56 protein-coding genes and 1 pseudogene (1 of these 57 cut by a window edge) are annotated in these 54,568 nt (G+C 59.8%); 37 read left to right on the forward strand and 20 right to left on the reverse strand.

Translation table 11 applies throughout. The features are described from left to right. Positions 1–349 precede the first annotated feature (349 nt). Positions 350–997 carry a dethiobiotin synthase gene (gene bioD / locus HMPREF3148_RS04365; protein ID WP_049151465.1) on the reverse strand — a complete coding sequence of 216 codons (648 nt, stop codon included), beginning with the start codon at positions 995–997 and terminating at the stop codon, positions 350–352. Beyond that, positions 994–2,235, reverse strand: coding sequence for an adenosylmethionine--8-amino-7-oxononanoate transaminase (locus tag HMPREF3148_RS04370; protein ID WP_049151466.1), 1,242 nt, complete (start codon positions 2,233–2,235; stop codon positions 994–996). Before HMPREF3148_RS04370 ends, bioD begins: the two co-directional genes overlap by 4 nt. A 34-nt stretch (positions 2,236–2,269) precedes the next feature. Between HMPREF3148_RS04370 and HMPREF3148_RS04375 the strand changes: the two genes are divergently transcribed. Together HMPREF3148_RS04375 and HMPREF3148_RS04380 are read left to right on the forward strand one after the other, a co-directional pair. Next, positions 2,270–3,664, forward strand: a complete 1,395-nt coding sequence (locus HMPREF3148_RS04375) for a peptide MFS transporter (RefSeq protein WP_070508816.1) — start codon at positions 2,270–2,272, stop codon at positions 3,662–3,664. 14 nt (positions 3,665–3,678) lie between these two features. Then, positions 3,679–4,356 (forward strand): hypothetical protein, encoded by a 678-nt coding sequence (locus HMPREF3148_RS04380; protein WP_129720857.1) that lies wholly within the window; start codon positions 3,679–3,681, stop codon positions 4,354–4,356. Here the strand turns inward: HMPREF3148_RS04380 and HMPREF3148_RS04385 are convergent. Together HMPREF3148_RS04385 and HMPREF3148_RS04390 are read right to left on the reverse strand one after the other, a co-directional pair. Further along, positions 4,325–5,536 carry an FtsX-like permease family protein gene (locus HMPREF3148_RS04385; RefSeq protein ID WP_049062421.1) on the reverse strand — a complete coding sequence of 404 codons (1,212 nt, stop codon included), beginning with the start codon at positions 5,534–5,536 and terminating at the stop codon, positions 4,325–4,327. The genes HMPREF3148_RS04380 and HMPREF3148_RS04385 overlap by 32 nt on opposite strands. Continuing rightward, entirely contained in the window at positions 5,520–6,116 is a 597-nt protein-coding gene (locus HMPREF3148_RS04390; protein ID WP_005530582.1) for an ATP-binding cassette domain-containing protein, read from the reverse strand. Before HMPREF3148_RS04390 ends, HMPREF3148_RS04385 begins: the two co-directional genes overlap by 17 nt. A 111-nt stretch (positions 6,117–6,227) precedes the next feature. Here HMPREF3148_RS04390 and HMPREF3148_RS04395 point away from each other — a divergent pair, with 111 nt between their 5' ends. From HMPREF3148_RS04395 to HMPREF3148_RS04410, 4 genes are all read left to right on the forward strand, one after another. Further along, positions 6,228–7,262 (forward strand): sensor histidine kinase, encoded by a 1,035-nt coding sequence (locus tag HMPREF3148_RS04395; RefSeq protein WP_049151467.1) that lies wholly within the window; start codon positions 6,228–6,230, stop codon positions 7,260–7,262. Then, positions 7,259–7,900: a response regulator transcription factor gene (locus HMPREF3148_RS04400; RefSeq protein ID WP_005530578.1), complete on the forward strand. Its 642-nt coding sequence runs from the start codon at positions 7,259–7,261 to the stop codon at positions 7,898–7,900. The genes HMPREF3148_RS04395 and HMPREF3148_RS04400 overlap by 4 nt, the downstream gene beginning before the upstream one ends. Then, on the forward strand, positions 7,897–9,303 hold the full coding sequence (locus HMPREF3148_RS04405; RefSeq protein ID WP_049151468.1) for a DUF5129 domain-containing protein: 1,407 nt from the start codon (positions 7,897–7,899) through the stop codon (positions 9,301–9,303). Before HMPREF3148_RS04400 ends, HMPREF3148_RS04405 begins: the two co-directional genes overlap by 4 nt. Before the next feature lie 81 nt (positions 9,304–9,384). Beyond that, entirely contained in the window at positions 9,385–10,215 is an 831-nt protein-coding gene (locus HMPREF3148_RS04410; RefSeq protein WP_049192692.1) for an alpha/beta hydrolase, read from the forward strand. 133 nt (positions 10,216–10,348) lie between these two features. Here HMPREF3148_RS04410 and HMPREF3148_RS04415 read toward each other — a convergent pair whose 3' ends face one another. Together HMPREF3148_RS04415 and HMPREF3148_RS04420 are read right to left on the reverse strand one after the other, a co-directional pair. Continuing rightward, positions 10,349–10,849, reverse strand: a complete 501-nt coding sequence (locus HMPREF3148_RS04415; RefSeq protein ID WP_049151470.1) for a hypothetical protein — start codon at positions 10,847–10,849, stop codon at positions 10,349–10,351. 97 nt (positions 10,850–10,946) lie between these two features. Then, the gene (locus tag HMPREF3148_RS04420) at positions 10,947–11,342 is read right to left on the reverse strand and encodes an NUDIX hydrolase (protein WP_049151471.1); all 396 of its coding nucleotides are present in this window, start codon (positions 11,340–11,342) and stop codon (positions 10,947–10,949) included. A gap of 93 nt (positions 11,343–11,435) precedes the next feature. On the opposite strand from HMPREF3148_RS04420, the gene HMPREF3148_RS04425 reads away from it, so the two are divergent. From HMPREF3148_RS04425 to HMPREF3148_RS04435, 3 genes are read left to right on the forward strand one after another with little or no spacing between them, the layout of a single operon-like run. Beyond that, on the forward strand, positions 11,436–12,287 hold the full coding sequence (locus tag HMPREF3148_RS04425) for an ABC transporter ATP-binding protein (protein ID WP_049151472.1): 852 nt from the start codon (positions 11,436–11,438) through the stop codon (positions 12,285–12,287). Beyond that, positions 12,287–13,108, forward strand: coding sequence for an ABC transporter permease (locus tag HMPREF3148_RS04430; protein WP_049151473.1), 822 nt, complete (start codon positions 12,287–12,289; stop codon positions 13,106–13,108). Before HMPREF3148_RS04425 ends, HMPREF3148_RS04430 begins: the two co-directional genes overlap by 1 nt. Positions 13,109–13,110: 2 nt before the next feature. Continuing rightward, entirely contained in the window at positions 13,111–13,335 is a 225-nt protein-coding gene (locus HMPREF3148_RS04435; protein ID WP_049151474.1) for a helix-turn-helix transcriptional regulator, read from the forward strand. On the opposite strand, the gene HMPREF3148_RS04440 is transcribed toward HMPREF3148_RS04435, so the two are convergent. From HMPREF3148_RS04440 to HMPREF3148_RS04455, 4 genes are all read right to left on the reverse strand, one after another. Continuing rightward, a complete protein-coding gene (locus tag HMPREF3148_RS04440; RefSeq protein ID WP_049151475.1) occupies positions 13,332–13,988 on the reverse strand; it encodes a YdgH/BhsA/McbA family protein in 657 nt (218 codons plus the stop codon). The two genes, HMPREF3148_RS04435 and HMPREF3148_RS04440, sit on opposite strands and share 4 nt — an antisense overlap. Before the next feature lie 27 nt (positions 13,989–14,015). Then, positions 14,016–14,471 carry a hypothetical protein gene (locus HMPREF3148_RS04445; protein WP_129720863.1) on the reverse strand — a complete coding sequence of 152 codons (456 nt, stop codon included), beginning with the start codon at positions 14,469–14,471 and terminating at the stop codon, positions 14,016–14,018. A gap of 139 nt (positions 14,472–14,610) precedes the next feature. Next, positions 14,611–15,456: an HNH endonuclease signature motif containing protein gene (locus HMPREF3148_RS04450; RefSeq protein ID WP_236081459.1), complete on the reverse strand. Its 846-nt coding sequence runs from the start codon at positions 15,454–15,456 to the stop codon at positions 14,611–14,613. A gap of 405 nt (positions 15,457–15,861) precedes the next feature. After that, on the reverse strand, positions 15,862–17,169 hold the full coding sequence (locus tag HMPREF3148_RS04455) for a M20/M25/M40 family metallo-hydrolase (RefSeq protein ID WP_049151477.1): 1,308 nt from the start codon (positions 17,167–17,169) through the stop codon (positions 15,862–15,864). 77 nt (positions 17,170–17,246) lie between these two features. Between HMPREF3148_RS04455 and bioB the strand changes: the two genes are divergently transcribed. Genes bioB through HMPREF3148_RS04470 form a run of 3 tightly spaced genes read left to right on the forward strand, consistent with a single transcriptional unit; the run spans position 17,247 to position 19,409 of the window. After that, positions 17,247–18,227: a biotin synthase BioB gene (bioB, locus tag HMPREF3148_RS04460; protein ID WP_005530561.1), complete on the forward strand. Its 981-nt coding sequence runs from the start codon at positions 17,247–17,249 to the stop codon at positions 18,225–18,227. Beyond that, positions 18,227–18,472, forward strand: coding sequence for a biotin synthase auxiliary protein BsaP (locus tag HMPREF3148_RS04465; RefSeq protein WP_005530559.1), 246 nt, complete (start codon positions 18,227–18,229; stop codon positions 18,470–18,472). The genes bioB and HMPREF3148_RS04465 overlap by 1 nt, the downstream gene beginning before the upstream one ends. 10 nt (positions 18,473–18,482) lie before the next feature. Beyond that, entirely contained in the window at positions 18,483–19,409 is a 927-nt protein-coding gene (locus tag HMPREF3148_RS04470; protein WP_049145542.1) for a Sir2 family NAD-dependent protein deacetylase, read from the forward strand. An 18-nt stretch (positions 19,410–19,427) separates the two neighbouring features. On the opposite strand, the gene HMPREF3148_RS04475 is transcribed toward HMPREF3148_RS04470, so the two are convergent. Continuing rightward, on the reverse strand, positions 19,428–19,949 hold the full coding sequence (locus tag HMPREF3148_RS04475; protein WP_005530555.1) for a hypothetical protein: 522 nt from the start codon (positions 19,947–19,949) through the stop codon (positions 19,428–19,430). 125 nt (positions 19,950–20,074) lie between these two features. Here HMPREF3148_RS04475 and HMPREF3148_RS04480 point away from each other — a divergent pair, with 125 nt between their 5' ends. Genes HMPREF3148_RS04480 through HMPREF3148_RS04500 form a run of 5 tightly spaced genes read left to right on the forward strand, consistent with a single transcriptional unit; the run spans position 20,075 to position 25,892 of the window. Next, entirely contained in the window at positions 20,075–21,922 is a 1,848-nt protein-coding gene (locus tag HMPREF3148_RS04480; RefSeq protein ID WP_049159416.1) for an HtaA domain-containing protein, read from the forward strand. Between the two features lie 43 nt (positions 21,923–21,965). Further along, on the forward strand, positions 21,966–23,024 hold the full coding sequence (locus tag HMPREF3148_RS04485; protein WP_005530549.1) for a heme/hemin ABC transporter substrate-binding protein: 1,059 nt from the start codon (positions 21,966–21,968) through the stop codon (positions 23,022–23,024). Continuing rightward, the gene (locus HMPREF3148_RS04490; RefSeq protein WP_172453565.1) at positions 23,017–24,060 is read left to right on the forward strand and encodes a FecCD family ABC transporter permease; all 1,044 of its coding nucleotides are present in this window, start codon (positions 23,017–23,019) and stop codon (positions 24,058–24,060) included. Before HMPREF3148_RS04485 ends, HMPREF3148_RS04490 begins: the two co-directional genes overlap by 8 nt. Further along, positions 24,060–24,866, forward strand: a complete 807-nt coding sequence (locus HMPREF3148_RS04495; protein WP_049151479.1) for a heme ABC transporter ATP-binding protein — start codon at positions 24,060–24,062, stop codon at positions 24,864–24,866. Before HMPREF3148_RS04490 ends, HMPREF3148_RS04495 begins: the two co-directional genes overlap by 1 nt. A 3-nt stretch (positions 24,867–24,869) precedes the next feature. Continuing rightward, positions 24,870–25,892 (forward strand): HtaA domain-containing protein, encoded by a 1,023-nt coding sequence (locus tag HMPREF3148_RS04500; protein ID WP_049151480.1) that lies wholly within the window; start codon positions 24,870–24,872, stop codon positions 25,890–25,892. Between the two features lie 15 nt (positions 25,893–25,907). Here the strand turns inward: HMPREF3148_RS04500 and HMPREF3148_RS04505 are convergent, their stop codons facing one another. After that, on the reverse strand, positions 25,908–27,083 hold the full coding sequence (locus HMPREF3148_RS04505; protein ID WP_049062311.1) for an esterase/lipase family protein: 1,176 nt from the start codon (positions 27,081–27,083) through the stop codon (positions 25,908–25,910). Positions 27,084–27,380: 297 nt separating this feature from the next. Then, on the reverse strand, positions 27,381–27,800 hold the full coding sequence (locus tag HMPREF3148_RS04510; RefSeq protein ID WP_005530540.1) for an organic hydroperoxide resistance protein: 420 nt from the start codon (positions 27,798–27,800) through the stop codon (positions 27,381–27,383). Positions 27,801–27,872: 72 nt separating this feature from the next. On the opposite strand from HMPREF3148_RS04510, the gene HMPREF3148_RS04515 reads away from it, so the two are divergent. The 9 genes from HMPREF3148_RS04515 (at position 27,873) to HMPREF3148_RS04555 (ending at position 35,231) form a co-directional block, all read left to right on the forward strand. Further along, positions 27,873–28,328 (forward strand): MarR family winged helix-turn-helix transcriptional regulator, encoded by a 456-nt coding sequence (locus tag HMPREF3148_RS04515; protein ID WP_049151481.1) that lies wholly within the window; start codon positions 27,873–27,875, stop codon positions 28,326–28,328. Positions 28,329–28,342: 14 nt separating this feature from the next. Continuing rightward, the gene (amn, locus tag HMPREF3148_RS04520) at positions 28,343–29,734 is read left to right on the forward strand and encodes an AMP nucleosidase (protein WP_049151482.1); all 1,392 of its coding nucleotides are present in this window, start codon (positions 28,343–28,345) and stop codon (positions 29,732–29,734) included. Positions 29,735–29,790: 56 nt separating this feature from the next. Continuing rightward, a complete protein-coding gene (locus HMPREF3148_RS04525) occupies positions 29,791–30,306 on the forward strand; it encodes a phosphoribosyltransferase (RefSeq protein WP_049062314.1) in 516 nt (171 codons plus the stop codon). Between the two features lie 20 nt (positions 30,307–30,326). Then, complete coding sequence (locus HMPREF3148_RS04530; protein ID WP_049062315.1) at positions 30,327–31,823, forward strand: SulP family inorganic anion transporter; 1,497 nt, start codon at positions 30,327–30,329, stop codon at positions 31,821–31,823. Between the two features lie 102 nt (positions 31,824–31,925). Further along, complete coding sequence (locus HMPREF3148_RS04535) at positions 31,926–32,573, forward strand: biliverdin-producing heme oxygenase (RefSeq protein ID WP_049062316.1); 648 nt, start codon at positions 31,926–31,928, stop codon at positions 32,571–32,573. 103 nt (positions 32,574–32,676) lie between these two features. Next, the gene (locus tag HMPREF3148_RS04540) at positions 32,677–33,471 is read left to right on the forward strand and encodes an HtaA domain-containing protein (RefSeq protein ID WP_049062317.1); all 795 of its coding nucleotides are present in this window, start codon (positions 32,677–32,679) and stop codon (positions 33,469–33,471) included. Between the two features lie 248 nt (positions 33,472–33,719). Continuing rightward, positions 33,720–34,208, forward strand: a complete 489-nt coding sequence (locus tag HMPREF3148_RS04545) for a ferritin (RefSeq protein WP_005530522.1) — start codon at positions 33,720–33,722, stop codon at positions 34,206–34,208. A 71-nt stretch (positions 34,209–34,279) separates the two neighbouring features. Next, positions 34,280–34,645 carry a hypothetical protein gene (locus tag HMPREF3148_RS04550; RefSeq protein ID WP_049151483.1) on the forward strand — a complete coding sequence of 122 codons (366 nt, stop codon included), beginning with the start codon at positions 34,280–34,282 and terminating at the stop codon, positions 34,643–34,645. Beyond that, the gene (locus HMPREF3148_RS04555) at positions 34,638–35,231 is read left to right on the forward strand and encodes an HAD family hydrolase (RefSeq protein ID WP_049151484.1); all 594 of its coding nucleotides are present in this window, start codon (positions 34,638–34,640) and stop codon (positions 35,229–35,231) included. Before HMPREF3148_RS04550 ends, HMPREF3148_RS04555 begins: the two co-directional genes overlap by 8 nt. Positions 35,232–35,242: 11 nt before the next feature. Here the strand turns inward: HMPREF3148_RS04555 and HMPREF3148_RS04560 are convergent, their stop codons facing one another. Together HMPREF3148_RS04560 and HMPREF3148_RS04565 are read right to left on the reverse strand one after the other, a co-directional pair. Then, on the reverse strand, positions 35,243–36,334 hold the full coding sequence (locus HMPREF3148_RS04560) for an ROK family transcriptional regulator (RefSeq protein ID WP_049151485.1): 1,092 nt from the start codon (positions 36,332–36,334) through the stop codon (positions 35,243–35,245). Positions 36,335–36,399: 65 nt separating this feature from the next. Continuing rightward, on the reverse strand, positions 36,400–37,140 hold the full coding sequence (locus tag HMPREF3148_RS04565; RefSeq protein WP_049151486.1) for an SIR2 family NAD-dependent protein deacylase: 741 nt from the start codon (positions 37,138–37,140) through the stop codon (positions 36,400–36,402). A 30-nt stretch (positions 37,141–37,170) separates the two neighbouring features. Between HMPREF3148_RS04565 and HMPREF3148_RS04570 the strand changes: the two genes are divergently transcribed. Both HMPREF3148_RS04570 and HMPREF3148_RS04575 read left to right on the forward strand, forming a co-directional pair. Beyond that, a complete protein-coding gene (locus HMPREF3148_RS04570; RefSeq protein WP_049151487.1) occupies positions 37,171–37,740 on the forward strand; it encodes an LOG family protein in 570 nt (189 codons plus the stop codon). 69 nt (positions 37,741–37,809) lie between these two features. Continuing rightward, positions 37,810–39,471, forward strand: a complete 1,662-nt coding sequence (locus tag HMPREF3148_RS04575) for a DUF885 domain-containing protein (protein WP_049151488.1) — start codon at positions 37,810–37,812, stop codon at positions 39,469–39,471. Between the two features lie 62 nt (positions 39,472–39,533). Here HMPREF3148_RS04575 and HMPREF3148_RS04580 read toward each other — a convergent pair whose 3' ends face one another. Beyond that, the gene (locus HMPREF3148_RS04580; protein WP_049151489.1) at positions 39,534–40,586 is read right to left on the reverse strand and encodes an AbrB family transcriptional regulator; all 1,053 of its coding nucleotides are present in this window, start codon (positions 40,584–40,586) and stop codon (positions 39,534–39,536) included. 21 nt (positions 40,587–40,607) lie between these two features. On the opposite strand from HMPREF3148_RS04580, the gene HMPREF3148_RS04585 reads away from it, so the two are divergent. After that, entirely contained in the window at positions 40,608–41,387 is a 780-nt protein-coding gene (locus tag HMPREF3148_RS04585) for a TSUP family transporter (RefSeq protein ID WP_049151490.1), read from the forward strand. A 1-nt stretch (position 41,388) separates the two neighbouring features. Here HMPREF3148_RS04585 and HMPREF3148_RS04590 read toward each other — a convergent pair whose 3' ends face one another. Then, entirely contained in the window at positions 41,389–43,665 is a 2,277-nt protein-coding gene (locus HMPREF3148_RS04590) for an ATP-dependent RNA helicase (protein WP_049151491.1), read from the reverse strand. After that, a complete protein-coding gene (locus HMPREF3148_RS04595; protein WP_005530506.1) occupies positions 43,666–44,310 on the reverse strand; it encodes a sugar O-acetyltransferase in 645 nt (214 codons plus the stop codon). It lies immediately after the preceding gene. Positions 44,311–44,360: 50 nt separating this feature from the next. Here HMPREF3148_RS04595 and HMPREF3148_RS04600 point away from each other — a divergent pair, with 50 nt between their 5' ends. The 3 genes from HMPREF3148_RS04600 to HMPREF3148_RS04610 all read left to right on the forward strand — a co-directional run bounded on the left by HMPREF3148_RS04600 (position 44,361) and on the right by HMPREF3148_RS04610 (position 46,414). Continuing rightward, entirely contained in the window at positions 44,361–45,044 is a 684-nt protein-coding gene (locus HMPREF3148_RS04600; protein ID WP_049151494.1) for an alpha-ketoglutarate-dependent dioxygenase AlkB family protein, read from the forward strand. A 40-nt stretch (positions 45,045–45,084) separates the two neighbouring features. Continuing rightward, complete coding sequence (locus tag HMPREF3148_RS04605; RefSeq protein ID WP_005530502.1) at positions 45,085–45,630, forward strand: NADPH-dependent FMN reductase; 546 nt, start codon at positions 45,085–45,087, stop codon at positions 45,628–45,630. A 76-nt stretch (positions 45,631–45,706) separates the two neighbouring features. Further along, positions 45,707–46,414 carry an SDR family oxidoreductase gene (locus HMPREF3148_RS04610; RefSeq protein ID WP_049062326.1) on the forward strand — a complete coding sequence of 236 codons (708 nt, stop codon included), beginning with the start codon at positions 45,707–45,709 and terminating at the stop codon, positions 46,412–46,414. Here HMPREF3148_RS04610 and HMPREF3148_RS04615 read toward each other — a convergent pair whose 3' ends face one another. Both HMPREF3148_RS04615 and betT read right to left on the reverse strand, forming a co-directional pair. Beyond that, positions 46,415–47,992: an aldehyde dehydrogenase family protein gene (locus tag HMPREF3148_RS04615; RefSeq protein WP_049062327.1), complete on the reverse strand. Its 1,578-nt coding sequence runs from the start codon at positions 47,990–47,992 to the stop codon at positions 46,415–46,417. Positions 47,993–48,050: 58 nt separating this feature from the next. After that, the gene (betT, locus tag HMPREF3148_RS04620; protein ID WP_049062328.1) at positions 48,051–50,318 is read right to left on the reverse strand and encodes a choline BCCT transporter BetT; all 2,268 of its coding nucleotides are present in this window, start codon (positions 50,316–50,318) and stop codon (positions 48,051–48,053) included. A 381-nt stretch (positions 50,319–50,699) separates the two neighbouring features. Between betT and betA the strand changes: the two genes are divergently transcribed. From betA to HMPREF3148_RS04645, 5 genes and pseudogenes are all read left to right on the forward strand, one after another. Beyond that, positions 50,700–52,466, forward strand: a complete 1,767-nt coding sequence (betA, locus tag HMPREF3148_RS04625; protein ID WP_005530497.1) for a choline dehydrogenase — start codon at positions 50,700–50,702, stop codon at positions 52,464–52,466. A 53-nt stretch (positions 52,467–52,519) separates the two neighbouring features. Beyond that, positions 52,520–53,161, forward strand: a pseudogene (locus tag HMPREF3148_RS04630) (LysE family translocator); the annotation flags it as partial. A 25-nt stretch (positions 53,162–53,186) separates the two neighbouring features. Continuing rightward, a complete protein-coding gene (locus tag HMPREF3148_RS04635) occupies positions 53,187–53,540 on the forward strand; it encodes a DUF2218 domain-containing protein (protein ID WP_049062330.1) in 354 nt (117 codons plus the stop codon). A 10-nt stretch (positions 53,541–53,550) separates the two neighbouring features. Then, the gene (locus tag HMPREF3148_RS04640; RefSeq protein ID WP_005530494.1) at positions 53,551–53,880 is read left to right on the forward strand and encodes a YbjQ family protein; all 330 of its coding nucleotides are present in this window, start codon (positions 53,551–53,553) and stop codon (positions 53,878–53,880) included. Between the two features lie 146 nt (positions 53,881–54,026). Beyond that, positions 54,027–54,568, forward strand: partial view of a CE1 family esterase gene (locus tag HMPREF3148_RS04645; protein WP_129720867.1) — the 5' portion only. Its footprint extends 259 nt past the window's final position; the window shows 542 of its 801 coding nt (coding positions 1–542); it begins with the start codon at positions 54,027–54,029; its stop codon lies beyond the right edge, outside the window.

Consider the following 54,568-nt stretch of genomic DNA (forward strand, 5'->3'; position numbering starts at 1 on the left):
AACTAACTCGTACACCACGCTAACGGACGCAACCGGCCGGAGGGCTAGTTTATGCAATTCTCCTAGTGCTCAGCTGGGGCATCAGCGTCATTTCTGCGCGGAGATATCGGCTTGGTGCGCATGGCCGATTCATTGTTTATTCTCTCATTGCTGTGGGCTCCATGATCTTTTTGGTTGTGGCCGGAGGCGGAGGCAACTGGGCCACCCATATGCAGGCGAGTGGTTACATTTTGGCTGGCTGCATCTTGAGTGCCATAGACAGCAAGATTGTTCCAGGGGATGAGGGGTCCGAGTCATGAAAGTCCCGAGCAGTTGGATGAAAAGACCCTTTCCGGTTGCGTGGGCCGATCTAAATGCCGCCCAAGAGATCCCACTGCGCCGCTTGGGCGCAGAATTCCTCCTTGCTTAACGAACCTGCGCCGGTAGGAATACAGCCGAGCAGTGGCACGCCGGTCACCTTGGGAAGCTCCGCGATATTGAGGCGAGTGGCGAGGTCCGGCTCTTGTGGCAGCATGCCGCCAACCAGCCCTTTGACGTGAATGCCACGGGCGCGGGCAGCTTCCACGGTGAGCTCAGCGGCGTTGAGGCTGCCCAACATCAAGCTGGTGACTATGAAAAGCTCGGCGCCGAGGTCACGGGCGACGTCGGCAAGCGTGAAGCTATCCGCGAGCCGAACCAGCAGGCCGCCCGCGCCCTCCACGAGTACGACGTCTGCATCGATGCTGCGAATCCACGCCAGCACCTCCTCTTTTTCGGCCTGCGCTAATCCCGCGCGCCGGGCAGAAAGGTTCGGCGCTAGAGGCTCCGGATAGTGCTTGAATTGCCGGGATTCCACGCCGGTAAGACGTGTGACCGTGGCGCAATCGCTCGTATCTCCTGTTTGCAGCGGTTTCGCCACCACCACATGCTTGCCCGCCGCCTGGTACTGCGCGGCCAGGGCCGCTGTGGCAATGGTCTTTCCCACATCCGTATTGGTTCCGGTGATGCAATAGATCATGCGACCTCCCCGGCGGCAACGACGGCGCGGCAAATGCGCGCTACTTCCTCATCGGTACAGATATATGGCGGCATTGTGTAGATGAGCCTGCCGAATGGGCGCAGCCATACGCCTTCTTCAAGGGCCGCCGCGGTGGTCGCTTCCATGTCCACGTCATGGTCCATTTCCAGTACACCGATGGCGCCGCGCACGCGGGTGATGCCGGGGGCGTCGCTAAGCCCTGCGCGTAAACCTTGCTCAATGCGTGCGACGTCCGCGCGCCAGGTGCCTTCCGCAATCATGGCGGTGGACTCGGCCGCCACCGCGCAGGACAGGGGATTGGCCATGAACGTCGGCCCATGCATCAATGCGGGCGGCTGCATCGTCTCCGCCACCTTTTGCGTGGCCAGGGTTGCTGCCAACGAGACAAACCCACCCGTTAGCGCCTTGCCCACGCACATGATGTCGGGCGTGATTCCTGCCGCCTGCGTCATGAAGAGCTCACCTGCGCGACCAAACCCGGTGGCGATTTCATCCGCGATGAGCAAGATTCCGTGCTTATCGCATAGCTCCCGCACGCCTGCGACCAGCTCTAGATCGTGGAAGCGCATCCCGCCCGCGCCCTGCACGCCGGGTTCGATGATGACCGCGGCGACTTCTTCGGTGATAAAGGATTCGAACTTATCCAAGTATTCCGCCCGCTGCTTAGCCGAGGCGCCTTCCGTGGGCGGAGCTGGGGCAAAGATCTGCTCGGCAAGGATGCCCTTCCACATAGAGTGCATGCCGCCTTCCGGATCGCACACGCTCATCGCGGCGAAGGTATCGCCGTGATAGCCCGAGCGCCAGGTCAAAAGCTTGGTGCGGCCGGGCGGCGAGCACTGCAGCGCCATCTTTACCGCCACTTCCACCGCGGCGGATCCGGAATCGGAGTAGAAGACCTGCGCGTACTGGTGGTTGGTCAACTCCAGGAGGTTTGCGGTAAGCCGCGCTGCCGGTTCGTGAGTAAGTCCGCCGAACATGACGTGGCTGAACCTATCGATCTGATCCTTCGCCGCCGCCACCAACCGCGGGTGCGAATGGCCGTGGCATGCCGCCCACCAGGAGCTCATGCCGTCGATGACGCGTTGGCCATTTGCGAGTTCTAAATAGGCACCATCGGTGCGCAGTACCTGCAAGGCTGGCGCGCCGGGCGCAGCATAGGGGTGCCAGATGTGGGTGGAGTCGATCGCAGCGACTTGAACATTGTTCAATAAAGGCATGGAATTATCTCTACCACAGCTATAATCTCATTTCATGACTATAATTGAACAACGTTCAAGACTGGGTGTAGCTCCCGCGCTGCCAGCCATCGCTGGCGTGGAAATGTGGGAGCGATTCAGCTTCTACGGCATGCAAGCCATCCTGGTCTATTACCTCTATGACCACACGGCTGGCCTGGGGCTGGAGCAAAGTGAGGCCACCGCATTGGTAGGTGCTTATGGCGCGATGCTCTACTTATTCACCTTCGCCGGCGGGTGGGTTTCTGATCGCGTTCTGGGCGCTGAACGCACCTTGCTAGCCGGCGCCGCGCTGCTTATCGGCGGCCATCTCTCGCTTTCCCTAATTCCCGGGTTCGTGGGCCTCTTCGCCGGGCTTTTCCCCTTGGCGCTGGGCTCCGGGTTGCTCAAGACCGCAGCGATCACCATTTTAGGCGCGGCATTTCCGACGTCCGCGGGACCGCCTTTCCAAATCTTCTACCTAGGCATCAACATCGGCGCTTTCTTGGGGCCCATGCTGACCGGCTGGCTGGCTGAGACCCGTGGCTTTCACGTGGGCTTCGGCGCCGCGGCGTTGCTCATGGTCGTGGGCTGCGTGAACTATTTGGCGTTACGCGGGCGAATGCTCGGTAGTCTCAGCGCTAAATCCCGCGAGTTTATTACCCAGCCCGCAAACCCTGCTGCGCCGCAGACACAGCTCAAGGTACTTATCGCCTCTGTACTGGTTATCGTCGCTGCGGTGTGGGGCTTGAGAAATCCCGATCGTTTGGCTTATGTGCTGCTCATAGCCACGGTCGCAACCGCCCTTAGGCTCTTTGTCACCGTGCTCACCTCGCCACGGGTAAGTGCTGCAGAAAGACAAAAAGTACGAGCTTTCATTCCGCTATTTATTGCGTCAACTACGTATTGGACGCTGCAGTCCCAGGCCTATGGCGTCTTTGCCGTTTATTCAGAGCAGCGCCTAGATCGCACCATCGCTGGCTTTGAAGTGCCCGCTGCTTGGACGCAGTCCCTCAACCCTCTTTTTATCTTGGTATTTACCTTTCCCATCGCCCGCCTTTTAACCAAACACCGCAACCGTAACCACCTCATGGGCGGCGGACTCGCGTTGGCGGGCATGGGAATGCTGGTGTTGGTTCCCTTTACCGGGGCAAGTTCGGTTCCGTTCCTAGCGCTTGTAGGCTGCATCCTGTTTATGAGCTTGGGCGAGCTTTTCATTGGCCCCATCGGAATGGCTGCCACTGCGATCCACGCGCCGGCTGCCTTTGCCACACGCTTTTCCGCGTTGTTCTTTCTTTCCTTGGCTATCGGAACTTCTCTAGCAGGCAGTTTGTCCACCCTCTATTCCTCAGAAACGGAGCTTTATTACCTCATTGTGGTGGGACTAGTGCCGGTGATTGTTGGCGGCGCCATTTACAAAAGCAAGCAGTGACCTATCGTGAAATCATGAGGAAATTCGTTGCTGTTTCGAGTGCTCTAGCTGTAGTTGCGGTGAGCGTTACCGGTTGTTCATCGGAATCCGAAAGCGATTCTCCGAAGCCGGTCTTCCGTGCGACCACCGAACAACAAACCGAGTCCACAGAACAGACCCAGCAGCAAGCAGACCCGCAGCCGGTAGTGACCGAAACGGTAACTGCGGAAAATAAAGAAAATGAAAAGGAAAAGTGCGCGGACGGCGGCTCTGATTTGCAGAAGCGATTCGCCAACGGCGCAAAGGGTGTCCTCAATACGAATGAAGATGATTTCAAGTTCCACTACACGGTCATTGACGGCGCCTATGATCCGTGCGCGGAGATTAGCTACGCTGTACTGAGTGGCGCCTTAGGTGACGAAAACGGTCCTGCCGGAACGGGTGCATCAATCGCAGACGGAATCCTCATTTGGTCCGAGGGCGAATTGGTCGGCGGCCACGGTATCACCGCCAGTTCCGTGGAAGAAGCTTCCATGGTGGGAGACGATGAAATCGAGCTCACCGTGGGCAATCGCGGACGTACTACCGCAGAGGGAATTACCGAAACCGCACGCGTGCGCCTAGAGGTTGAAGATGATCAATTGGTCCCAGTTGGCGGAGACATTGAGCAGTACAAGTCCTTCACGGACGGAAATGTGCAGCTGTATCCCTAAAGCTTGTGGCCAACGCGCATTTGAAGCCGGAAAGGCCTATAAACATCACGCAAGCTTGCACAAGTAATGCCTGCCACCAGAAGCCGGTGAGCGCGTATTCTCCTGTCATCCCGTGGTTCATGAGCAAGACGATGAAGAGCGTGAGCGCGGACAGTAATCCCGTCGTGGTTGCTGTCAGCGCGAAGGCTTCACCGATTTGTACCCGGAAAATGCTGTTCCTGGCAGCGCCCGCCAAAGTTAGCGCCCCTGCGTCGTGAGCGATCCGCTTGCGCATTAACAGCGAAGTAGTAAACGCCGCCATCACGCTCGGCGCGATCGTCGGCCCGAGTACCACTACGAACACCTGCCACGGCGACAACGTAACCTCCTCCTCCATGCTCAACATGGCGCGGAGACCTGAGCCCACGGCGATGATGAGGCCGCCGAATAAGGTCCACGGCATGATATGTGGTGCGGTGAAGTTGCTGCGTACGCGCACGTTCGCGCCAGCGATGCCGAGAGGTCGGGTCCACTGCATAAGCAGTGGCAACATCCATGGAACCAGGAATGCGAACAAGGGGATAAGGCCCAAACACGCGGACATTGCATCTATCGGATCTTCGATTAAGGTGCAGGCAAACAAGATCCCGGCACCAAGGATTAAAGCGAGCGCACACTTGGCAGCTGTCCACCGTGGCATCCCCGAACGGTAGATGCGTCGCAATGACAAGAATCCACCCAGTACTGCGGCAAGTACGCACACCGCACTAGCTAGTACAACACCGCCCATCGTCACGGAGATACCGTCCACTCGAATGTTGTCGCGGTGGAAAGCATCGAGTGCGAAGTCCGTGAGAAATGTAGCGCAAAAGGCGCCAGGAACCGCACCGCACGCAGAGACCGCCGCAATCTGACCCAGCACGAGTACAAAGATGAGCCAATTGGGCATGCCCACCATGCGCCAGCTGCGGTAGATGTGGATGTGCTCGTCGATGATGAGCTTCATCTGCGAGAAAATGACGAGAATATTGGAGCAGATAGCCAGCCCGAGGATGGTTCCGCCCAGAGAAGTTGTGTCATCACCGGTTGCGTTAATGAGCGCTACGGCAAGCGAGAATCCCATTCCGGAGATAAAACACGTCAGCGCCACCGCCAGCCAGGAAGGCCAATTGCTGTGCAGATCCTTAAGCCATACGGACATGGTGTTCCTCCAGCTTGTAGATGCGATCGGCCTTCGCGGCGGCCGCGTGCGAGTGGGTGACCATTACCACCGTGCTGGGTACGCGGACGAGATGATCCATGACCACGTCCGCCGTGTCGTCGTCCAACGCGCCGGTGGGCTCGTCGGCGAAGATGAAGGGGGCGTCGGCAAGCAATGCTCGCGCCACCGCGACGCGTTGCTGCTGTCCGCCCGAAAGCTGTGCCGGTAAGCGCTTTTCCAGCCCGCCGATGCCCAAGCTCTCAAAGGTCTGGTGCAGCTTCGCCGGGCTGCATTTACGGCCGGAGAACTTCGCCGTAAGTTCCGCGTTCTGCTGGGCGTTAAGCGATTCCAGGAGGTTATAGTCTTGGAACACGAAAGCGCGGTGCTTGCGCCCCGGTGCATTTACCTTGCCGGTTGTAGGTTTGTCGAGGCCAGAAAGCAGGCCGAGGAGCGTTGACTTGCCGCTTCCGGAAGGGCCCATGATGGCCACGAACTCGCCCGGTTCAATGCGCAGCGAGAGGTGGTCTAGCACCAGATTCTTGCCGTATTTCTTCGTGAGATTTTTCGCGATGAGTGTCATGCTTTCGATTTCACGTTGAAAGGCGCGGTATTCCGATGGGGGAGACTCCCAGAAATTTAGGGGAGCTAGCTCCACTGCGTGTGTCCGAAGTGCGGATTAGGGTTGTACTCTATGGCAACTCTCAAATCCGTAGCGTGGAATCTAGTGCTAGCGCTGCTGTGCATTCCCGCTGCTGTGGTTTCCGTTGTCATGCTGCCCTGGATTCCGCTCGTTGCGTCCCTCATGGCCGCCATCACCCGCGGCGGCGCACGGTGGTTGGGCGTGAAGATTCGCTACCGCACCCCACATCGCTGGTTTGATTGGCAGCAGTTCTATCACCTTCTGATTCAGCTTTTGCTCTCGATTTTGAGCATGGCGTTGTGGCTGTTCGTGGGGTCTATGACGGTGGTATTCTTCATCGCTCCTTTCTTCACGGATAGGTTCAACATCGGTAGCCTCGTCATTGAAAATCGAGCCCTGGCTATCGTGGTGAGCTGGACGTTTGGCTGCCTGTGCTTGCTGGTCCTTATCTTTGGCGCGAAGTTTTTAACCTTTCTTTCCGTGAGCACCACCCGCCTGGCGTTGGAGAGCGATGCGCGAGCCACGCTTATCGACGCCTTCTCCGGCGAGCGCCGCCGCATCGAACGGGAGCTACACGACGGCCCGCAGCAGTACCTCACCGCGCTCAAGCTCAACCTAGCCGCGGCGAAAAGAGGAGACACCGCGGCTCTCGACGCCGCCGACCACAACGCCAGCCTTGCTCTCTCTGCCTTGCGCGACACGGTCCGTGGCATCGCACCGCAGGTCCTCTTCGATAATGGCCTGATTGCGGCTCTCGAAGAACTCCTCGTCCATTCCGGGCTGGAGACCACCCTCGAATGCAAAGGCGAAGAATGCTCCCTTGATGAAACCAGCGCCTTGTTGGCATATCACTGCGTGGCAGAGGGACTAACCAACGCCGTAAAGCACGGTGAGGCCACCGCAGCGACTGTGAAGCTGGATTACCGAGAAGGGATAAAAATTTCCATCACCGATAACGGACATGGGTTAACCGCGGGCGAGGGAACCGGCATCGCCGGCCTGGAAGAGCGCGCCATAGCCCTGGGTGGAAGCGTGAAACTAGAAGACACTGATCAGGGCGCACGGTTAAGGATGGAACTGCCATGAAAATCTTGCTTGCTGAAGACTCCGCCCTGCTGCGTGCAGCAATCGAACAACTTCTGCGCTCCTTGGACCATGAGGTCACCACGGTCGAAGATGCTGATCAATTGCGTGCTGCGGCAGAAGGATTCGACATCATTGTCACCGACGTCAGGATGCCGCCGCTTTTGCAGGACGACGGCCTGCGAGCAGTCAATGAGATTCGCAAACGTACGCCCGAGCAGCCCGTCGTGGTGTTGAGCCAATACGTTGCCGCCAGCTACCTGGACGGACTCATCGAACACGGCGGATTCGGCTATCTTCTCAAGGAAAGAATCGCCGATGTGGATGAGTTCATCCATGCACTGGATACGGTCTCTGCAGGTGGCACCGTGGTAGATCCGGAAGTCGTGAGCACTTTGCTCTCCTCTCGGAAGATGGGCGTCGATAAGCTCACGCCCCGAGAACGCGAGGTACTAGCCTTGATGGCACAAGGCGCCAGCAATCGCGAGATCGAAGGCAAGCTCGTGCTCACTGCCGGTGCAGTAAGCAAGCACGTGGCGAATGTTTTCATGAAGCTCGGGTTCAGCCCCGAAGACGAAAACCGCCGCGTCAAGGCAGTCCTGGCATGGCTGCGCACCAAGCGAGAATGGAGATTGGAATGAAAAAGATTCTGGCGGCATCTGCAGCAGCAGCGCTTTTGGTTGGCGGCGGCACTGCTTTCGGCGCTGCCACGCTTGTGGAATCTCCGGAGCAAGCAGATTATTCCGTCGAGCGGTCCGCAGACGTCAAGGTCGAGATCATGGATCCCGAAGATGTCTTAAACCCCGATGACGAAGCACGCATGCGTCGTGACGTTGAGCGAATCCACTTCGCGGCTCCGGTCAAGCAGCTGAACTACCTTGTCTTCAAAAAGAACAAGGACGAGGTAGAAGATTCCGTCGAAGAGTATCTACGCGATAATCACCCAGACCTCATTGGCGATGACCATTTCACCGATGGCCAGCTCTTCGTTGGCGTGGGCCTCGATCCACGTCAAGCCTTTATCTTCGCGGGCAACGATGTGGGGAAGGACCTGTCCCTGGAACTCGATGATGGCCATTTGGAAGACGCAATCGAAGAGATCAAACCGGGCGTGAAGGCAGGAAATATCCCGGCAGGTCTTTTCGCTGGCGCTGACTATGCTGCTGATGCAGACAAGGTCAGTGAGGAGCTTTATTCCGATGCTAAGGCTAACCGCGGTCTCGGTATTGGCTTTGGTGGTTTCGGCGCAGGTGCGGCTGCCGGAGGGATCGTGGCTGCGGTGGGCGCTACGCGGCGTCGGAAAGCGCAGCGTATTGCGACCGCCCGTGAGGATTGGAAATACGTTTCACGGGCTTATGGGGATATCGCTCAACGCTTGAATGCCATCGACGTGCGTGCGCACTCTTTGCAATCAGCGCTTGTCGACGCCCGGATGCGCGAGGAATGGGAGCAACTGCGCGACGAGTTCCTCAACCTCGACGATAAAGTTAGCGCTTTTGCCAGCCTGAACGAGCAGTCCTCCGACGAGGAATTCGAACAAGCGGCGAGTGGAATCGAGGAAGCGAAATCCATCTGTGACCGCGTAGATACCGCAGAACACAACATCGACCGTCTGTATGCCGTCGAGCATGCTGACGTTAACGCGCGCCGCAAGGAACTCTATGAGCTACGCAAGGACCTGATTGAGGCGCGCACGGAATCCACGGGCGGGGTCGCGGAAGAAGCATCCCGACTGATTGCCGTTTCCGAGGAGATCGATGCGGCCGCGCCTGAATTTATGGATCGTTACCTCGAGCTAGTGGAGCGCGCAGCCACGCTCTTTGGGCAGATCCAAACGCAGTTACAAAAGGAAAACGAAGCGGATGAATTGGCGGCGCGCCCGCGTATTGACGAGTCTTCCTTCTATCCGGGAGTGGGTTATCACGGATTCGTACCCTTTATGGCGATCAGCTCATGGAACAGCGCTTCCGTAGCTTCTTCACCCAACGTGAGCAGCAACTTTAGCTCGGGGTTCTCCGGTGCTGGTGGTGCCTCGAGTTTCTGACACTTTGAGTATTGTCCGAACGTACACACCCGGCTACCCTATCTTGAATAAAATCCGTGAGCAGGGTCTATTCTGTGGGGCATGCGTCGAATTACCACCTTCCTCACGGCTTCTTTTCTAGCCGCTACCGTGTCCATCGCACCTGCTCAAGCTGCCACTTTTGAGACCTCAGTGCCAGAGAGCTATGGCATCAACGATCCGAGCTGCGTTTCTGATGTTGAGCCAGTGGTTCTCATTCATGGCACCAGCGATAATTCCTCGGCCTGGACGGATCTGATTCCGCGGCTGCAGGAGCAAAACATGTGCGTGTGGGCATTCGACTACGGCGCGGACGATGTCACGTTGCAGAATGCAATCCCGGCCATGAAGGCGATTGGGGATCTTGATGCTTCTGCTCGCGAGATTGCAGAGCAAATCGAGTATGTTCGGTCCGCTACTGGCTCTGACAAGGTCAACCTCGTGGGCCATTCCCAGGGCGGGCTGCACACCAAGACTTTCACGCAGCTCTACGGTTCCCCAGAGGAGGTCTCCCGTGTTGTCGCAATCGGTGGCGACTATCACGGCACTACGCTGAACGGTATGGGACCTGCGTTGAGTGATATTGCCAAGGTTATGCCGAAGCTGGCTGCCTTCTTGGGCACTACGGCCGGCATTCAGCAGCTGCAGGGCTCGGATTTTATTGAGAAAATGAACAAACTGCCCGATACCGCGCCGGGGGTTAAGTACACCTCGATCTATAGCCCGGCGGATACCACCGTCACGCCGAACGAAACCTCGAAGCTTACTGCGGTACCAGGCGCCGACGTTGAAAACGTCAGCTTGGGCGACGTCTGTGAGGCCCCAGCAGCGCATCCAGATCTGCCGCACGATTCTTGCGCGCTCGATCAGGTTATGTGGGGTCTTACCCGCTAATGATTCATGGGGCACTCGCCTGTCGACGTCGTGGCAAGCAAATGCGCTACCTGCTGCGAGTGGTTCGGGTCCTATGCCCCGCGATGAGCAGGCCGTCATGTGCGCTGCACGCGGACGAGTACTTTCTGCCCTTCTAGAAGGAAGAAAGCTGCGAAACCTGGGACTGTGCCTGGGAGAAGAGATCCTGGATGATCTTGTTGATGTCCGGAATACGGAAGACCTGCGGGCCAACCGGCACATCAACCGTAGGCTGACCCGGAACCACACCAACCGAAATCACGTTTGCTGGGGCAGGTGCTGGTTTTGGAGCAGGTGCTGGTTTTGGAGCTGGAGCTGGGGCCGGAGCGCCACCATTTAGACCACAACGTGCGATCGCCTCATCCGCGCGCGCGATGGCATCGCGGATTTCGCCACCACGCGGGTGGAAATTAGCAGCGGCGAGCGCCTGGGACTTCTTGGAGTTGTAGTCGGAAGCGTTGGTGTAATAGCGGCTTGCCTGATCGCAGGAGATCTGGCCCGCAGGAACCTTCGCGAGGTAGTCATCCACCATGTCGGCGGAGGCGGCTGGGGTGGCAAGGGAAACGGTGATTGCGGTGGCTGCAGTCAACAGTGCGGACTTACGTACTTTGCTCATGCAGGCCATTGTGCCATGAAAGTGCAGTAAGTGGAAGGTTTACTCGGCCAAGGACAGCATCTTCAACATATCGCTCTGTGCTGCTCATGACCGCAATCTAACAATGCTTCTCGCGTAGTGCAGGGGTTTTCAGAAGCGGTGCGAGTTCAACGTGAGGTTCGGCCAAATCTACCCATGCGTACTCGGCAATCTCCGCTGCAATGTTTGGGATGACAGGGGATGGATAGCTGAAGACATCTGCAATGACCTCATGATTTTCCTCGTTGGCGGCGGCTGCGCGGAAGGTGCCGCGTGGGCTAAGTAGGGCACCATCAAGCGTGACGCCAATTTCCTCTCCTACCTCGCGCACTGCAGCTTGGAGGGGCGTTTCGTCGGGGTCTGGTTTACCACCCGGAAACTGAAACGCGGTGGTGTTTTTCTTTCGCACGCAAAGGACATGGCCTTCTGAGTTGTGGAAAATGACAGCGCTTACGTGAATTTCTTGTGTTGGCATGGAGACGAGCTTATCAGGACATGAAGTAACCCCCTTCCAATATGTAGTACATGTGCTATCTTCTTTAGTGAGGATTGAACCGAAGGGAGTGTAATGACTCGAGTAATTGAAATCGACGGCCTGGCTTTCTCCTATGGTGCGAAGAAAGTTCTGGGCGGAGTGGACTTGCATGTTGACCCCGGCGAGGTGGTGTGCTTGCTTGGCCCAAACGGTGTGGGAAAGACCACGCTGCTGGAAAACATTGTGGGCACGTTGACTCCAACTGCCGGCAGGGTTCGTGTTTTCGGGCAGGACCCTCGCAGGGTAAAGGCCGGGTTCTGGTCTCGTGTGGGTTTGGTTCAGCAGAATTGGTCCGACCACCCCAAGTGGCGCGTTAAAGACCAGTTGGCATGGGTTGCTGGCATCCATGAAACCCACTCACCGGCAGCAATGAGGGTTGAGCAGGCGCTTGAGTTGGTGTCTTTAGGGGATAGGGAAAATCAGAAGATTTCGAGCCTGTCCGGTGGCGAGCGGCGTCGCCTAGATTTTGCGGCAGCGCTCATCGGTGGGCCTGAGTTGTTACTCCTAGATGAGCCCACGACGGGGCTCGATCCGGTCTCGAAGACACAAATGCACGACGTGATTATGGACCACGTGGATCGTTCCACCACGGTCCTTATGACCACCCATGACCTTGCAGAAGCAGAAAAGCTCGCCAGCAGAATCATCATCTTGGGTGAGGGAAAAGTCCTAGCAAACGGCAGCCCTATGCAGCTGCGGTCAGCGCATTTGGGAACTGCGGAGGTCTCGTGGGTTGCAGATGGGGTGCGCAACGTTCATTCCACGGAAACGCCAGAGAAGTTTCTGCAGGGGCTGCCACTCGATTCCATCTCTGAATTAACCGTGACGCGTCCGACGCTAGAGGATGCCTACCTTTCCATCGTGAAAAAGAATGGGGAACAGTAATGAAAATCTTCAAAGCAGCCCTCCGCCAGGCGGCAAGTGACATTCGGCCGCAGCTTGTAGGCGTCGGAGCGTTCATGGTGTTCGCGCCCGTTCTGTTTATCGTGGTGATGGTTCGCCAAAGCTCGCAGGAGATGCTTGAGCAAACTTCGACTTCGTCGGTAATTCTCGCCGGTTTGGTCGGCAGCTTTTCGACGTTCGTGATAATGCAGATTGCTGCCGAGTTCTATAGCGACAGATTAGGCGGCGCCTTAGTGCGCGCGCGAATGTTGCCTAATGGCTCGTGGGTGTGGGCAATCGGCAAGACAATCTCTTGTGTAAGCGTGGTATTCATCATGCAGGCAGTACTGCTCTTTGCCGCACTTTTTATCTTGCCGAACCTAGAAATTTCATGGGGTCGTATTGTTCCCATGCTGGGCATCGCTTTGCTCTCGAATCTAGCCGCAGCACCTTTAGGGCTGGTGCTTGGTGCGTTCATGCGTGGGACATATTCACAGCTTGTCGGTTATGCCATCGTCATAGCGCTGTTTTCTACCAGCGGCAGCTTTATCTCCTTGGCTGACGTTCCTCGCTGGATACAGATTCCGCAGCTCATCCTGCCCTTCTACTGGTCCGGACACCTATCGCGGTGGATCTCGGATAATCCTGCGCAGTGGGAGTACGGCGGAGAATTCACCCCTGTGCTAGCTGTGGGGGTTCTTCTTACTTGGATCATCGTTGGATTTATAGTTGTTATTGCCTTGCTACGCTATAGCTTCCGCAAGGAGACTTTTGGCTCCCTCGCCAATATCCAATCCAAGACTCGGGCCCAAATCGGAATTTAGAAATGACTGAAGACATAGTTCACAACCGCATCGCTGTGATGCGTACTGACCGGCGAATCAGCCGACGTGAACTCGCCGAGGCCCTAGGCATTCACTATCAGACGATTGGTTACCTAGAGCGCGGCGAGTCTGCACCGTCGTTGCATCTTGCTTTGCGTATTGCGCAGTATTTTGGAGTGCCGGTGGAATCCGTTTTTTCCTTGGATGAATTCTCGCCGTTGTCTTAGCGGTTTGCCACCTTATTTACTTGCTTTTCCATGAGCTGGCGGAGTGCTTGTTCATCGTGCGAGCTGACGCTGACGACGGCGCCGTCGACAAGCGCGTGCGCCACGAATTCGCTCTCCCCGGGCTCGCCGACTAGTGGATTCCCGGCGCTTTCGATGGTTACCTTTGCGGCCTGCAGGTTTTCGGCGCCTTCGATTTGCATGTCGAGCGGTGTAGTGGAGTAATCGCTGACGATTCCGCTGACGTCATTGGAAAAGGAAGCGCACTCCGCGAGGTCAGCGGGGAAGGGGAGCGTCTCTGGGTTCGTGCTGAGAGAGACCGTGGCATTTACGTCCCCGGCGCTGAAATCGGCGGCGGAGAATGTATCCGGATTCTTGTAAATCTTGGCGATGAAATCCATCGCTGAGGTGGCAAGCGGTGCGCATTGCTCGGGGGTCGTGGTCTTTTCGGAGTCGCTGGAGACGAGGTCCTCGGTGAGAGCTTGGTCTTCGGTGCTCATTAGCTCGTTGATGTTTGAATACTCGTATCCTTCTGGCGCATCTTCTGCAGCGAGAATGTGATCGTGGGCGGAAACTGGCGGCTTTGGTGCTGCGGGTTCTTGCTGGGAGCAACCAGAAAGAAGTGCGGCGATAAGAATAAAAGAGATCTTTTTCATGCAAAAATTATAAATGGAATTTTTGTTTTAAGTAGAGATCCAAATATTCATTGAAATCAAGGCAACAAGCACTATGATTCCGCCAATGAGGTTTGTTCGCAGCGGTTCTTGTTCAACCTCGCTCCACCAGCCGCGGAAGATGAAACCCATCGGGGCGAAGGTGAGCACGCCGAAATCGGAAATGCCGACGAGGATTTTTTCGCCGATACTCAGCGATACGTCACTGACAGCAACATAAAGTAGCTGCAGCGCGCACATCGCTGCGGCACCAATGAGCCACGGCCAGAATGCCATTGCCCACTGGGCTTTGCGATCATCGCCGGCAAAGCGCTTGATGTAGGGCGCAAAGTGCCAAGCGGTGGCGAACATGCCTGCCACACCCACCGCGCACATGACTAATTGCACCCATGCGGGCCAACCGAGTGCATCCACAACCGTTGCTGTGTCACCAGCGCCAGCGGGCGTGATGACGAAATAACACACGCCCTCCATGATGGAAGCAAAGCTGAACCAGATCCATACAAGGCGTCTTGGTTGTAGCAGCGAGCAGATGATACCGCTGAGCAGGCTAAAGATAGGCCCCGCGGCAGCAATCAAAGCGGTGTGCGGGTCATGGTTGTGACTAGCTCTTTATCTCCTCCTTTAAAGCAGTGGCCTGCTCGTGGGCACGGCGGCGCCGGCTGGCGATGGCTTGTGCGAAAGTCTGCGTCCAGTTCTTCTCCGCGATGGGGCCGGTGGGCTCGGTGGCTTTCCACGTCCCATCTTCGAAGAGCCAGAAGATATCCCCGGTGTATGGGTCCATGATGTAGAAGGCTGTGCCATCCGTCTTGATGTTGTGGTGGTGTTGGCACAAGCAAGCAAGATTTGCGGGGGTTGTTGGGCCACCGTCGGCGAAATTGATGCGATGGTCCGTCTGGCATTTATAGGCCGGATGGTTGCAGCCCGGGTAGCGGCAGGTGCCGTCGCGGCCTTCGACGTATTTTCGAATGTTCGCCGGAGTGATGTAGTTCTTGCTCTCGGCGTATGGGTCGAGCTCGTGGACCTCCGAAGGGGAAACGGGAGTACGGGACCAACCGTGGCCTTGGATGAAGGTTGGCGCGCCGGGGATGTCAGTTGCTTGGTAGGTGTGCAGGATAACCTTTGGCTGGGCCTCGCCGAGGATGAGGCGCGTCATGGCCTGAGCGAGTGGAATCTGCGCGGCCTCGGCGAAGGCGCGTACCGCCTGGTCGATGCTCGCGATGGTTTCTGGATCTGCTTCCAGCGTTACGGAGAATGGGTCGGTGCTGTATCGACCACGGCGGCGCGTATCTTGCAGGGCAATCGTGTCATCTTCGGCGCTAATGAGCTCATTGAGTTTGCGCTTGATATTTGCTTGCGTGGGCGGGACTTGGTTCGCACGCTTTGGCGTGAGGTACTTGGTGATGCCTGCGTCGATGCGGGCAAGGGCGCCGGCAAGCGGCTCCCCCAAGCTTGTCTAAGGACTCGTTGATGGCGATAAGCCGATCTAAATCTAGGTGGAGATAGCGCTCTTGGAGAGCATGTAGTTCTGGCATGGATTCGAGACGATCTAAAGCCATGAAAATTTTGGATATGCGCGCCGGGCTAACACCGGTGGCAGAAAACATTCTCTGCACCGCGAGCTCAATATCGTTATCGAACTCCGGCAGATGCTCGCGCCAGAAGCGCAGCTCTGCATGCCGGATTTGTGCGGCGGCTTGGGCTATTTCGTCTTCGGGGTTGGTGTGAGAGTGGTAGGGCACTTTCATAGCAAGAGGTTCCTCACCGTTAAAGTGTTTCGAACTAACTTACGAATCACACTTTAAAACATGCCCCGGACACGGCTTGCCGACGCCGACTTTTACCAGGTAGTGTCCTACTTTTCGGAAGAGAGGAACCGCGTTACAAGTGAGTCATAAGCGCGCACTGTAAGCTCCAAATCCTCGAGATAAAGATGCTCGTCGTGGCTGTGTAGCTGGGAGTTGGCGCTCGCCATATCGCGGGCTTCGGCATGCATGGCAAAGCCATAAGCGTTGCCGCCCATACGGCGCGCGAAACGCAGATCGGAACCACCCGTGGCGTGGACTGGAACCACATCTTTATCGGGGAAGAACTCTTTGGAGGTTGCCTCAATCGCGTGCCAGAGCTTCGTATCGGTAGAAGATTGCGTGGCGTCTTCCGTAATCAGGTGCTCGATTTCAACCTCGTCTGCAAGATCTCCTAGCGCCTCGCGCAGGAAGTCATCGAGCTCATCCTGGGTCTGGCCTGGGAAGGGGCGGATATCCATCTCCAGGTAGGCGTGGGAAGGCAGCACGTTGATTGCGCCGCCAGCACGTAGGACGGTCTCGGCGATGGTGGTGTGGCTAAAGGCGTGAGCGTACGCGGCAAGATCGCCGAACTTCGAGTAATCGCCGGTACCTGCAATTAGTGCCGCCTCTGTTTCTGGATCGAACTTGAAGGTCTTGACGAATCCCTCCCAGATCTCATTCGAAGCAACCGGCGGTTCAGCAGCGGCGATGCGGCGTGCGACCTCGCCGATCTTCAAAATTGCAAAGTCCTTGCCATAGGGCGTGGATCCGTGGCCGGCGTCGCCATGCACGTGGATGCGGCGCTGGCCGGCGCCCTTTTCGCCCACATTAAAGCCCACCGCGTCGGGTAGGTGGCTGCCGCCGGTCTCGGACAGGCAGTTCTTCCACGAAAACGCATCCGGGTGCTGCTCCGACATGAACTTCACGCCGAGCCCGCCGCGGGCTTCTTCGTCGGCCATGCCTACGAATGCAAGGGTGCCGCCCGGGTTGCCCTCCTGAGCAATCTTGCGGGTGACCGCCGCCATGGAGGCGGTAATAAAGAGCATGTCGACGGCGCCGCGGCCGTAGAGCTTGCCGTCTTCAATGAGGGCGTCGAAAGGCGGCTTGGTCCACTTCGGCTCGTCAACGGGAACCACATCCGTGTGTCCCATGAGGGTAAGCGGCTCCTTTTCTGGATCGCCGGCTACGGTGACCACGATGGAAACGCGGCCCGGGTGGGACTCGTAGCGCGCGATCTCGGCGTCAGTTCCCTCGAAGAACTTCTCCAGCGTGTCGGCGTTGCGCACCTCGTTGCCGGAGTCCGGCGTGAGGTCGTTAACGCACGCATTGCGGATGAGTTCTTGCAGGAGGGCGAGGGTGTCGTCGTAAAGCGTCATGTGTTTGAGGGTAGTCGGTGCGATAAAATTGGGTGCTTTTAGCAAAATTTGAACGCTGTTCAAGTACGCTGCTCTCCATGAGCATTATCGATATCGCCCGTGATAAAGCCCTAGGCCAGGGTATTGGTCTCAGCCAAGAAGAATTGCTGGAAGTGCTGCAGGTTCCGGATGAGCAGCTGGAGGAAATCGCAGACATCGCCCACCAGACTCGTCTGAAGTGGTGCGGTCCGGATGTTTCGGTGGAGGGCATCATCTCCATCAAGACCGGCGGCTGCCCTGAGGACTGCCACTTCTGTTCGCAGTCAGGCCTCTTCGAGTCCCCAGTGCGTGCTGCCCGCCTCAACATCCCTGAGCTGGTGGAGGCCGCCAAGAAGACTGCCAAGACTGGTGCGACGGAGTTTTGCATCGTTGCCGCCGTAAAGTCGCCGGATGAGAACTTGCTTTCCCAGGTCGCGGAGGCAATCCCCGCCATCCTGGATGAGGTAGACATCGAGATTTCTTGCTCGCTCGGCACGCTCACGCGCGAGCAGGCGCAGCGCCTGAAGGACATGGGCGCCCAGCGCTATAACCACAACTTGGAGACCTCCCGTTCCTTCTTCCCTAACGTGGTGACTACGCATACCTGGGAAGAGCGCAAGGAGACCCTCGACAACGTGCGCGCGGTGGGCATGGAGGTCTGCTCCGGCGGCATCATCGGTATGGGCGAGTCTCTGGCGGATCGCGCGGAGTTCGCGTACCAGCTCGCGCAGATCGAACCTTGCGAGGTCCCAATGAACTTCCTCGATCCTCGTCCTGGCACCCCGTTCGCGGATTATCCGCTGGTCCCGCTGGGTGAGGCGCTGCGCGCGGTGGCGGCGTTCCGCTTGGCGATGCCGTCTGTGACCTTGCGCTTTGCAGGCGGCCGCGAGCTTTCGCTTGGCGACGACGGCACGGAGAAGGGCCTGCTCGGTGGCATCAACGCCATCATCGCCGGCAACTACCTGACCACGCTCGGTCGCCAGATCGAGAAGGACGTCGACATGCTGGGCCGCATCGACCTGCCGATTAAGGCCCTCTAGTGGACGAGCTAGCGGCGGCCGTTCTGGCTGGCGAGGAGCCTATTTTCCACCCGAACACGGGCGAGCCTTTCCATGAGGCGCACCTGCACCCGGCGGCAGCGGCGGGATTGGATGTGCCGCGCTACTGCCAGATCTGTGGCCGCCGCATGGTGGCGCAGGTCCGCCCGGACGGTTGGAGCACGAAGTGTTCGCGCCACGGGGAGCTGGACTCGGATTGGCTCTACGAGGAGCACCTGCCCGCGTAAGCTGGCGGACATGGCTTTTCAGGATCCGGGCATTGCACTTGCCCACCGCTCCGCGCTGCGGTCTATCCAGCGGGTGGTGAGCGAGACAACTGAGCCGACCCCGCACGCGGCGGAGCGGGTCGCTGAGCAACTGCGTGCCGGCGGGGTCATGGTCCTCACGGGAGCGGGCGTGTCGACGGATTCCGGCGTCCCGGACTACCGCGGCCCTCAAGGGTCGCTATCGAGGCATACGCCGATGACGTATCAGGAATTTTGCTATGATTCCGCCGCGAGTCACCGCTATTGGGCGCGCTCGTTCGTGGGCTGGCGAGTCATGGATGCGGCGAGGCCGAACCGTACCCACTACGCACTCGTGGAGCTGGAGTGCGCCGGGCTGCTCTCCGGCATCGTGACGCAAAACGTGGACGGCCTGCATAAAGAAGCCGGAACTGAAACGCTTATCCCGCTCCACGGCGATATGGAGCATGTTGTCTGCCTGAACTGCGGGTATGCAGAAGACCGTAGGGCCTTTGATGCCCGGCTGGCTGCCGCGAATCCGGGCTATCTGGAGCGCTGGGTCGTGCGCGCGGATGAAGTTAACCCGGACGGCGACGTCGCGCTCTCGCAGCAGGCGGTGGACGAGTTCGTGATGGCTCCATGTATCCGCTGCGGATCGGAGTTGCTCAAGCCGGACGTCGTCTACTTCGGCGAGCCGGTTCCGGCGGAGCGGCGGGACGCAGCGCGGGATTTGCTGGCGCGGTCGAGTTCGCTGATCGTCGTTGGGTCGTCGCTCGCGGTGATGAGCGGATACCGCTTCATGCTCGACGCGCTCAAACAGGGCAAGGAAGTCTCTGTGATTAACGGCGGCCCCGGACGCGGCGACCCGAAGGCGACGACGCTGTGGCGCGCGCAGGTCGCGCCAGCTTTTGATGAGCTACTGGATCTGCTTGATGTGTAAGGCTGGGGTGCGGCAAGCCTAAAGCTTCTCGAAGTACATGACTGCGGTGTCGGTGTCTTCCTCTGGTGCCGGGGGATCGGTCTGCTTGCCTCGCCACAGGGGGCTGATGCCTGGCATGAACCAGGCGAGCAGGGCAACGAGAACCGCGATGACGATGGCGGCGGGAGTTGCATATTCGGGCGGCACGAACCAGTATCCGGCCGCGCACAAGGCGATGATGATTCCGACCCACAAAGGGACCAGGACGCCGAGGTTGAACCGCCGCGTGGCGCGGTGTTCGGCCCAGTCTTCGCTGGGGAAGCGAGTGCGCGCTTCGGAGCGAATCCGACGCGCGGTCTTGTGCTGTTGCAGCACCGAGGCTATGAGGGTGAAGGCCATGCCGGCGCCTGCAATGAGCATGTCTGCGGTTACGGCTCCATAGGCTGCAATCGCGAGCGCGAGAGACAGCGCAAGGCGCTCGGAGACGCTGAGAGGTAACCCACGCGTGGGGTCTACGTCGGGATACAGATTTTTGAAGGAGCTGGTAGTCGACGATGTCATGACGGAATAAGAGTGTCCTTTGTTGGGGGTTGCTTACCTAACTTAGGTTAGTGTAGCCTATGCAAAACTGCATAGGTATGTGTAGCCTAACTTCTGATTCTTTTTGTTCGTCTCATCATTACTTCATGAGGACTATATCCGTGATTCTCCGTCGAATATTGGGCACTCTTGCTGCCAGTGCTCTCATCGCACTCCCTTCGGTCGCGCTCAACGCTCCTGTCGCCTCGGCTGCCGGCACCTGCTCCTGGAATTGGGGCATTAAGCAGTCCTACCGAAGCTATATCCAAGGCCAAGTCGCCAAAGGCAAGTGGCAAACGGACGGCATCGGTTTTACCGGTTCCGAAACCGGCGCAGACGGTGCTTTTACCTTCACTCCGGGCAAGGCCTCCGTACACGGCGATACCGTCACCGTCCCCTTTGGCGGCGTCATCCACTTCACTGGCCACAACTACGGCGGCGACGATTTGTTGGATATGACGCTGACGGACTGGAAGATTCAGGCCTCCGGCAACCGGGCGGCGATCGTGGTGGATTACGTCTCTTATGAATCTGACATGGTGGATAAGTCCGCACGCGGCCCGCGGATTACCGGAGATAACGTGGTCATCGCGGGGATCGATCTAGCGAAACCCGTCGACGCGTCCGCACGCACGCTCGACCTTTCCGGCGACGTCACGCTCACCGACGAAGGGCACAAACTCTTTATCGCCTATGAGGCGGGACAGTCGATGGACCCCTCGTCAGGGACCGTGGCCACGGACGGCAGCTGCGGCGGGTCTTCTGGCGGTTCAGGCAGCGGTTCGAAGTCCTTGGGGACAATCTCGGGCACGTTTACCGGTCGCAATGCAGAAGCTATGGCGATTTTGAAGGAAACGAACGACACCATGAATGGCCTGACCACCTTCATGGGCAACACGGAGTCCTTCCTAGACCAGCTAAAATCCTTCCGTTCTCGCACGGAAGCCGCCACGGGTACGACCACTAGTACCACGAGTGGTTCAGGCACGTCGGGCGCCAGCACTTCGGGCACCGCGAGCACTTCGGGCACCGCGAACCCTTCGGGTGCTTCGGGTAGTACTTCGGGTACTTCCGGCACTACTGGAACCACAAGAACCGCGCGGTCGCAAGACCCCGGATCCGCGGCTAGTGGAGGGCAGTCAGAAACCTGCGTAGCCACGGGCGTGCAGGCTGCGACCGCCGAGTGGGGCCTCAAGAAGTCCTTCCAGTCGTATATCACCGGCTCCATCGCCAAGGGCGCCTGGACGCTCGACGGCGTAGGGTACGACAACTCGCGTTTCCAGTTCACGGGCAACGGCGGAGATGTGGATACAGCGGCGCGGTCAGGTTCCATCCGCTACGGCGGCTCCATGCATTTTACCGGCCACAACGGGGTCCTCGATCTCACTATCGCGAACCTAGAAGTCCGGTTCAACGGGACGAGCGGTCAACTCATCGCTGACGTGCGTTCCTCCAACATGGAGGGCGAGCGCAAGGACTTTGGACGCACGGTGCTCGGAGACATGTCGTTTAGCCAGCTCGACGTGAGTGACTCTGCCGTCGACGGCGAAGCCACCGTCACGCTGACTGCAGCGGGAAATGATGCGTTCGCGAATTTCTATGAGCCGGGCACGACCCTTGATCCGCTCTCGTTGCACGCGCAACTTGGTGGATCCGGGGACTGCGCCGGAGTGAGTGGAACTACGGCAAACACTGGTGCGGTGACGACTGCCGGCGGTCAGAGTGCTGCGGCGGCAAAGCGGGCGGCATCGGAAAGCTCTGCGGGAAACGGCCTGCAGGCCGCGGACGGCACGAGCACGTCTGGTTATGAAGACGGCAGCGGCAACTTCCAGATCAAGAAGGCCGCAGCCTCGGGCTCCTCGCCGGAGGCGACCACGTGGCTCCTGCTGCTTATCGCAGGCCTCGCCATCGCCGGCGGTTCCATGGGCTCCGTCGTCCTGCGCAACCCGGCGTAGCGCACCCCTTTTTACCCAAGACTTGAGAAAGGATTCGTTTCGCATGAAACGACTTTTGGTGGCGTTGGCGTGTGTCCTCGCCCTCACGGGGTGCGGCGTCCAAGGCGCCTATGAATCCCAAGACGCGCAGCTGCGCGAAGCCCTCCCAGACGCGCAGTCGGCCAAAGACCCGCGCTCGTTTACGGGCGTGTCGAATGTGACAGATTTCGAGGATGTCGTCGCGGTGACGGAGTCGCCTACTCCCGCTCTGCCGGTGGAGCTCACGGATGCTGACGGCTACGACGTCTCCGTTACGGATGTGTCCCGAATCGTGGCATTGGATCTCTACGGTACGTATACGAAAACCCTCGAGGGCCTGGGGCTTACGGACAATATCGTGGGTCGCACGGTGTCGTCGACGGAAAACGCTATCGCCGATCGCCCCGTCGTGACCCAGGGCGGACACAACATCAACGTGGAGGCCGTGCTCGAGCTCCGGCCCACGCTGTTCATCGTCGATCATTCGATCGGCCCGCGCGACGCCATCGACCAGATTCGCGCCGCAGGAGTGACCACCGTAGTCATGGAGCCGAAACGCACCATTGACTCGGTGGACGAGGACATCAAAAACCTGGCCGCGGTCGTGGGTCTGCCAGACGACGGCGAAACGCTGGCCAACCGCTCCGTCGAAGAAATCGAAAAAGATAAGGCGGCCATCGCAGACATCGTGCCGGAGAAGCCCATGCGCATGGCGTTCCTTTACGCGCGCGGCAACGGCGGCATCTTCTTCATCATGGGAGAAGGCACGGGCGCCAAGGACCTCATTGAGGGTGTGGGCGGCGTAGACCTCGGCACCGAATACCACCTCTCTTACGCCGAACCTGCCAACGCCGAATCTTTGGCAAAGATTAACCCGGAGGTCATCATCATGATGACGGGCGGCCTGGAGTCGACCGGCGGCGTCGAAGGCCTCCTCGAGCGCCCTGGCATTGCACAAACCACCGCGGGCCAAAAGCAGCGGATCGTGACCATCCCAGACGGGCAATCGCTCGCCTTCGGGCCCTTGACCGGACAGACTCTTCTCAAACTCGCGCAGGCAATCTATGACCCAGACAATGCTTAAACCGGCGGCCCCCACGGAGGTCTTCGCGCGACGCTCCCGGCTGCGGCGTGGTGTATTCGTATTGCTCGCGGCGCTGCTTGGTGTCGCCTTCGTCCTGTCGCTCGCGCTGGGGCAGTACTACGTCGCGCTGGGTGACCTGGTGCAGATTATGGTCGCGGGCCCTGACGGTGGCTTGACGGCCAACGTCGTGTGGCAGATCCGCCTGCCGCGCATTCTGCTCGGTTTCTTGGTCGGCGCGTGCCTGGGCGTGGCGGGCACGCTCATGCAGGCCGTGTTCGCCAACCCGCTGGCTGAGCCCTCCATCGTGGGCGTGACCTCCGGTGCCGGTGTGGGCGCGGCCGTGGTAATCGTCTTTAATATCTCCGTCCTGGGTACCTTCACGGTCCCGCTCGCGGCGTTTGCTACGGCGCTGCTGGTTACCGCGCTGATCTATCAGTTGGCGCGCTCACGAGGGCGTGTGGCGGTGGTCAATCTGATCCTGACCGGCATTGCCATCAACGCGGTGTGCAACGCCATCATCTCCTTCATGATGTACCTGGCGCCCACTTCGAACCGCGAGCAGATCATCTTTTGGCAAATGGGTTCGCTCAACGGCTCCCAGTGGAAACACGTGTGGGTGGTCCTCCCCATCGCCCTCGTCGGGATGGCCATCGCGCTGTGTCTTGGCCGCCAGCTCGATGTGCTCGCGCTGGGCGAGCGCGCCGCGGAACACACTGGCGTCGACGTCAAGCGACTGCGCATTATCGCCATCGCTGCCTCGGCTATTCTTACCGCCGGCGCAGTTGCCTTCGCTGGACTTATTGGGTTCGTCGGCCTTATCGTGCCGCACCTGCTGCGCACGATCATGGGCCCAGAAAACAGGGTCTTGCTGCCAGCCTCTGCGGTGGCGGGCGCCGTACTCATTGGCTTTGCCGACGTCGCTGCACGCACGCTCATTCCTTTCGCCGACCTTCCCATCGGTATCTTTACCGCGCTCGTGGGTGGCCCCACCTTCTTCGTGCTGTTGCGCCGGATGATGAAGAAAGGAATGCACTGATGATTAATGTTGCGAATCTTTCCGTTTCGATCGGCGAGCGGAACCTGCTTTCGGATGTCTCCCTTGTCGCCCGCCCAGGGGAGGTCACCGGCCTCATCGGCCCGAATGGTGCGGGCAAGTCCACGCTGCTGGCGGCCATCGCCGGCGATATTGATTACACCGGTTCCGTTTCCCTCGTGGGGCAGGATCCGGCGGTGGCCTCCCCAGGGGCGTTGGCCCGTGCGCGTGCGGTGATGCTGCAGGACGTTACTGTGTCCTTCCAGTTTCTCGTGCGAGATGTAGTGGCGATGGGCCGGCGTCCTTGGGAGGGCACCGCCCGGCAGGCCGAGGACGACGCGATCATCGACGCAGCGCTTGCGGCGGTGGATGCGACGCACTTGGCCGGCCGCGATATTGCCACGCTCTCTGGCGGGGAGCGTGCGCGTGTGGCGTTGGCCCGTGTACTGGCACAGCAGACCCCGGTAATTCTCCTCGATGAGCCGACTGCGGCGCTGGATATCCGCCACCAAGAACAAGTTTTGGGACTGGTGCGCTCGATTGCGGCGCAGGCTGGAGTGGCGGTGCTCGTGGTACTCCACGATTTGGGTGCCGCTGCGGCCTATTGCGATCACATCGTGTGCTTAGCAGACGGGGCAGTTGCCGCCGCCGGCCCGGTGCGCGAGGTCTACACCGACGAGATTTTGTCGCAGGTCTATCGCTGGCCCATCCAGGTGAGGGAGGCGGACGGCCACATTTCAGTCCATCCGGCGCGGCGTCAGACCGCCGATCCCGAGCAGTCTTTTGTCTATCTACTAAAGGAGTCTTAACTCATGCGTATTGTCTCTTCTTCTCTCGCGCTGGCGCTGACTGCCTCGGCGCTGACCGTTCCGGCAGCGTTTGCTGCTGATGCCCCCACGTGTGCCGCTGGCCAGACCCTGGAGACCCGCGTTGTCTCCGGCACTGTGAATTGGGGCATCAAGCAATCTTTCCGCAGCTACATCACCGGCCCCATCGCGAAGGGTAAGTGGACCACGTCTGGCGCGGTGACGCAGGACGAGGGCAACAAAGGCGGAGCAGACTTCCAGTTCCACTTCGAGGTGGATCCTTCTGCGTCCTCGGTGAGCCTGGGCGAAGACGGCACCGTCACGAAAGCCGATATTCGAACCAAGGATTCGACGCTGGAGTTTGAGGGCCACCACGGCGCGTTGTACACCAAGATGCTCTCGCCTTATGTCCTCACGGAGGCAGCGCAGGCAAAGGCGGGCACGTCCTACGAGGGCTACTACGTGCCGGGCAAGAGCATGACGGAATACACCCCGCAGGACCGCACGGAAGAAAACAAGAAGTCGGGCAAGGATACCTTCGCTGAGGGTAATGCCGCATGGTCGAAGGACGGCGATACGCTCACGCTGAATGCGACCGACGTGACGTACAAGCCGAAGGCGGGTACCTACTACGATCGCGAGAAGAAGATCCAGCACATCGAGGGTATCGACGTGATCTTCATGGGCTTGTACAACAAGGAGTACAAGCCGGAACTTGATGATGTGAAGGTGACCTTGAAGACCGCGTCCGAGTGTAAGGGTCCTGCCGATGAGGGCACCGAGACCACCCCGGGGGGGCAGACCGAGCCGGGCCGCGACGAGAAGGGCAAGGACCAGACAGAAGACCAAGGAAAGACTCCTGGGAAGGACCCAGAGAAGAAGCCGGAAAAGGGGACAGAAGGCTCTTCTTTTTCCAATGTGTGGAATATCGTGTTGGCGCTGACCGCTCTGGGCGGCATGTTTGCGGTCATCGGTGGTGCCATCGTGCAGTCCGGCGTCCTTGATTCCCTGCTGGCGCGCCTGCGTTAGCGAACCTGCACGGGTTTAATCCGAGTCGGCGTGACCCGCGTTGGCAAGGGCGTGGCTTTGGGCGTCGTGAGGATTGTCCTGGGTGGGGGAGAGCTGTTTGAGCACCGTGCGCACGATGGCGCGCACGCGCTTGTCCATGGGCATATCCATGTGTAAGACGACGGCGCGTTTGTCGACGTCTTGCACATAGACATTGCGCACCGTTCCGTCGGGAGTGTCGCCGGGATCCAAGAAACAGGTTTCCGGCGGCACGACGATGGAGTCTTGCTTGGTGGCCACGCATGTGTAGCTCACACCGGGGGCCAGGTCACCGTTGTGGTTGAGCTCGTTCAGCGTCGCGCTGCCCACGATTTGTTCCATGCCAGCTGGGCCGAAGTAAGCGTCGATGATGGAGCGCATGACGTGTTCTTGGCGGCGGTTGGAAATCAACGAGCTGACGATTCCGCCTTGGGTGGTGCCGTGGTTGGGCGCCGACAGGCAGATGATGTGGCGCACGCGGTCCACCGCATCGTGGTTATGCATCCAGTAGCGGGCGACGATGCCGCCTTGGGAGTGTCCAATGAGCACGACCTGCTCCGCGCCGGTGACGGCTTGGACCGCGTCGATATACGCGCCGACTTGATCGGCGGAGGCGGCGATGGGGCCGGTGGCGCGGGCACCATAGTCCGGTGCGAACACGGCCCAGCCGTCCTCGCGCAGTTCGGAGCCGAGCAGCTGCCATACGCCCTTCGTATCCGTCGTCCCATGGATGAGAATGATGGGCCATGGGTGGTCTTCATCCGGGCGCGCTGCCCAGTCGTCCTCAAAAACGCCGCGTGGCTTCAGGCGTGCGCCGAGCGGTAGCGATGCCAGGCGTGCTGCGGTCTCTGCCTCGTGGTCGTCGCCTGCGGACCCGCGTGGATGGCGAAAGTCGAGGTCGAAGAAGCTGCGGCGCTCGGCACGCAATAGCTCGGCGATTTCGTCGGCCACTTCCTCGCGCAAGGCGTTAGCGGGCGCAGGGGTGGTGATGCCATGGCGCGGAGAGTCTGAAACTTGTTCCGCCGCCGGTGTCTCCGGCAGGCCTTCGGTGGCGTCGTAGCTGACGGAAGGGGGAGTCGGGTCTGAACGCCAAAACCGTCCGAGTCCCTCGGAGATGAGGGCTTCGAGTTCTTTGAGCGGTTCTTTGAACGATTCTGTTGCCATAACTCCCATCCTATTTCGTGCCGCGATACATTATTTTTTCGGAATCATTAGTGGTAGCGATGATTTTTCACGGGATCGCGGGAGAAAGTTCTCGTTCCCCCCTTGACCATCCAACTAAAGGTTTATAAACTAAGCCTTGCCTAATCACGGGCGGTTGCTTGCCGGGAAGGTTGCGCTCCACTTCCTTCTCCAGGTGAGTGCCGAAAGATTAGTCATGGGGAGAGGGCCCGTCAGTGCGCAGCTGACGGGCCCTCGTTTATCTCTGGAAGCGGTAGTCGGGGGACGAGCTACCGCGAGGGGTGGGAATTAATTCTCGACGACGGAAACCTTGACGTCGATGTTGCCGCGGGTTGCCTTGGAGTACGGGCAGACCTCGTGTGCCTTGTCGGCCAGCTTCTGTACCTCGTCGTGCGGCAGGTTGGGGATGGTGACCTCGAGCTCAACGGCAAGACCGAAGGAGGTCTCATCCTTTCCGATGGAAACGCGAGCGCCCACGGAGGACTCGCCCAGGTCGGCGCCTTCGCCCTTGGCTAAGAGCTGCAGGGCACCGTGGAAGCAAGCGGCGTAGCCGGCGGCGAAAAGCTGCTCCGGGTTAACGCCGTCGCCCGAGCCGCCCATTTCCTTCGGAGCGGCCAGATCGAAGTCCAGATCAGAATCCTTAACGACGGAGCGGCCGTTGCGGCCAGCACCGGTTGCGAGTGCTTCGGTGGTGTAGAGCGGTTCCATGATGGGGTCCTTACGTTGATTTCCTTGTACGCAATTTAATTGTGCGCAACCCTAGTGCGTTGTACTAGAGACATGTCACACGCGTCTTTGGAACTGGACAACCAACTCTGCTTCGCCCTCTACCGAGCGAGCCATGCCGTCCAGCGGTCTTACCAGGACGTACTTGCGCCAATGAGGCTGACTTATCCCCAGTACGTCACCATGTTAGCGCTCTGGGGCCATGAGGATCCGGTGACGATGAAGGAGCTCTCGGCCGAGCTGGGGCTAGATTCGGGCACCTTGACCCCTCTGCTGCGCCGCATGGAGAAGCAAGGTTTGCTCACGCGCGCTATTGATCCGCAGGACGAGCGCCGTCGCGTTGTGAAGCTGACAGACCAGGGGCGGGCGCTGCGTGACCATGCCGAGGACGTTCCGCGGCGCCAGATGGAACGTTTCTCCGCCTCTGGACTCGATATCCAGCTGCTGAAGTCGGAGCTCGACCGCTTGTCGGGGGCAATTGCCGCGGATGCCGAGGACGCGGATCGCTAATACACTCGGGGGCTATGACCCAGCTTTTGCCTGTTCCTGACGCGGCCGCAGCGGTCGAGCGTCTCATCGACCTCTACGAATCCTCGTGTGAGCGTGCGCGCGTGTGCCTCGAGAAGGGCGAGTACGCGGACTACGCGCACGTCGTCTATCCGCAGATCGTCGTCGACGTCAAGGAATGGCGCCCCATCGACCGCTCCGAGCCTTTCGGATACGTGGATGAGTCCGGCCGGTACGTCGCTGTGCTGTCTAAGCCGCACCTCCTGCGCGGATACCTGGAGGAACAGCTCACTCGGCTCACCGAGAATTACCCGTGCGAGATCTTTGTCGGCCCCTCGGACGTGCGCATCCCACCCGAGTACATCAAGGGCGTCGAGATGGTCCCGCAGCAGCGCCCGGCGGAGGTTCCGCGGCCCACGCTCGACGAGGTCCACGACGCCATCATCGATGGCCACTGGGATGTCTTCCACGGCGGCGACAAGCCGCTGTTCCACTTCGGTCCGCAGCGCTTCGACATCGCCTGTGCGCGCATTGAGCACTACACCGGCATCGAGGTCGACTCGCTCCAGAAGTACATTCTCTTCACGAACTACGGCATGCACATGACGGAGTTCATGCGCTTTGGCCTGCGCGCGCTGGGTTCCCGCTATGACTCCCTCGTTCTACCGGATGGGCGCACGGTGCCTGCCGATGCCGCCTGGGGTGTCGAGGTCGCAGACCTCCAAACCCGAGTGCAGATGCCGCGCTACGATCTCACGACGCCGGACGGCGATGGCATCACGATGATCAATATCGGCGTGGGTCCTTCCAACGCGAAGACCATCACGGATTCCCTCGCGGTGCTGCGTCCGGAGGCGTGGATCATGATTGGCCACTGCGCGGGCCTCGACGGCCGCATGCGCATCGGCGACCTCATCCTCGGCAACGCCTATCAGCGCGATGATCACATTCTGGATCGCGCCATTCCCGTCGACGTTCCCATTCCTGCCATCCCGGAGGTCCAGCGCATGCTCGAGGCCGCCGTCGAGGAGGTCTATGGCGCCGACAACGAACTCATGCGCACGGGCACCGTCCTGTCTACTGCGGACCGCAACTGGGAATGGCGCACCCCGCGCGAGCTGTGGGAGTGGCTGCGTGGCTCGACCGCCGTGGCCATCGACATGGAGTCCTGCATGCTCGCGGCGAATGGGTACAGATATCGCATCCCCTACGGCACGCTGCTGTCCGTGTCGGATCTTCCGTTGCACGCGGTGCCCAAGCTGCCAGCGGGCGCGCAAGCTTTCTATTCAAACTCAAAGGAGGCGCACGTCATGTGTGCCGTGCGCGCGATGGAGACCCTCGCAGAGAATCCCGAGCGACTCCGCACTCGCAAGCTGCGTCGCACCATTGGGGAGATTCCGTTTCGTTGAGCGGGGCATGCGACTAAGCTGGATCGAAAATCGTCGTCTCCCAAGGAATAGATTCCATGACCCAGCCCGAGTGGTACTACCCTGATCGCGAAAACCTGACGTGGGAGGTCTTCGGTGAAGCATCCCGGCACCTGTCTCAGGAGATTGTGGATTCCGGCTGGTTCCCTGAGCTCATCGTGGGTGTCGCCCGCGGCGGCCTCATCCCAGCAGGCGCCATCGGCTATGCAATCGGCGTCAAAGAAATGGGTGCAATCAACGTGGAGTTCTATACCGACATCGGGGAGACCCTGCCCGAGCCAGTTCTGCTTAACCCGCAGCTGGATACCGATTCCTTGCAGGGCAAGAAGGTTCTGGTGGTCGATGACGTGGCTGATTCTGGAAAGACTCTCGATCTCGTGGTCAACCTGCTGGCGGAAACGGCCGCCGAGGTGAAGTCAGCCGTTATCTACACCAAGCCCACGACCATCTTTGAGCCGGATTTCTCGTGGAAAAAGACAGATGCATGGATCAATTTTGCGTGGTCGGTTCTGCCTGTTATCACTGCTGACGGTTCCTTTAGGGAAGGGGCCTAGGGGCCGCTAGAGTATGTGCGGTGTCTCAACAACCAGCACCTGCATCTACGCAACCCGCACTTACTTCTGTTCTCGGCAGTTTTAAATACGCATTTTCTTCGCCAGCGCGCTTTCGTATGGAGGTCTTCGGCGGCCTCGCGGTAGCGCTGGCGCTGATTCCTGAGGTTCTCAGTTTTTCCATCTTGGCGGGGCTCGATCCGCGCGTGGGTTTGTTTGCCTCGGTGATCATGGCAATCTCCATCGCGTTTACCGGCGGACGCCCCGCGATGGTTTCTGCGGCGGCGGGCGCGGTGGCCTTGGTTATTGCGCCGTTGTCGTACAGTCACGGCCTTGACTATGTGGTGGCCACCATCATGTTGGCCGGCATCTTGCAGATCATCTTGGCGATGCTGGGCGTCGCCAAGCTCATGCGTTTCATCCCGCGCTCGGTGATGACCGGATTCGTCAACGCTTTGGGCATCATGATGTTTACCGCGCAGCTGCCGCACCTGCGCGACGTCCCGTGGATGGCATACGTGCTGGTGGGCGTGGGTCTGGTGATCATGCTGGTGCTGCCACGTCTGACCACGGTGATCCCTGCGCCTTTGGTGACCATCCTGGTGGTCACGGTGTTGGCTATTGCATTCGGGTGGGAGGTCCCGGACGTGGCCGACCAAGGTGAGCTGCCTACGAGCCTGCCGGGATTGTTTATCCCGAACGTGCCGCTGAATCTGGAGACGCTCGAGCTCATCGCTCCTTACGCGATTGGCGTGGCTCTGGTGGGGCTGATGGAATCGCTGCTGACGGCGAAGCTTGTCGACGACATTACGGACACGCACTCCGATAAGACGCGCGAGTCCTTAGGCCAAGGCGTGGGAAACATCTTGTCCGCTCTGATTGGTGGAATGGGTGTGTGCGCGATGATTGGCCAGACCATGATCAATGTGAAGGGCGCGCAGGCACGCACGCGCTTGTCGACGTTCCTCGCCGGCGTCTTTCTACTCATCCTCGTCGTGGTCTTGGGGGAGACCGTCGGCCGCATTCCTATGGCGGCGTTGGTAGCGGTGATGATTATTGTCGCTGGTACGACCGTGGATTGGCACTCGATTAACCCGCGTACGCTGCGGCTTATGCCGCTTTCGGAAACAGTGGTCATGTTGGTAACCGTGGTGGGCACCTTGCTCACCCATAACCTGGCAGTGGGTGTGGTCGCTGGCGTGCTGACGGCGTCGGTGGCTTTTGCTCGCCGTGTGGCGCATTTCGTGTCGGTGGACTTGGAAGGAAACACCTACTTCGTGCGCGGGCAGCTTTTCTTCGCGTCCTCGAACGATCTGGTTTATGCCTTCGACTACACGTTGCCGGAAGAGCGCGTGGTTATTGACCTAAGTGGCGCCGAAATTTGGGATGCCTCCACGGTGGCGACGCTGGATTCGGTGCAGGAAAAGTATGCCGACCGCGGGGTCGAGGTGGAATTCCGGGGCTTGGATGGTGCGAGCTTGCAGCGCTTGGAGCGTTTGAGCGGAAAATTAGACTGGTAGTTCTTTTGGTTGATTTTCTCCTCAAATATTGATTTTTAGGCGACCCTAACTTTAAATTGGTTTCAGTAAGTTAGGTAAGCGTTACTTTTCTAAGGAGAATTTATGACCACTGCACTGGATCAACCGTTATCGCTGGCTTTGCGCGAGGCGACTGCGCGTGCCCATGAGGGGGCGGAGGGATCGAGCTTTATGCAGCGGCTCATGGCGGGCGAGCTAGATGCCAAAGCTGTCGCCGATCTGACCGGTCAGCTGTGGTTTGTGTATGAGGCGTTGGAGCGAGCCGTGCGTGCCGTGGCAGAAACGGCAACCGCGAGTGCTGTGGCCGATCCGCGTTTGGAGCGCCGTGATGCTCTCGAAGTCGATCTGACTCGGCAGCTGGGAGGGGATTGGCGTGATAAGGTTCGCATCTTGCCGGCTACTGCGGCTTATGTGGCTCGCCTTGAGCAGTTGGCTGCACCTGAGCATGCGGTTGAGGTTGTGGCGCATCACTACGTGCGCTACCTCGGTGACATTTCCGGCGGCCAGGTTATTGCGGCGCGGTTGGGTGCACTGTATGGGATTGATCCGGATGCGCTTAACTTCTACGACTTCACCGCGATCGGGAAGATTCCGCCTTACCGTAATGGTTACCGGCAGCGTATTGATGAGATGCGATTGGTAGAAGCGGAGCGGGCGGCGCTTATTTCTGAGGCCCAGGCGGCTTTTGCGTTTAACTCGGGCATCTTTGCTGAGTTAGATCGGCTCCACTAAAACAGGTCTTGACTTTAAATTTAGCCTTGCCTAACCTATCTTTGGTATGGCAAGGCTAAGCTTGCATACTTTCATCTACACTCTTTCTGATTCGGAGAACTAAATGAAGCCAATCTCTGTGCTCACCGCCACCACTCTCGTGGCCGGTGCTCTCGCAGTACCTACTGCTACCGCTGCCCAAATTCCTGCCCTCGCTTCCGGTGAGCTCAACTGGCCCATCAAGGAGTCCTTCATTTCCTACGTACAAAAGCCTTTTGCGAAAGGGAAGATTGAGGCCACTGATGGTGCCGTCCTCGCTGGCAAAACTTTCAAGCTTCCAGTGAATGCTTCCGCATCCAAGGTTGACGCAAAGGGTAACGGAACCATCGACACTAATGGCTCGCTGCACTTCCAAGCGCACCCGGGCCTGGGCCCAAATGGCAGCTTTGGTCTCGATATGACGTTCAGCGACATCAAGGTGGTGGTTTCCGGCACTGATGCCACTATCACGGCGGACGTGAAGGCCACCGGCACCAAGGGGCCAAGCAGCAAGGAGGCACTTGAGACCAACCTGGATGACGCAAAAATCTCCACTTTTAAGTTGAGCGAGGCAATTGTTCCGGCAGCAGAGAAGACCTACACCACCAAAGGTGCACAGACGTCCATCACCCAGGTTGGCAGCGACGTGATGCTGGGCATCTACAAGCCGGGACCGCTAGAGGACGGAAACACTGACCTCACTGTCACCTATGCCAAGGCGGCTACTGAGCCAGATTCAAATCCAGATTCGAAGCCAGACGCGGGTTCTTCCGCGGGTGCAATCGGCGGCATTATAGCCGCGATTATTGCGATTCTGGCTGCAGTCGGTGCTGCCTTCTCTGGTGCGATTCCGGGTCTGAAACTGCCGAAGCTGTTCTAGGCAAGGGCGGCGTCGTCAAGCGTGGCTTGGTTGTGTCGCGGTTGCCCTAAGGAGGGAATGCAGTGGTGGATATCCTGAGTAAAGTTAGGATATCCAACCCAAAAAGTAGCTTTGACCGGCATGTTTGCTAAAGCAATCCTTCCTAGCGCGACGGAAATAAATCTGTATTGTTGGTGTTGCACTTAATGAAACGCCCCGGTTTGATAGGAAATTGCACTTACCGGGGGTCTTAGAGAAAGGTTCCTGACATGGACGAGAAGCTGCAAACCCTCCTGAACAACCAGGTAATCAACGAGCACGGCGCTGCTCTGATTTACACCCAGCTGGCATACGAGTTGGACAACCTCTCCTTCCCGGGTATGCGCGACTGGTTCTACGCACAGGCTGCGGAAGAGCGCGAGCATGCGCAGAAGATTGCTCAGCACCTGCTGGACCGCGGCTACCGAGTAGAGCTTTCTGACATCCCAGTTCCTTCCATCAAGGCAGCAACTCCGTTGGATGCTTTCGAGGCTGCCTTTGCTCACGAGCAGAAGGTATCCGAGCAGATCCGTGAGATCGCTCGCGCCGCTGACGCTGCTGGTGACTTGGATTCCCGCTCCCTCATTAACTGGTTCTTGGATGAGCAGATTGGGGAAGAGGCTACTGTTAGCGAGATTATTGACCAGATTAAGTTGGTTGGTAACGATGGCTCTGGCCTGCTGCGCATCGACGCTGGCCTGGCATCCCGCAACTCGTAATATCTATAACGAAGCCGTCAAGATTTAATAAAGTCTCCCATCGAGTAAACGCTCGGTGGGAGACTTTATTTATGACTACCAAGAACAAGATCCTCATCAGTTTTGCACTAGCACTACTGGCGGTGGCTCTAGTCGGTGGTATGGCTATGAACTCGACGTACCTTGCGTTGGGCACATTTCTTTTCACCTTTGCGCTGATGCTCGGTCCAGTAGCAGGGTTCGGGATGCTAGCGGGTGCGCTTGGCGTGTGCCGTCCGGTGACTCGTTCGCTGTATAGCTTGGCTGGGCTTTTACTGCTCGGATCCGTTGCCTCTATCGGTATGCTGCCGTGGAGTCATGCTGAAGTTCCGCTGCCGATGTTCGTTGCCGGTGCCGCGGTGGGAATCCTGGCTGTGCTGACTCAGGCGCGCCGCGTCTGGACTGGGGCGCATGGCTAAGCTTCTTTTCGATATGTACGGCGTGCTCATGCGCATTGCCAGCGCGGAGCAACAAGCCGAGCTCGAGAGGCTGGTAAATCCCGCGGACCCCGCGAGGTTCTGGGAAACTTATCGGGAGTTTCGCCCGGCATACGACGCCGGAATCATGTCCGATTCAATGTATTGGAACCGTATTTCTGCCAGCGTGGAGCTCGGGGAGTTTGACATTGCGGAAGCTGTGGAACTCGACAATCGCTATTACATGGACTCCGAACCGGAGATGGTTGCTTTAGTGCAGCGGCTCATTGGCGAGGGGCACACGGTGGGCTTGCTCTCTAACATCCCCACTACCTTGGCGGATGCCGTACGCAGTGAACACGATTGGATTGAAGACTGCGCTGCAGTGGTATTTAGCTGCGATATTGGCGTGGCCAAACCGGATGCAGAGGCATACAAAGTTGCCGTCGATGCTCTTGCCGCGACAGCTGAGAAGGTGCACTTCTTTGATGATCGGCAAGACTTTGTCGATGGAGCGGGCGCAGCAGGATTGCAGGCGCACTTGTTCACGAACGCCGACGACGTGCGCGCAATCGTGGACGAGTCTTAAATGGCCGAGGCTTAAAACAGTTCCAGCGGCACGCGCAGAAGCGGGTCCAGCGCAATTGCACGGGTGATGGTGCGAACGATCTCTTTGAGGGAGGGGATGACGCGCAGCTGGGTACTGCGACCGGCCTTTTCGCGCACCGCGGCAGCAAAGAGCTTCGGGGCTGCAGGATCGTCGAGGAAGGCGCTACCCGCTACAACGACAGTGGCTGGTTTATATTCGTTTACCAGCAATGCGGCGATTTCGCCCAGTTGGCGGGCGCGGTCATCCAGGATTTTGCGTTCAGCCGGGTTGTTTGCGGCAGCTGCGACAGCCTCCGTCAAGGTGCCGGTGCGGCCGAGCTTGCGCAGGACGGCCGCTGTGGTGAGTGATTCCTCTGGGTCGGCGAGCTGGGATGTCGCCGGAAGGGGAATGATTTGGGAAACTTCATCATTGGCAGACAGTGCCGCACCGATAGAGTCATCCGCGAAGAGAACGAGAACTGGATCGGTGTTACCGAGCTCGGCGGCCTGTGTTTCGGAGCCCAAGATAGCGGGGATTGCGGAGGAGACAACCACGGGAACGCCAAACTGAAAGCGCAGGCGCTCGGCGATGTCGACGTTTTCCCAGCCCAAGTTGCTCGCAGTAATGCGGCCCTCGTTGTCCACGGTGCCAGAGGTGGTGACGCCGACGGAAACCAGCTTGCGATCGAGGCCGGTCATCAGGCGGTTGACGCCCGCCATGATGTGCTCAATGAAGTCTTCTTCGCTCAACTGCGCCACTGGGGTAGGGACGTCGTCTTCGCGGATCGTGCGGCCCATCGTGTCATAAAAGCCGATGTGGGTTTGGGAGGTGCCCACCGCAATGCCGGCGAGAATCCAGTTATTCTCGGCGACCTCAAGGGGAACGGTGGGGCGGCCCCGGCCGCGTGAACGAGTCAGGTCATTGCGTTCCTGGACGAGGCCTTTTTGGAGAAGAGCCGCGGTGGCACGGGTGATCGTGGGTTGGGATAGACCAGTCGCTTCGACGAGCTCACTGCGCGTGATGATCGGATTAAGACGCACGAGGTGGAGGCACTTCGCCGCCGGGGTGCGTGGGCGCGTGAACACTGGTCCAGGTTTGAGCATGCATAAAGTATAGAGAGGCTAGACCGCCTTGTCTAATGGGACACTTGATGCCTAGACAACATGGTCTAAAGCTTGGCCAACTTGGGAAGTGCATCCGCGGCCGTTGAATTAATAAAAACCGTAGATAAGCTGGTTAAATCTGTGCTTTGCGGAGAAACTTCGATGATCGGTGTTCCTAACCGGTGTGCTATCCGGGGCAGTCCAGCGGCGGGGTATACCACGCCCGAAGTGCCCACGATTATCACCAGATCGGCAGCGGCCATCCTCTTCTCTGCTTCCTCCCATTCCCGTTGGGGAAGGGCCTCGCCGAACCACACGACGCCCGGCCGCACCAAGTTCCCGCAGAGCGGGCACTTTGGCGGAGTATCCGTATCGACTCCGCCGCGCCAGGGGCGCCCACACATGCAGCATCTGAAGGCAAAGAGGGAACCGTGGAGATGCACGACGTCGTCAGTGCCTGCTCTCTCATGCAGGTCATCAATGTTCTGGGTGGTGACAGTGACCTCTTTATCCCACTGCGCCAACGCAATATGACCTGCGTTGGGCTGCGCCTTTTCCGCCTGATGGCGGCGGTGGGCGTACCAGCGCCACATGCGGATTGGGTCCTTGGCCCATGCATCAATGGATGCCATGTCCTGTGGGTCTACGTTCTCCCAGATTCCAGAATCGGGATCGCGGTACGTGGCCAGACCTGAATCGGCAGACATGCCAGCGCCCGTGAATATCTCAATGCGGTGTGCGTTCTTTATTAAATCGCGCGCGCGATCCAGAGCATGGCGAAGTGGGGCGCTGGGACTGTCATTCATGAAAGCCACGATAGCTATAGGATGAAATCCATGAAGTCAGTTGCGGTGTATTGCGGATCGGCCACAGGTAACTCTGAAGCTTATGGTGAGGCAGCCCGGCAGCTGGGGGAGGAGCTGGCAGACCGCGGTCTGAACCTGGTTTATGGCGGCGGCAACGTGGGGCTGATGGGTATCGTGGCAGACGCCTGCCTCGCCCACGGCGGAAGCGTAACCGGCGTGATCCCGGAGCAGCTGGTGGATCTGGAGCTCGCGCATCCGGGCCTGACCAGCCTTGAAGTGGTGGAAACCATGGCGGAGCGCAAGACTCGAATGGAGAACCTTGCGGATGCCTACATCTGCCTGCCAGGCGGCGTGGGAACGTTGGAGGAGCTTGCTGAGGTTCTCACCATGCAACAGCTCGGCCACGTGACGGGACCTGTGGGACTGGTGGATACTGAGGGGTTCTGGCGCCCGTTCGTCGATATGTTTGCCGCAATGTCTAAGGCAGGCTTCGTGCAGCGCCGCTTTGTCGACGCCCTGGTTCTAGCACCCACTCCCGTGGCTGTGCTGGAGGGATTCGAAGGTTGGGTAAATCCAGGGATTAAGTGGAATAACAAGTAGTTAACAAGGCCGCAACGTTTGGCTTTTAAATTGGCCCTAACTTGCAGATCGAGGATAGACTTCACCCTCATGAGTTCAGAGTCAACCCACAAGCGTCAGCCCTCTCTGTTGGACGCCGCCTGCGATAACTTTGTTCATGACCTCGCACAGCTTAGCCCTACCGAGGCAACCGCCTGGGGAATCCCGGGTTATGAGGGTGAACTGCAGGATTTCTCACCTGAGTACTACGCTGCCATCGCGGATCGCACGCGAGACATGGTCGCTGACGTCGATGCGTTGGATGACACCACCGACGAGTCTGATGACGAGGATGACTTCGACGAGGTTGACTACGTAACCGCCGCGGTCCTGCGTGACCGCCTCTGCCTGGACCTTGACCTGCATCACCATGGTGAGGACATCCGTAGCCTCAACAACATCGCTTCACCAGTGCAGACTATCCGTGACACCTTGCTGCTCATGCCGCAGGACACTCCGGAACAGCTGGACGCCATTCGCTCCCGCCTGTCCAAGGTGGGCGGTGCATTGACCGGATATAAAGACTCCCTTAAGGAGGCTGCTTCGCACGGCATGGTTCCGCCGCACCGCCAAATTAACGAGGTCTTTGTGCAGTGTGAACGCCTTGCCGACTCCGATTCGATGCTAGAGAACCTGGGAGTTGAAGGCCCTGAGGTGGAAGCAGCAAAGCATGCGTTTGGTCAGTTCGCTGACTGGCTCTCCAACGACTTGCAGCCGCAGGCTCCTACAGAGGATGCCGTGGGGCGTGACCGCTACGAGCGCTTCTCCAAGCTGTTCGTTGGTGACACCGTCGATCTTGACGAGGCTTATGAATGGGGCCTTGAACGCGTTGCCGAAATCAGCGCTGAGCAAGAGAAGATCGCCCACGAGCTGTACAGTTCTGACTGCAACGTGAAGACCGCGATGCGCAAGCTTAACCAGGAAGAGCGCTACGTTCTTGAGGGCACCGACGCGCTGGTGGAGTGGATGCAGGCCACCGCGGACAAGGTGATCAAGGAACTGGACGGCACTGAGTTCGACATTCCGGAGCAGATCAAGAACATCGAGTGCCGCATCGACCCTGCGGGTACTGGTGGAATCTTCTACACCGCACCGTCGGATGACTTCTCCCGCCCGGGCCGCATGTGGTGGTCCGTTCCGGCCGGTCAGGAGCGCTTCCACACCTGGCAGGAGCTGACCACGGTGCACCATGAGGGCGCGCCGGGCCACCACCTGCAGTTGGGTTCTGCGCTGGTGCAGGAGGATCTCAACCTGTGGCGGCGAGCGGTGACCTGGAACTCCGGACACGGCGAGGGCTGGGCGCTCTATGCTGAGGCGCTCATGGCCGAGCTCGGTTACATGGATGATCCTGGTTTCCGCATGGGGCTTCTCGACGCCCAGCGCTTCCGCGCCGCCCGCGTGGTGGTCGACATCGGATTGCACTTGGGCAAGAAGCTGCCGGATTGCACGAATCCGGGCAAGTGGGACAAGGCGCATGTGAAGACGTTTATGCGTGAGAACACCGCGATGGATGACGCGAACCTGAACTTCGAGGTCAACCGTTACCTGGGCTGGCCAGGCCAAGCGCCTTCCTATGCTCTGGGCGAGCGCCTGTGGCAGCAGACCCGCGAGGAAGCCGTGGCGCAGGGTATGTCCGTGCGTGACTTCCACTCCGAGGCCCTCGCACTGGGCTCGGTTCCGATGTCTATCCTGCGCCACGCAGTACTTAATTAAAGGACCCCAATTCTCATGCCGCCAGAGCAGGTACAGTGCCTGCTCTAGCTTTCGAAACCCTACTACCGCAGGCGTTTGAGCAGGCGCAAGATCTGTGGGAGATATCCCGCGATGACCAAGACGATGATGAGGCGGATGATCTGCACCGCCACGACGGCTGGGCCCGCGCCACCTTCAGCGGAGAGCGCCAGAACGGTTTCGAGTGCGCCTGGCGAGGTGGCGAGGTAGGCCTCGAAGTAGCTAATTCCGAGCCACGCCGTCAGCGGCCACGCGGTCAGCGCGCATACGCCCATGACCACAATGATGAAAAGGATCGTGGCCGGAAGCTGCTTGGCAAAGGACTTCAGTGCGGGGACGGACAAACCGCCGCCGCAGACCCAGCCAATGGACATGAATGCCATGATCTTGAACGCGTACAGCGGTTCCAGCGTGTGGCCCGCCGGCAGGAACTGCGCCACGATGACGGTGATGATGAGCGGGCCAAGCACCGATGAAGCTGGCAGGTGAGCGAGCTTGCCCAATCGCTCGCCCAGAACGGCAATAGCCACCGTGAGCAGCACGATCCACCAGGTGGTTTCACCTTGGACGCTCATGTCGACGCCTTGCCCGGCCGGGCTGGTCAGCAGCGACACTATGAAAGGCAGGGAGATGGATACCGCCAGAAGGCGCAGGTATTGCGTCAGTGCGACGTAGCGATAGTCAGCACCGAGCTCACTGGCCAGCGCGGGCATGAGGGACGCGCCACCGGGGAGCATTGACAAGATGCCGGTCTCCCAGGAAATATCCTTGGGCTGCGAGCGGTGCAGCAGCATGCCTCCTGCCATTCCGACTATGGCCGTGATGAGAGACATCGTGATAGCGGCAGGGACTAAACCGATGATGGTGGAGGCCGCCACCAGGGTGAGGGGCATCGCCGCCATTATGCCGATGAACCCGCGGGCCACGGCGTAGAAGTGCTTGCTCACGACGAGCTCTTCGCCCGTGCTGAGCGCCATGGCACCCGAGACAAGAAGGGCTGCCAAGATCCAGGCGGCGGGGACGTGCAGATAGGTGAAAAGGGCTCCCACTGCGAGGGAGCCCGGAACGACTATGGCCCAACGTGCACGAACAGACATGGCATCGAGTTTAATAAATGCATGGATCTCGCAGACTTGGGGATTAGTGGCTGGGCAATTTTGACGGCAGGAGCAGCAGTCGCGGGGTGGATTGACGCCGTCATCGGCGGCGGCGGACTCGTGCTGATTCCGCTCATAATGGCCGTAGCGCCGCAGCTCGCACCGGCCACCGCACTGGCTACCAACAAGGTGGCCGCAGTGTCCGGAACGGCGTCGGCTGCCTTTACTCTCGTTCGCAAGGTGCGCCCTTCGGCGGCCGAACTCATTCGCCTGGGTCTAGCGGCAATGGTGTGTTCGGGCCTAGGCGCGGGCGCCGCAGCGATGATCGACAAAGACGTGATGCGTCCGCTCATCATCGTGCTGATGGTCTGCGTTGGTGTCTTCGTGGCTTTCCGCCCCAGCTTCGGTACGAACGAGAGCGAAGGAATCCGCGGCGGCTGGCGCACGTGGGCGGCTCTGGGCGCGGGGGCGTGCATTGCCTTCTACGACGGTATCTTTGGCCCCGGCACCGGCATGTTCCTCATCATGGCGTTCACCGCAATTTTTTCGCAGAACTTCTTGCGCTCTGCCGCCATGTCCAAGGTGGTGAACACCTGCACTAACGTCGGTGCACTCATCGTGTTCATCCTGGGCGGGCACATCCTGTGGGGTCTCGCCCTAGTTCTAGCTGCAGCCAACGTACTTGGCGCCCAGCTCGGTGCGCGCACCGTCTTAGGCGGCGGCACCAAGCTGATTCGCTATGCCTTGCTCACCCTCGTCGTGGTGATGAGCATTTACCTCTCCGTGCAGCAGTGGGGCTAAATCACATGCGGTTTTTCGTCCGTGCGGTAGCTGGTGCTGTCCACGGGTCTTCAGGCCAGGGATGCTTGGGATAGCGCCCTCGCATGTCGGCGCGAACGCCCTGGTAAGGCCCTGCCCAGAAGCTCGCCAAGTCATCAGTTACGGCCAGTGGGCGGCCCGCTGGGGAAAGCAGGTGGAACTGCACACGCTGCCCGCAATAGACCGGGGACTCCGCCAGCCCAAAGCATTCCTGCAACTTGATGCTCACCGTGGGGCGATCCCCGGACCAGTCGATTTTCGCGTCGCGCCCCGAGGGCACGGGCAGGCGTTCAGGTGCCAGCTCATCCAGGCGCGTGGCTTCCGGCCAGGGGAGAAGGCGCTGGAGTGCTGGATACATGTCGACCTTGGTGGCAGGTTTGCCCGCCGCGACGTCGTGTAGCTCGGGGCCCAGCCACTCGGCGGGCTCTGCATTGTCGACGTCCGGCCAAGGGGCGCCGTAGTGCGCGTGCAGGTGCGCCAAGCGTTCGCGCAGGTTCTGCGCTTTCTCGCTGAAGGAGAACATGGCAAGACCGTGCTCGCGGATACCGGCAGCAAGAGCTTCCTCGGCCGCAGCACCCGTGACTTTGACCGGGGTGGAGCTGAGCTCGATTGCCCCGGCGCGCAGGACCTTGCGCCCGCGCACCTTGCCGCCTTCGAGCGTCGCCGTGATCTCCTCGGTAGTACCGATGGCATAGAGCGCAGCTTGCTCATCGATTCGAGCGGCAGCGCGGATGATGGCGGTGCCGGCATTGGACAAGGACACGTCCGCCACGGCCAGCCACGCAGCCCCGTTGTCCTCGAGCATGCGCGCACGAGTACCGCTGGCCAGGAGGTACTCTGCTTCCTTCGCGGTGGTGGTGCGGCGCGCGACGCGCTCCGGGAAGGCCGCGGCCACGACCGCGCCAGGATCGGCTGGACCTTTGTCGGGCACGAGGCGTGCTAGGCGCTCGACCTCGCGTTTGGGAGGAGTGATGCGCGTGATGTCCCCACGCGGGGAATCGCTGAGCGCGGCGACGGTATGCGCAGCGCCGGCGCCGTACTTGAGCAAGGCAGCGCCAAGGCGCGGGTCGGTGGGCAGAAGAGCGAGCTGCTTGGCGACGTCCCCGGTGGCACCGATCGAGCGCAGCGTTCGGTGGGCGTCGGCAAGCGCGCGGGCTGGTGGCTGATCAAGGAGCGGAAAGTCCTCACCCGCGCCCCAGCACTCCAGGAACAGTGCCGCCTGAGTGAGATCGGCGCTGAGGATCTCCGGAGTGATGTGCGGGGAGAAGTGCTGGTAATCGTCCTGTGAGTAGCAGCGAATCACGGTGCCAGGGGCCTCACGCCCGGCGCGACCGGCGCGCTGATCGGCGCTCGACTTCGAGGTAGAAACCGTGACCAAGCCAGACATGCCGCGCTGGGCATCGCGGCGCGGGGTACGCGAGAGCCCGGCATCGACCACGGTGCGCACGCCCGGGACCGTCAGCGAGGACTCCGCGATGGAGGTGGCCACCACGATGCGGTCGGCGTCGGTGTACAGGGCGGCGTCCTGCTCAGCCGTGGTCTGCTGTCCGTGCAGCGGATACGCGCCGGGCAGTTGCTCGCACACGAGGTTAACCTCGCGTACGCCGGGCACGAAGACCAGCACGGAACCGGAATGGCCCGTGGCTTGGCGGGCAACGTGGGCGTAGAAATCCCGCTCGCCGGCAGCGCGGCCCGCGGCCGGGGAGTAGCGGATGTCGAGCGGGTACGTCACTGCCTCAGTGACGTGAACCGGGGCGTCCATGAGTTCGGAGAAGCGCTGGGCGTCGACGGTGGCGGACATCGCGATGACGCGGAAGTCGTCGCGTAGCTGCGCCAGTTCCAGGCACATGCCAAGGACGAGGTCGGTGTCGCATTGACGCTCATGGACCTCGTCGATGGCTACGGCGGAAACACCGCTGAGCTCGGGGTCGCGCAGCAGTCGGCGCAGCAGCACGCCTGGGGTGACGAACTCGACGTCGCGGCCGTGGCGGGAATCGCCGCGCACGGCGTAACCAATTTGTTGGCCGGACAGGTGCTGCAGCCGGTTCGCGGCAGCGCGCACGGCCACGCGGCGAGGTGCGGTGACCAGGATCTTCCCGCTCGTTCCTTGTTCCGCAGCTTGGTTCGCGAGCGCCGGCGGCACAAGCGTGGTCTTACCGGTGCCCGGCGGCGCCTGGACCACGACGTTGCCGGAAGAAGGCAGCGTGCCGATGGTCTCGGCGACGGGCAGGCCAGCGCCGATGCGTGCGAGATCAAACATTTAGAGCAGCCCGAAGCCCTCTACTGGGCCTTCCAGGTCCTGGCGCTCCAGGTTCTCGCCGTCAAGCTTGCGCACCACGCGGCCCGGGGAGCCGAGTACGAGCGACTTATCCGGAATGTCACGGGTGACCAAGGTGTTTGCGCCGATGACGCAGTCCTCGCCAATGGTCACGCCGGGCATGACCGTGACGTTGGCGCCGAACCAGGTGTTGCGGCCCACGGTGATGGGCTTGGCGATCTCCCAGCCGCCCTCGCGCATCTCGTGATCGTTGACCGGATGGCCCACAGTGATAAGGGAGCAGTTTGGCCCAATCATCACGTGATCGGCGAGCGTGACCTTGGCCTGCGCCAAGATGGTGGCATTGAAGTTAATAAAAACGTGTTCGCCCACGATGAGGTTAGAACCGAATTCCACGTGCGCCGGACCGAACCAGCCGGGAACGTGTGATTCATCGGGCAGCAGCTCGCGCAGGATCTCTTCCGCCTTGTCTGGGTCGGTATTGCCCAAGTCGTTGAACTGCTTGATCAAACGGAACGTCCGCGCGTGCTGAGTGCGCACTTCCTCCGTCTGACCTGGCAGGTGCCACTGCCCACCAGACATCTTCTCCCAGGTGCCGTATTGCTCTAAGTTCTTGGGGCTGTTCATGGGGCCCAAGTCTAGTCACGAGAATGCATGCGACATGTAGCCTTGGGCTCATGCTTTTCGATGTCTCTCGGCCCGCCACCCGCATTGCCCCTGGGGTAGCGCACGTGCCTGGATGGGTGGACGTCGCTAAGCAACGTGCCCTCGTCGAGGAAACCCGTGAGGTGGCACGGCGCTACGCTGGCACTCCCATGGCGATGTATCAGCCACAACTGAAGTCCGGAAAGATGAGCGTGCACCAGCTGCATCTGGGCAGGTACTGGCATTACGAAACCTACCGTTACGTGGACAACATTGAGGGGACTCGGGTGCCGCCGATGCTCGTTTCCCTCCAGGAGATAGCGCGCCCAGCACTGCGCGCGGCGGCCGAGGTCTCCCCGGAGCTGGAACCGTGGGTGGAGACCTTCTATCCGGAGATGGCCTTGGTGAACTATTATCCGCCGGGCTCAGGGATGGGCATGCATGTCGATGACTTTGAGGAGTCCCTTGCGCCGGTCATCTCCTTATCCATCGGGGATGAGGCGCTGTTTCGCATAGGCAATACGGAAAATCGCAATAAGCCGTGGGATGACGTGACGCTCAGCTCCGGGGATTTAATTGTATTTGGCGGCCCGAAGCGACTGGCCTATCACGGAATTGTGCGGGTCAACGACGCAACGCTGCCGGAAGGATGTGGGTTGAAGGAGGGGCGAATCAACATCACCATCCGCCAAGTTGGCGCCCGTGCTACACTCTAATGTTGACTAATCAACAACTTTTGAGAAGGGGATTCTCCACATGGCAAAGATTGGCATCGTTCTTGGTTCCACCCGCGACGATCGCGCAGGCGAAGCAATCGCTAACTGGGTTGCTGACCTGGCAAAGGGCCGCAATACCGGCGTTGAGTACGAGGTAGTTGACCTCAAGGCTTTCAACGTTCCAATCCTGACCACCTCCGTGGTTCCGATGGCCGCGAACAAGAACTACGACGACGCTAACGTCCAGGCTTGGTCCGACGCCATCGACGCATGCGACGGCTTCATCTTCGTCACCCCGGAGTACAACCACTCCGTACCGGGCCCGTTTAAGAACGCTTTCGACTCCCTCGGCTCCGAGTGGGTTGGCAAGGCAATCGCGTTCGTGGGCTACGGCTTCTCCGGCGGCGTCCGTGCTGTTGAGGCATGGCGCCTGGCAGTGGCTAACTTCTCCATGGAGCAGCTGCGCACCCAGATTGAGGTCTCCCTCATCACCGACATGAACGATGGCGCATTCGCACCGGCTGACTTCAAGAACGGCCTCGTTGACAACCTCTTGGGCGAGATCGAGGATGCCGTCAAGGCTTAAGTTTCCTTGAGGCCTCCACTGTTTTGTGGCTAACCCTGCTGGGCGTGTGCAATTGGGTGGTTTAGCATCGGGGGATATGACGGAACAAAAGATTGCTGTTGTAACTGGTGCTTCTTCGGGAATTGGCGCGGCGTCGGCAAGAGCACTCGCTGCCGATGGCTGGCATGTAGTCATCGGCGCGCGCCGCGTGGAACGCCTCGAAGAGCTTGCTTCAGAAATCGGGGCTGAAGCTTATCCGCTGGACGTAACCAATGATGAGTCCGTCACGGAGTTTGTCTCCCACTTGGACCGCGTGGACCTGTTGGTCAACAACGCGGGCGGCGCCAAGGGCTTGGAGCCACTGGTAGAGACAAAGATCGAAGACTGGCAGTGGATGTATGACGTTAACGTGCTTGGCACGGTGCGCATGATTCAGGCGGTGATGCCCAAGCTGGAGGCCTCCGACTCCGGGCTCATCATCAACATGGGCTCCATTGCTGGCTGGGCACCATACGAGGGCGGCTCCGGCTATAACTCCGCCAAGCATGGCGTGCGCGTTATCTCCCGCGTGCTGCGCATTGAGAACCACAATGTCCGCGTCACCGAGCTTGATCCTGGCCGCGTGGCCACTGAGGAGTTCTCGCTCAATCGTTTCAGCGGCGACGCTGAGCGCGCCGCCGCGGTCTACGCCGGCGAGCTTAACCTCGTGGCCGAGGATATCGCGGAGGCCGTGCGCTGGGTGGCATCGCTGCCAGCGCACGTCAACATTGACACGATGACCATTAAGCCGCGCACGCAGAGTTAGTTACTGCAGACCAAACTGGTCCCACGCCGCCGGTGCCAGGTTCTGGTACACGTGCTTGTGCTCCTGATATTCGGCAAGGCCGGTTGGGCCAAGCTCGCGGCCGTTGCCGGACTGCTTGTATCCGCCCCACTCTGCCTGCGGAAGGTAGGGGTGGAAGTCGTTGATCCAGATGGTGCCGTGGCGCATTGCGCGGGCCATGCGCTCAGCCTTGCCGGCATCGCTAGTAAATACGGCGCCTGCCAGGCCGTACTCGGTGTCGTTCGCGGTAGCGATGGCTTCTTCCTCAGTGGTGAAGGTCTCCACCGTTACCACTGGGCCGAAGGCCTCGTCGTGGACGCAGTCCATCTCCTTGGTGGCGCCATCGATGATCGTGGGCAGGTAGTAGACGCCCTTGCCCAGGTCGGTCTCACCAGTGCCGTGCTGGCCAGTGGTGTCCTCGCTGGTAGCAGCGCGGCCGCCAGTCAGAATCTTGGCACCTTGCTCGCGTGCTTTATCCACGTAAGCAGCGACCTTCTCACGGTGCTCCTCAGAGATCAGCGGGCCGGTTTCTGCCTTGGAGTCGGTCGGGCCACCAATCTTGATGTTGTTGGTGCGCTTGACCAGGGCCTCGATGAACTTGTCGTGCAGGGACTCTTCCACGATGATGCGCGAGCCCGCAGAGCAGACCTGCCCCGAGTGGAAGAATGCGCCGTTGAGGGCGTTGTCCACGGCGACGTCGAAGTCGGCATCGGCGAAGATGACGTTCGGGTTCTTGCCGCCGAGCTCCAGTGCGGTGCGCTTGACGGTCTCCGCAGCGTTCTTGGCGATGATCTTGCCGGTGGCCAGGCCGCCGGTGAAGGAGACCATGTCTACCTCAGGGTGCTGGGACAGTGGGTTTCCGCAGTTAGCGCCAGCGCCGGTGATCAGGTTGCCTACGCCGTCGGGAAGCCCTGCCTGCTTCAGGCCAACCATCAGCAGCATTGCGGTGTGCGGGGTGAGCTCAGCCTGCTTGAGCACGAAGGAGTTGCCTGCCGCAAGAGCCGGGGCAACCTTCCAAGAGACCTGTAGGAGTGGGTAGTTCCACGGAGTGATGAGGCCACACACGCCGACTGGTTCCGCATCGATACGGGAACGCAGGTTCTGGTCGCCCGGATCCACCACGCGGCCGGCCTCGTGCGAGGCCAGGGTGCCGAAGTAATCGAAGGCGTTGGAAATATCGTCCATGTCGCCGAGGGACTCCTCGTAACGCTTGCCTGTATCGGCGGACTCAGCGGAAGCAAAAAGCTCCTTGTTCTCACGGATGAAGTCGGCGACCCTCATCAGCAGCTTGCCGCGCTCAATAGCTGGGGTATTACTCCACACACCCGACTCAAAGGCGGCGCGTGCGGCCTCAATGGCGCGGATGGTGTCTGCATCTGAAGCCTCGGAGGCCACACCGACCGTGCTGCCGTCGGCTGGGCAGATGATGGTGCGTGTGGCAGCGTCGGCGGCCGCCTCCCACTGGCCATTGATAAACAGAGACTTCGGGCCATCGCCCGTATGGACGCCTTTGAGGTACTCGGTAGTGGTTGGGTCGAACAAAGTGTTCTGAGTGCTCAAGAAAAGCAACCTTTCTAAAGATGAATTTGAGTTCTATAAATGAACGGGGTCCGCCAGCTTAGCTGTCTTCCTGCCATGTGGGCTCGGGTTCAGCACCATCGGAGACGTCAGAGTCGCCCGGCTGGGTCTGCTGCATGTACAGGAACGCTAGGTGGCGTTCATAGAGATCCAGCACGTTGTTGATGAGCTGGTTCTCCGAGTAGCCGTAGACGTCGTAGCCCAGGGAACCGGTGAGGTCGTAGACCTCAAGGCGGTAGTACTCGTCGTCATCGCCTGGGGTGAAGTCAGGGCTTTCAGCGGTGATTGGGAAGAGCTGGTAGCGGAACTTTCGTTCGTGCTCAAGGGTGACCTGCAAGTCCAGCTGCGGCAGCTCGACGTCGGGAAGCTCACTGGTGAGGAGGACTGCGTCGTACCCGCGTGCACGCATCTGCACGGCAACCTTCTCGAGGGCGAAGGTAGCGGTCTCACGCAGGTAGGAATCCATTTCCTGCTTGGTGGGGTAGGAGTTGACGCGGTCTAGACGGCTCTTCCAGCGGTCACCGTTTTCTGGTGCCAGTTCGGTGCGGCCCGAGATTGCGCCATGCAGCGCGGTCTGGCGAGCCTCACGCTGGACGCTTTCCAGGCGCAAGGACTTCCACAGGGAGAACATCACGAGGTAGATGACTACTGCGAAGGGCAGGCCCATGACCACGGTGGCGGATTGGACGGTGGCAATGCCGTCAATCTGCAGCAGGGCCAGTGTCAGAGCACCCACGGTGACGGACCAGAAGATGCGCATCCAGCGCGGGCCATCCTGGCGGCTATCCGTAATCTTCGAGGTGAAGTTCGACATCACCAGCGCACCGGAGTCAGCTGAGGTGATGTAGAGCAGAAGACCGATGAAGGTGGTCAGGAAGATTACGACTCCGGATGCTGGGAACTCCGCAAGCATGTCGTAGAAGCCCTGCTCAGGGGTATTAACGGCGGCTTCCGCAAAGTCGGGGTATTCGCCAGAACGCACCATGTCGAGCGCGGTGTTGCCGAAGAAAGACATCCACATGAGGATGAACAGGAACGGGAAAGTGAGCACGCCGAAGATGAACTGGCGCAGGGTGCGGCCGCGGGAGATGCGGGCCAGGAACAGGCCCACGAAGGTGGCCCAGGCAATCCACCATGCCCAGAAGAACAAGGTCCATGCCTGCATCCATTCGCCGGTGGAGGCTTGGTCGTCAGCAAAAGCGAAAGTCTCCATGGTCCACGAAGGGAACTTCGAGATGTAGTCGCCCACGTTGGTGGTAATCGCGTCGAAGAGGTACGCGGTCTTGCCGAAGACCACGATGTAAATCATGAGCGCGATGGCCAGGTAAACGTTGAGCTCCGAGAGGAAGCGAATGCCCTTGTCCACGCCGGAAACAGCAGACAGCGTGGCGATGACAACGGCGATAATGATGAGTGCTGACTGCAGGCCCAGACCTTGCTCGAATCCGAAGATGAGGTGGAAACCATAGGACAGCTGTACGACGCCGATGCCAAGCGACGCCGTGACACCAAAGACGGTGCCCAGCATCGCGGCGATATCGACGGCGTCACCAACCGGGCCGTGCACACGTTTGCCGATGAGCGGGTAGAGCGCTGAGCGAATAGCCAGCGGCATGTTGAGGCGATAGGCAAAGTAGCCAAAGGCCATGCCCATCAGGGCATATAGTGCCCAGCCGGTAATGCCGTAGTGGAACATCGCCCACACCACGGCCTCTTTGGCGGCCTCCATGGTCTCGCCTTCGCCGACGGGTGGGGCCACGTACATGGTCACCGGCTCAGCCACGGCGAAGAACATGAGGTCCACGCCGATACCTGCGGCGAAGAGCATCGATGCCCACGAGAAGGTGTTGAACTTCGGGCGCGAATGGTCAGGTCCCAAGCGGATATCGCCCACGTTGGAGAACGCAATATAGAGTACAAAGACCACGGCGATGGTGGCCGTCAGGACGTAGAACCAGCCCAAGTTGGTACCGATCCATGCGGTGACGTTGGCCAAGGTGTTTGCTGCGGACTCGCGGCCAAGCCCTGCGTAGAGAGCCATGGCGATGATGAGCGCACTGGAAATGATGAACACTGGCCAGTTGGGCTTTGGCACCGGAACTTCACTAGAGCCGACTTCCGGGCCGGTTTCTGCCTTGAAGCTGCCGACGAGTGCGCGGACCTGATAGTTCGACTTCTTCAGGGGGCGGCGAGGTCTCTTGGTTTCTGTTGTTTTTAACGGTGACGCGGCGGCCTCCGACCCACCTGTCTGGGGGGACCGGCGGGGCGTCGGGGACGCCTCCGGGTCGTGGGGGTCAAAGTTTGCCATTTACTACTCCTCGTTGCAGTCATTTATGGATGAAAATTCCGACATTAAGACGTGAATAAAATTCAGTCTCACTGGGGCGAAGAGGGGTGTGTGATGTGAATTACTCCCTCGTTTTCTATGCGGGATTTGATCGCATTGTTTCGCCCGTGACTTGAGGGCGGAACAACCCAAATATACCCCATACTGCGCAAACATTCACAAAGACGTGTACAGTGGTTTGGGTGGCCATTTTGGCCCGACGCATAACATTTCGTTCGTATGCATAAAATTCAAAAAGCTTTACTCCGTAGGAGAGTGTGACCGTATGAATTCGGTCACAAAGTGTCAAGCAAGATCGCTGAAAGACCAAGAAAGCCAGAAAGCACGGAAAAGGAGCGTTGCATGGGAAAGAAGAATCTCAAGAAGGTATCGAAGAAGGTCACCGATGAGGTCTCGGACGTTGTCGTCGTAGGCGGCGGTTCCGCAGGCTCTGTCATCGCCGCTCGCCTAAGTGAGGACCCCGGCACCCGTGTGCTGGTTCTCGAAGCAGGCCGAAACGATTCGTTGTGGGACCTATTCGTCCACATGCCTTCCGCATTCTCATTCCCCATTGGCGCAAAGAACTACGACTGGCAGTACGAGTCCGAGCCGGAGCCAGAGATGAATAACCGCCGCATCTACCACGCGCGCGGCAAGCTGCTCGGCGGTTCCTCTTCCGTCAACGGCATGATCTACCAGCGCGGCAACCCGATGGATTATGAGAAGTGGGCCAAGAACCCCGGCATGGAGAACTGGGACTTTGCCCACTGCCTGCCTTACTTCAACCGCATGGAGAACGCCGCCGCAGCCGAGGACAACGATCCGCGCCGCGGCCATGACGGCCCGCTGTACCTCTCCCGCGGCCCCGCCACCAGCCCGCTGTTCCAGGCTTTGTTTAAGTCCGTCCAGGAAGCCGGCTACAACCTGACCAACGACGTCAACGGTTACCGCCAGGAAGGCTTCGCGCCTTTCGACCGCAACATCAAGCACGGCAAGCGCTGGTCTGCAGCGCGCGCTTACCTGCACCCGAACCTGGACCGCGAGAACCTCGAGGTGCGTACCCGCGCGTTTACCACCAAGGTCCTCTTCGAAGGCCAGAAGGCCATCGGCGTGGAATACGAGTGGAAGGGCGGCGTCCACCGCGTATTCGCTGACAAGATCGTTCTTTCCGCTGGTGCCATCAACACCCCGCAGCTGCTGCAGGTCTCTGGTGTCGGTGACGAGGAGTTGCTGCGCAAGCACGGAATCGACGTCGTCAAGCACCTGCCAGGCGTCGGCGAGAACCTGCAGGATCACCTCGAGGTCTACATCCAGTATGAGACCACCAAGTCCACCGATTCCTCCCAGCCTTACCTGGACAAGTGGCGCTGGCCGTTCATGGGCCTGCAGTGGATTCTCACCAAGAAGGGCCCGGTTGCGACCTCCCACTTCGAGGGCGGCGGATTCGTTCGTTCCAATGAGAACGAGGAATACCCGAACCTGATGTTCCACTTCCTGCCGATGGCAGTGCGCTACGACGGCCAGAAGGCCGACGTCAAGCACGGTTTCCAGTGGCACGTTGGCCCGATGTTTTCCGATACCAAGGGCCACGTCCGCATCAAGAGCGCAGACATCCACGAAAAGCCGGAGATCCTCTTCAACTACCTGAAGACCGACCAGGATCGCCGCGAGTGGGTCGAGGCAGTGCGCGTTGCGCGTTCTCTGCTGGACACCGAAGCCATGGCTGAGGTGGGCGCCCGCGAGTTCAGCCCGGGCCCTGACGTGCAGACCGACGAGGAGATCCTCGAATGGGTACGCAACGACGGTGAGACCGCATTGCACCCGTCGTGCACCACCAAGATGGGCTCCAAGGATGACCCAATGGCGGTTGTGGACCCAGAAACCATGCAGGTCTGGGGCATTGAGGGCCTCTACATCGCCGATGCCGGCGTCTTCCCGTCCGTGACCAACGGCAACATCTACTCGCCGACAATGATGGTGGGCGAGAAGGCCGCCGATCTGATTGCTGGAAAGAAGCCTTTGGCACCGCTGAACGACGTAACGTGGTACAAGGCTGGCGAGGATATGCCGCTGTACGCTGAGGGCGAGGCAGTGCGCGATCACAAGCAGGCCATTAAGGGTGCCTACTAGAAGAGCCAAGAGAAGGGCCGGATGACTTTAGCCGCGTTGCCCCGCGGTCCACGCGTGCCGGAATCATGTGTGCGCTGGGCATCTGCACCGGCATCGTCGTCTGGCTCACCGCCTCCCTGGCAGGGCTATCTGCTCTTATCGCCGCTCGCCCTAGTCTGCTCGGCTTGCTGCAGCTGGTGGGCGGCGGCTTCCTTCTCTGGATGGCCTATGGCTCCATTCGCTCGGGCTTGACGCAACGGCGCGCTGTCCTTAACTCTGCCCGCAGTACTTCACAGGACTCGGCGGAAAATGCGGCAGAAAACGCCGCAGAAAGCGCGACACAAAGCGCGGGAAGCTTCGATGAGGAGCACATCAAGCAGGCGGTGAGCACTGGCAACGTCGAGGACATCACCGCTGGCCGCGCCTACAAGCTGGGCCTGCTCACCAACCTTTCCAACCCGAAGGCGCTCGTCTTCTTCGGTGCCGTCTTTGCCCAGTTCATTCGCCCTGACATGGGGCTTGAATGGACCGTGGTCATCGCCATCCTCCTGACTGTGGTCTCCGTGGCGTGGTTTTCTACCTTCGCGCTCATCGTCCGCGCGGCGGCGCGTTTCCTCACGAAGTATTCGGCTCATCTCGATATCGGCTCGGGCCTCATCTTCGGTGCCTTGGGCTGCGTGATGATTTATGAGGGAATACTCGCACTGGTTAGGTAAACCTAAAACGCGTACAGTGTCCGGCATGAGCAATTCCACCGCACGCGTTTCAACCGATCGCCCGGCACGCTACGGCAAGCAGCTGGCATCGCACTTCTCTGCCAAGATTGACGCCCACTGGGACCCAGAAACCGAAACCGGCCGCTGCGTCTTCGAGCGCGAAAACACCCGCGGCACCCTCGACCTTTCTGTTGAGCCCAACATCCTCCTCCTCAACGTCGAGGCAGACCCAGAAAGCATCGAGTCCGTCGAACACGTTGTGGCCCGCCACCTCGTGGCCTTTGGTAAGAAGGACGACTTGCAGGTCGAGTTCACCCGCGCCGACGGCACACCGGGCTTGCACTTCAGCGTCGCTGATCTTCCCCCGGAACGCAGGTAGTCTAGGGCTCATGATTTTCACCACCACCAACAACGTCGATGGTCACGAAATCACCGAGTACATTCGCGTCATTGCGGGTGAGACGGTGACCGGTATTAACTTCCTCAAGGACTTGGGTGCCTCCTTCCGCAGCTTCACTGGCGGCCGCTCCGCCGGCTATGAGGAAGAGGCAGTCAAGGCCCGCGAGGCAGCGCTTAACGAGCTGTGGAACCGCGGCCAGGAGCTGGGCGCCGACGCCGTCGTGGGCATCAGCTTTGACTACTCGCCTATGGGCCAGGCCAACGACATGCTTATGGTCACCGCCACCGGCACCGCAGTCAAGATTCGCCCGATCTCATAGTGCGCCACCCATTAAAGGCAGCCCTGTGCATTCTTGCCGGGGCTGCCATTGTATGTTTTGCCACCGGGTGCTCCACCACGGATGAGCCGGGCAGCGGCCCGCATAGTGTGCCGGCGCATATGGTCACGGCGTCGGAAAGCGCGCCCTTGCCTGTCAGCGGATCCACCGAAACTGGCCACTACCGCACCATCGAGCTGCCTACGGGGCGCTCCTTCATGGCGCACGTGCCGGACAACTACGACCCGGCCAACCCTGCGCCGGTGGTGATGGTCTTCCACGGCTACAAAAGCGATCCGTCCACCATCTTCCAGGACACTGAGCTCTACGAAGCCAACGCCATCACGTTGTTCCCGGCAGGCAAGGCACAGGCTTGGGCGCCCGCTCCTTATGCGCAGACGTCCTTGGACGAGGACCTTGCGTTTGTCGACGCCGCGCTCGCCTGGGCAAACCAGAACTACAACACCGACGGCCGCGTCTTTGCCGCGGGCTTTTCCAACGGCGGCGGTTTCGTGCGCGCCTTGGCCTGCAACCGCTCCCTCGACGGCGCCGCCACGGTCTCCGCGGCGAACTACGAGGGTGTGGACGACGATTGCCAGGGCGATCCCACTGCCTACCTGGCGGTACACGGCACCGCGGACGTGGTGATCAACTACCGCGGCGGCGAGGCGCACGGCGGCCACTACAAGGG

The organism is Corynebacterium sp. HMSC05D08 (genome assembly GCF_001807215.1).
GTDB lineage: Bacteria > Actinomycetota > Actinomycetes > Mycobacteriales > Mycobacteriaceae > Corynebacterium > Corynebacterium striatum.

What these genes read in the sequence shown, in the direction of transcription:
- HMPREF3148_RS04580 (WP_049151489.1), bottom strand. Translation starts at nt 40,586, where the DNA reads ATGTCTGTTCGTGCACGTTGGGCCATAGTCGTTCCGGGCTCCCTCGCA.
- HMPREF3148_RS04475 (WP_005530555.1), bottom strand. Translation starts at nt 19,949, where the DNA reads ATGACATCGTCGACTACCAGCTCCTTCAAAAATCTGTATCCCGACGTA.
- HMPREF3148_RS04420 (WP_049151471.1), bottom strand. Translation starts at nt 11,342, where the DNA reads ATGCCAACACAAGAAATTCACGTAAGCGCTGTCATTTTCCACAACTCA.
- HMPREF3148_RS04390 (WP_005530582.1), bottom strand. Translation starts at nt 6,116, where the DNA reads ATGACACTCATCGCGAAAAATCTCACGAAGAAATACGGCAAGAATCTG.
- HMPREF3148_RS04535 (WP_049062316.1), top strand. Translation starts at nt 31,926, where the DNA reads ATGACCACTGCACTGGATCAACCGTTATCGCTGGCTTTGCGCGAGGCG.
- HMPREF3148_RS04485 (WP_005530549.1), top strand. Translation starts at nt 21,966, where the DNA reads ATGAAACGACTTTTGGTGGCGTTGGCGTGTGTCCTCGCCCTCACGGGG.
- HMPREF3148_RS04505 (WP_049062311.1), bottom strand. Translation starts at nt 27,083, where the DNA reads ATGGGAGTTATGGCAACAGAATCGTTCAAAGAACCGCTCAAAGAACTC.
- HMPREF3148_RS04430 (WP_049151473.1), top strand. Translation starts at nt 12,287, where the DNA reads ATGAAAATCTTCAAAGCAGCCCTCCGCCAGGCGGCAAGTGACATTCGG.
- HMPREF3148_RS04540 (WP_049062317.1), top strand. Translation starts at nt 32,677, where the DNA reads ATGAAGCCAATCTCTGTGCTCACCGCCACCACTCTCGTGGCCGGTGCT.
- HMPREF3148_RS04435 (WP_049151474.1), top strand. Translation starts at nt 13,111, where the DNA reads ATGACTGAAGACATAGTTCACAACCGCATCGCTGTGATGCGTACTGAC.
- HMPREF3148_RS04555 (WP_049151484.1), top strand. Translation starts at nt 34,638, where the DNA reads ATGGCTAAGCTTCTTTTCGATATGTACGGCGTGCTCATGCGCATTGCC.
- HMPREF3148_RS04405 (WP_049151468.1), top strand. Translation starts at nt 7,897, where the DNA reads ATGAAAAAGATTCTGGCGGCATCTGCAGCAGCAGCGCTTTTGGTTGGC.
- HMPREF3148_RS04425 (WP_049151472.1), top strand. Translation starts at nt 11,436, where the DNA reads ATGACTCGAGTAATTGAAATCGACGGCCTGGCTTTCTCCTATGGTGCG.
- HMPREF3148_RS04510 (WP_005530540.1), bottom strand. Translation starts at nt 27,800, where the DNA reads ATGGAACCGCTCTACACCACCGAAGCACTCGCAACCGGTGCTGGCCGC.
- HMPREF3148_RS04590 (WP_049151491.1), bottom strand. Translation starts at nt 43,665, where the DNA reads ATGTTTGATCTCGCACGCATCGGCGCTGGCCTGCCCGTCGCCGAGACC.
- HMPREF3148_RS04525 (WP_049062314.1), top strand. Translation starts at nt 29,791, where the DNA reads ATGACCCAGCCCGAGTGGTACTACCCTGATCGCGAAAACCTGACGTGG.
- HMPREF3148_RS04585 (WP_049151490.1), top strand. Translation starts at nt 40,608, where the DNA reads ATGGATCTCGCAGACTTGGGGATTAGTGGCTGGGCAATTTTGACGGCA.
- HMPREF3148_RS04470 (WP_049145542.1), top strand. Translation starts at nt 18,483, where the DNA reads ATGGCTTTTCAGGATCCGGGCATTGCACTTGCCCACCGCTCCGCGCTG.
- HMPREF3148_RS04385 (WP_049062421.1), bottom strand. Translation starts at nt 5,536, where the DNA reads ATGTCCGTATGGCTTAAGGATCTGCACAGCAATTGGCCTTCCTGGCTG.
- HMPREF3148_RS04400 (WP_005530578.1), top strand. Translation starts at nt 7,259, where the DNA reads ATGAAAATCTTGCTTGCTGAAGACTCCGCCCTGCTGCGTGCAGCAATC.
- HMPREF3148_RS04490 (WP_172453565.1), top strand. Translation starts at nt 23,017, where the DNA reads ATGCTTAAACCGGCGGCCCCCACGGAGGTCTTCGCGCGACGCTCCCGG.
- HMPREF3148_RS04440 (WP_049151475.1), bottom strand. Translation starts at nt 13,988, where the DNA reads ATGAAAAAGATCTCTTTTATTCTTATCGCCGCACTTCTTTCTGGTTGC.
- HMPREF3148_RS04605 (WP_005530502.1), top strand. Translation starts at nt 45,085, where the DNA reads ATGGCAAAGATTGGCATCGTTCTTGGTTCCACCCGCGACGATCGCGCA.
- HMPREF3148_RS04635 (WP_049062330.1), top strand. Translation starts at nt 53,187, where the DNA reads ATGAGCAATTCCACCGCACGCGTTTCAACCGATCGCCCGGCACGCTAC.
- HMPREF3148_RS04395 (WP_049151467.1), top strand. Translation starts at nt 6,228, where the DNA reads ATGGCAACTCTCAAATCCGTAGCGTGGAATCTAGTGCTAGCGCTGCTG.
- HMPREF3148_RS04640 (WP_005530494.1), top strand. Translation starts at nt 53,551, where the DNA reads ATGATTTTCACCACCACCAACAACGTCGATGGTCACGAAATCACCGAG.
- HMPREF3148_RS04500 (WP_049151480.1), top strand. Translation starts at nt 24,870, where the DNA reads ATGCGTATTGTCTCTTCTTCTCTCGCGCTGGCGCTGACTGCCTCGGCG.
- HMPREF3148_RS04455 (WP_049151477.1), bottom strand. Translation starts at nt 17,169, where the DNA reads ATGACGCTTTACGACGACACCCTCGCCCTCCTGCAAGAACTCATCCGC.
- HMPREF3148_RS04610 (WP_049062326.1), top strand. Translation starts at nt 45,707, where the DNA reads ATGACGGAACAAAAGATTGCTGTTGTAACTGGTGCTTCTTCGGGAATT.
- HMPREF3148_RS04515 (WP_049151481.1), top strand. Translation starts at nt 27,873, where the DNA reads ATGTCACACGCGTCTTTGGAACTGGACAACCAACTCTGCTTCGCCCTC.
- HMPREF3148_RS04415 (WP_049151470.1), bottom strand. Translation starts at nt 10,849, where the DNA reads ATGAGCAAAGTACGTAAGTCCGCACTGTTGACTGCAGCCACCGCAATC.
- HMPREF3148_RS04560 (WP_049151485.1), bottom strand. Translation starts at nt 36,334, where the DNA reads ATGCTCAAACCTGGACCAGTGTTCACGCGCCCACGCACCCCGGCGGCG.
- HMPREF3148_RS04410 (WP_049192692.1), top strand. Translation starts at nt 9,385, where the DNA reads ATGCGTCGAATTACCACCTTCCTCACGGCTTCTTTTCTAGCCGCTACC.
- HMPREF3148_RS04600 (WP_049151494.1), top strand. Translation starts at nt 44,361, where the DNA reads ATGCTTTTCGATGTCTCTCGGCCCGCCACCCGCATTGCCCCTGGGGTA.
- bioD (WP_049151465.1), bottom strand. Translation starts at nt 997, where the DNA reads ATGATCTATTGCATCACCGGAACCAATACGGATGTGGGAAAGACCATT.
- HMPREF3148_RS04380 (WP_129720857.1), top strand. Translation starts at nt 3,679, where the DNA reads ATGAGGAAATTCGTTGCTGTTTCGAGTGCTCTAGCTGTAGTTGCGGTG.
- HMPREF3148_RS04480 (WP_049159416.1), top strand. Translation starts at nt 20,075, where the DNA reads ATGAGGACTATATCCGTGATTCTCCGTCGAATATTGGGCACTCTTGCT.
- betT (WP_049062328.1), bottom strand. Translation starts at nt 50,318, where the DNA reads ATGGCAAACTTTGACCCCCACGACCCGGAGGCGTCCCCGACGCCCCGC.
- HMPREF3148_RS04370 (WP_049151466.1), bottom strand. Translation starts at nt 2,235, where the DNA reads ATGCCTTTATTGAACAATGTTCAAGTCGCTGCGATCGACTCCACCCAC.
- HMPREF3148_RS04570 (WP_049151487.1), top strand. Translation starts at nt 37,171, where the DNA reads ATGAAGTCAGTTGCGGTGTATTGCGGATCGGCCACAGGTAACTCTGAA.
- amn (WP_049151482.1), top strand. Translation starts at nt 28,343, where the DNA reads ATGACCCAGCTTTTGCCTGTTCCTGACGCGGCCGCAGCGGTCGAGCGT.
- HMPREF3148_RS04545 (WP_005530522.1), top strand. Translation starts at nt 33,720, where the DNA reads ATGGACGAGAAGCTGCAAACCCTCCTGAACAACCAGGTAATCAACGAG.
- HMPREF3148_RS04595 (WP_005530506.1), bottom strand. Translation starts at nt 44,310, where the DNA reads ATGAACAGCCCCAAGAACTTAGAGCAATACGGCACCTGGGAGAAGATG.
- HMPREF3148_RS04550 (WP_049151483.1), top strand. Translation starts at nt 34,280, where the DNA reads ATGACTACCAAGAACAAGATCCTCATCAGTTTTGCACTAGCACTACTG.
- HMPREF3148_RS04565 (WP_049151486.1), bottom strand. Translation starts at nt 37,140, where the DNA reads ATGAATGACAGTCCCAGCGCCCCACTTCGCCATGCTCTGGATCGCGCG.
- betA (WP_005530497.1), top strand. Translation starts at nt 50,700, where the DNA reads ATGGGAAAGAAGAATCTCAAGAAGGTATCGAAGAAGGTCACCGATGAG.
- HMPREF3148_RS04375 (WP_070508816.1), top strand. Translation starts at nt 2,270, where the DNA reads ATGACTATAATTGAACAACGTTCAAGACTGGGTGTAGCTCCCGCGCTG.
- bioB (WP_005530561.1), top strand. Translation starts at nt 17,247, where the DNA reads ATGAGCATTATCGATATCGCCCGTGATAAAGCCCTAGGCCAGGGTATT.
- HMPREF3148_RS04575 (WP_049151488.1), top strand. Translation starts at nt 37,810, where the DNA reads ATGAGTTCAGAGTCAACCCACAAGCGTCAGCCCTCTCTGTTGGACGCC.
- HMPREF3148_RS04495 (WP_049151479.1), top strand. Translation starts at nt 24,060, where the DNA reads ATGATTAATGTTGCGAATCTTTCCGTTTCGATCGGCGAGCGGAACCTG.